At 60.3% G+C, this 57,671-nt stretch carries 41 protein-coding genes (2 of these 41 running past the window's edge); 24 read left to right on the top strand and 17 right to left on the bottom strand.

Translation table 11 applies throughout. The features are described 5' to 3' along the window. On the top strand, positions 1-272 hold the 3' portion of the coding sequence (locus tag HY962_17820) for a response regulator transcription factor (GenBank protein ID MBI5648791.1). It extends 166 nt beyond the left edge of the window; 272 of the gene's 438 nt are visible here — the last part of the coding sequence; its start codon lies beyond the left edge, outside the window; it ends in the stop codon at positions 270-272. 155 nt (positions 273-427) lie between these two features. Here the strand turns inward: HY962_17820 and HY962_17815 are convergent, their stop codons facing one another. Continuing rightward, the gene (locus HY962_17815) at positions 428-1,135 is read right to left on the bottom strand and encodes a DUF2461 domain-containing protein (GenBank protein ID MBI5648790.1); all 708 of its coding nucleotides are present in this window, start codon (positions 1,133-1,135) and stop codon (positions 428-430) included. A 320-nt stretch (positions 1,136-1,455) separates the two neighbouring features. On the opposite strand from HY962_17815, the gene HY962_17810 reads away from it, so the two are divergent. Next, positions 1,456-2,871 carry a deoxyribodipyrimidine photo-lyase gene (locus HY962_17810; protein ID MBI5648789.1) on the top strand — a complete coding sequence of 472 codons (1,416 nt, stop codon included), beginning with the start codon at positions 1,456-1,458 and terminating at the stop codon, positions 2,869-2,871. A gap of 124 nt (positions 2,872-2,995) precedes the next feature. Here HY962_17810 and HY962_17805 read toward each other — a convergent pair whose 3' ends face one another. Both HY962_17805 and HY962_17800 read right to left on the bottom strand, forming a co-directional pair. Continuing rightward, positions 2,996-4,300 (bottom strand): T9SS type A sorting domain-containing protein, encoded by a 1,305-nt coding sequence (locus HY962_17805; protein MBI5648788.1) that lies wholly within the window; start codon positions 4,298-4,300, stop codon positions 2,996-2,998. A gap of 161 nt (positions 4,301-4,461) precedes the next feature. Continuing rightward, positions 4,462-5,853, bottom strand: coding sequence for an MFS transporter (locus HY962_17800; GenBank protein MBI5648787.1), 1,392 nt, complete (start codon positions 5,851-5,853; stop codon positions 4,462-4,464). Between the two features lie 336 nt (positions 5,854-6,189). On the opposite strand from HY962_17800, the gene paaN reads away from it, so the two are divergent. From paaN to HY962_17775, 5 genes are all read left to right on the top strand, one after another. Continuing rightward, positions 6,190-7,854 (top strand): phenylacetic acid degradation protein PaaN, encoded by a 1,665-nt coding sequence (paaN, locus tag HY962_17795; GenBank protein MBI5648786.1) that lies wholly within the window; start codon positions 6,190-6,192, stop codon positions 7,852-7,854. Between the two features lie 351 nt (positions 7,855-8,205). Next, positions 8,206-10,596: a CRTAC1 family protein gene (locus HY962_17790; GenBank protein ID MBI5648785.1), complete on the top strand. Its 2,391-nt coding sequence runs from the start codon at positions 8,206-8,208 to the stop codon at positions 10,594-10,596. Between the two features lie 58 nt (positions 10,597-10,654). Next, the gene (locus tag HY962_17785; GenBank protein ID MBI5648784.1) at positions 10,655-11,521 is read left to right on the top strand and encodes a polyphosphate kinase 2 family protein; all 867 of its coding nucleotides are present in this window, start codon (positions 10,655-10,657) and stop codon (positions 11,519-11,521) included. Positions 11,522-11,622: 101 nt separating this feature from the next. Next, positions 11,623-12,705: an AI-2E family transporter gene (locus tag HY962_17780; GenBank protein MBI5648783.1), complete on the top strand. Its 1,083-nt coding sequence runs from the start codon at positions 11,623-11,625 to the stop codon at positions 12,703-12,705. Next, the gene (locus HY962_17775; GenBank protein ID MBI5648782.1) at positions 12,702-13,448 is read left to right on the top strand and encodes a septal ring lytic transglycosylase RlpA family protein; all 747 of its coding nucleotides are present in this window, start codon (positions 12,702-12,704) and stop codon (positions 13,446-13,448) included. Before HY962_17780 ends, HY962_17775 begins: the two co-directional genes overlap by 4 nt. A gap of 105 nt (positions 13,449-13,553) precedes the next feature. On the opposite strand, the gene HY962_17770 is transcribed toward HY962_17775, so the two are convergent. From HY962_17770 to HY962_17760, 3 genes are all read right to left on the bottom strand, one after another. After that, positions 13,554-14,447 (bottom strand): DMT family transporter, encoded by an 894-nt coding sequence (locus tag HY962_17770; GenBank protein MBI5648781.1) that lies wholly within the window; start codon positions 14,445-14,447, stop codon positions 13,554-13,556. 706 nt (positions 14,448-15,153) lie between these two features. Then, positions 15,154-15,522 (bottom strand): VOC family protein, encoded by a 369-nt coding sequence (locus tag HY962_17765; GenBank protein ID MBI5648780.1) that lies wholly within the window; start codon positions 15,520-15,522, stop codon positions 15,154-15,156. Positions 15,523-15,733: 211 nt separating this feature from the next. Next, entirely contained in the window at positions 15,734-16,336 is a 603-nt protein-coding gene (locus HY962_17760; GenBank protein ID MBI5648779.1) for a class I SAM-dependent methyltransferase, read from the bottom strand. Between the two features lie 55 nt (positions 16,337-16,391). On the opposite strand from HY962_17760, the gene HY962_17755 reads away from it, so the two are divergent. From HY962_17755 to HY962_17740, 4 genes are all read left to right on the top strand, one after another. After that, the gene (locus tag HY962_17755; protein MBI5648778.1) at positions 16,392-17,054 is read left to right on the top strand and encodes a carbohydrate-binding family 9-like protein; all 663 of its coding nucleotides are present in this window, start codon (positions 16,392-16,394) and stop codon (positions 17,052-17,054) included. A 275-nt stretch (positions 17,055-17,329) separates the two neighbouring features. Then, the gene (locus HY962_17750) at positions 17,330-17,908 is read left to right on the top strand and encodes a hypothetical protein (protein MBI5648777.1); all 579 of its coding nucleotides are present in this window, start codon (positions 17,330-17,332) and stop codon (positions 17,906-17,908) included. 158 nt (positions 17,909-18,066) lie between these two features. Then, on the top strand, positions 18,067-20,484 hold the full coding sequence (locus tag HY962_17745; GenBank protein ID MBI5648776.1) for an Omp28-related outer membrane protein: 2,418 nt from the start codon (positions 18,067-18,069) through the stop codon (positions 20,482-20,484). Between the two features lie 442 nt (positions 20,485-20,926). Then, positions 20,927-23,359 carry an Omp28-related outer membrane protein gene (locus tag HY962_17740; protein MBI5648775.1) on the top strand — a complete coding sequence of 811 codons (2,433 nt, stop codon included), beginning with the start codon at positions 20,927-20,929 and terminating at the stop codon, positions 23,357-23,359. Positions 23,360-23,568: 209 nt separating this feature from the next. On the opposite strand, the gene HY962_17735 is transcribed toward HY962_17740, so the two are convergent. After that, positions 23,569-24,300 carry a hypothetical protein gene (locus HY962_17735; GenBank protein MBI5648774.1) on the bottom strand — a complete coding sequence of 244 codons (732 nt, stop codon included), beginning with the start codon at positions 24,298-24,300 and terminating at the stop codon, positions 23,569-23,571. Positions 24,301-24,440: 140 nt separating this feature from the next. Here HY962_17735 and HY962_17730 point away from each other — a divergent pair, with 140 nt between their 5' ends. Beyond that, the gene (locus HY962_17730; protein ID MBI5648773.1) at positions 24,441-25,736 is read left to right on the top strand and encodes a hypothetical protein; all 1,296 of its coding nucleotides are present in this window, start codon (positions 24,441-24,443) and stop codon (positions 25,734-25,736) included. A gap of 180 nt (positions 25,737-25,916) precedes the next feature. Here HY962_17730 and HY962_17725 read toward each other — a convergent pair whose 3' ends face one another. Genes HY962_17725 through HY962_17715 form a run of 3 tightly spaced genes read right to left on the bottom strand, consistent with a single transcriptional unit; the run spans position 25,917 to position 28,055 of the window. Beyond that, positions 25,917-26,843: a ParB/RepB/Spo0J family partition protein gene (locus HY962_17725; GenBank protein ID MBI5648772.1), complete on the bottom strand. Its 927-nt coding sequence runs from the start codon at positions 26,841-26,843 to the stop codon at positions 25,917-25,919. Positions 26,844-26,847: 4 nt separating this feature from the next. Beyond that, positions 26,848-27,642, bottom strand: a complete 795-nt coding sequence (locus HY962_17720) for a ParA family protein (GenBank protein ID MBI5648771.1) — start codon at positions 27,640-27,642, stop codon at positions 26,848-26,850. A gap of 14 nt (positions 27,643-27,656) precedes the next feature. Next, on the bottom strand, positions 27,657-28,055 hold the full coding sequence (locus HY962_17715) for a divalent-cation tolerance protein CutA (GenBank protein MBI5648770.1): 399 nt from the start codon (positions 28,053-28,055) through the stop codon (positions 27,657-27,659). Between the two features lie 221 nt (positions 28,056-28,276). On the opposite strand from HY962_17715, the gene HY962_17710 reads away from it, so the two are divergent. From HY962_17710 to HY962_17680, 7 genes are all read left to right on the top strand, one after another. Continuing rightward, on the top strand, positions 28,277-29,701 hold the full coding sequence (locus HY962_17710) for a tetratricopeptide repeat protein (GenBank protein MBI5648769.1): 1,425 nt from the start codon (positions 28,277-28,279) through the stop codon (positions 29,699-29,701). Positions 29,702-29,713: 12 nt separating this feature from the next. Continuing rightward, a complete protein-coding gene (locus HY962_17705; GenBank protein ID MBI5648768.1) occupies positions 29,714-30,226 on the top strand; it encodes a thioredoxin fold domain-containing protein in 513 nt (170 codons plus the stop codon). Further along, on the top strand, positions 30,195-30,722 hold the full coding sequence (locus HY962_17700; GenBank protein MBI5648767.1) for a DUF2085 domain-containing protein: 528 nt from the start codon (positions 30,195-30,197) through the stop codon (positions 30,720-30,722). The genes HY962_17705 and HY962_17700 overlap by 32 nt, the downstream gene beginning before the upstream one ends. 12 nt (positions 30,723-30,734) lie before the next feature. Beyond that, positions 30,735-31,289, top strand: coding sequence for a DUF4199 domain-containing protein (locus HY962_17695; protein ID MBI5648766.1), 555 nt, complete (start codon positions 30,735-30,737; stop codon positions 31,287-31,289). Continuing rightward, entirely contained in the window at positions 31,289-32,554 is a 1,266-nt protein-coding gene (locus HY962_17690) for a redoxin domain-containing protein (protein ID MBI5648765.1), read from the top strand. The genes HY962_17695 and HY962_17690 overlap by 1 nt, the downstream gene beginning before the upstream one ends. 2 nt (positions 32,555-32,556) lie before the next feature. Continuing rightward, positions 32,557-33,195: a cyclase family protein gene (locus HY962_17685; GenBank protein ID MBI5648764.1), complete on the top strand. Its 639-nt coding sequence runs from the start codon at positions 32,557-32,559 to the stop codon at positions 33,193-33,195. 102 nt (positions 33,196-33,297) lie between these two features. After that, complete coding sequence (locus HY962_17680; GenBank protein MBI5648763.1) at positions 33,298-36,363, top strand: T9SS type A sorting domain-containing protein; 3,066 nt, start codon at positions 33,298-33,300, stop codon at positions 36,361-36,363. Between the two features lie 68 nt (positions 36,364-36,431). Here the strand turns inward: HY962_17680 and HY962_17675 are convergent, their stop codons facing one another. From HY962_17675 to HY962_17645, 7 genes are all read right to left on the bottom strand, one after another. Next, positions 36,432-37,985 (bottom strand): M20/M25/M40 family metallo-hydrolase, encoded by a 1,554-nt coding sequence (locus HY962_17675; protein ID MBI5648762.1) that lies wholly within the window; start codon positions 37,983-37,985, stop codon positions 36,432-36,434. 74 nt (positions 37,986-38,059) lie between these two features. After that, a complete protein-coding gene (locus tag HY962_17670; GenBank protein ID MBI5648761.1) occupies positions 38,060-40,282 on the bottom strand; it encodes a hypothetical protein in 2,223 nt (740 codons plus the stop codon). 220 nt (positions 40,283-40,502) lie between these two features. After that, positions 40,503-42,644 (bottom strand): hypothetical protein, encoded by a 2,142-nt coding sequence (locus HY962_17665; GenBank protein ID MBI5648760.1) that lies wholly within the window; start codon positions 42,642-42,644, stop codon positions 40,503-40,505. Positions 42,645-42,793: 149 nt separating this feature from the next. Further along, the gene (locus HY962_17660) at positions 42,794-43,849 is read right to left on the bottom strand and encodes a T9SS type A sorting domain-containing protein (protein ID MBI5648759.1); all 1,056 of its coding nucleotides are present in this window, start codon (positions 43,847-43,849) and stop codon (positions 42,794-42,796) included. Between the two features lie 33 nt (positions 43,850-43,882). Next, entirely contained in the window at positions 43,883-46,261 is a 2,379-nt protein-coding gene (locus HY962_17655) for a hypothetical protein (GenBank protein ID MBI5648758.1), read from the bottom strand. 82 nt (positions 46,262-46,343) lie between these two features. Then, positions 46,344-47,642 carry a T9SS type A sorting domain-containing protein gene (locus HY962_17650; protein MBI5648757.1) on the bottom strand — a complete coding sequence of 433 codons (1,299 nt, stop codon included), beginning with the start codon at positions 47,640-47,642 and terminating at the stop codon, positions 46,344-46,346. Positions 47,643-47,769: 127 nt separating this feature from the next. Continuing rightward, positions 47,770-51,417, bottom strand: a complete 3,648-nt coding sequence (locus HY962_17645; protein MBI5648756.1) for a T9SS type A sorting domain-containing protein — start codon at positions 51,415-51,417, stop codon at positions 47,770-47,772. Positions 51,418-51,727: 310 nt separating this feature from the next. Here HY962_17645 and HY962_17640 point away from each other — a divergent pair, with 310 nt between their 5' ends. The 5 genes in view from HY962_17640 to HY962_17620 are tightly spaced (at most 22 nt apart) and all read left to right on the top strand, a layout consistent with a single transcriptional unit that may run on beyond the window. After that, positions 51,728-52,423 carry a succinate dehydrogenase cytochrome b subunit gene (locus HY962_17640; GenBank protein MBI5648755.1) on the top strand — a complete coding sequence of 232 codons (696 nt, stop codon included), beginning with the start codon at positions 51,728-51,730 and terminating at the stop codon, positions 52,421-52,423. Between the two features lies 1 nt (position 52,424). After that, positions 52,425-54,338 carry a fumarate reductase/succinate dehydrogenase flavoprotein subunit gene (locus HY962_17635; protein ID MBI5648754.1) on the top strand — a complete coding sequence of 638 codons (1,914 nt, stop codon included), beginning with the start codon at positions 52,425-52,427 and terminating at the stop codon, positions 54,336-54,338. Next, positions 54,338-55,111, top strand: a complete 774-nt coding sequence (locus HY962_17630) for a succinate dehydrogenase/fumarate reductase iron-sulfur subunit (protein MBI5648753.1) — start codon at positions 54,338-54,340, stop codon at positions 55,109-55,111. Before HY962_17635 ends, HY962_17630 begins: the two co-directional genes overlap by 1 nt. A gap of 22 nt (positions 55,112-55,133) precedes the next feature. Further along, the gene (locus HY962_17625; protein MBI5648752.1) at positions 55,134-55,988 is read left to right on the top strand and encodes a hypothetical protein; all 855 of its coding nucleotides are present in this window, start codon (positions 55,134-55,136) and stop codon (positions 55,986-55,988) included. Further along, positions 55,988-57,671 carry the 5' portion of a hypothetical protein gene (locus tag HY962_17620; GenBank protein ID MBI5648751.1) on the top strand. Its footprint extends 584 nt past the window's final position, so 1,684 of the gene's 2,268 nt are visible here — the first part of the coding sequence; its start codon is at positions 55,988-55,990; its stop codon lies off the right edge, out of view. Before HY962_17625 ends, HY962_17620 begins: the two co-directional genes overlap by 1 nt.

Below are 57,671 nucleotides of genomic sequence, written 5' to 3'. Positions count from 1 at the left end.
TCTTCGAGGTTCTTCCCGTCAATGCGCCCGACCTTGTTATCATGGATGTGTCCCTGCCCGGCATGAACGGCATCGACGCCGCGCGCCAGATTAAGGCGATGCATCCGCTTATCCCGATACTGATCCTGACCATACACGAGAATCCCCAATACGCGCGTGATGCGATCGCATCGGGCGCAGACGGATTCCTCCGCAAGGACAGGGTCTATTCCGATCTCATTCCTGCAATCCGCCGCATGCTTGCCCCCGGCCTGCCTGCGGCCCGCCTCTGACACACCGCCTCCCTGGCGGTGACCCGCGCCTGTCTGCCACAGGCCACCCTCCTCGCTTCACGACCGACCCTGTCGGTACCCGCCTCCTCGATACTGGCGGGCATGCCAAGCGTGCCCGTCCCCTTTCTTTCCCGGCCGGGCACTCCGCTTCCGCGTCAGGCGTGTGCGAGCAGCCAGCGCACCAAGGGATGCATCGCCGCGATGTGTTGTAACAGCAGGTCGGGCAGATCCGCACTGCATGCGCTCCTGGCATCAAGGGAGGCCCAGCAGAAGAATTGTTTCATCTTCAGTAGATCCGCGTCAGGGTGTTCCTTGTCGTAGCCCTGCGGGACGCGCGACAGTGTCTCGCCCTGTAACTCGCCGAAACGCGCGCGGAAGGTTTTCTCCGCCAGTATTGCGCGCAGTTCGCGCGCACGGGTATCGAGCACCGCGCGGAGCCGCCGCAACTGATCCGGCATCGGCATGTACAGGCCGCCGCCAATGCCCACTTCATCGGCACTGACGTGGAAGTAAAAGCCGGGATCGTTTGTTTTGTTTTTCCCCGCATGAGTAAACGACGCGGCGATCCAGAGCTTGTACGGCGTCTTGTCCTTGCTGAATCGCGTGTCGCGATAGATCCTATACAGAGATTTCTTCGGATCGATCACGATGGCCGGATCGATGGAACGGACGCCCTCGGCCAGCGTCGAAAGCAGCGATTCCATCGGCTCCTTCACCGAACTCTCGAACCGCTCCTTGTTCTCCGCGAACCACTCGCGCGTGTTGTTTTTCTTGAGCTGCCGGAAGAACTTCAAGGCGTCTTCCGGAAATCCCGCAAAGGGTGGTGCATCGTGCAGATCGAAGGGGTTGATCGTCTTTGCCATGGCCGTTGCGTCTTTCTGTGGATGTTGTGGAGTTATGCGGAATGTTGAATGTTGAAAGTGGAAAGTAGAAAGTGGAAAGTAGAAAGTAGAAAGTAGAAAGTAGAAAGTGGAAAGTAGAAAGTGGAAAGTAGAAGGTTGAAAGTAGCAAAGTCGAAAGAAGCGAAGTCGAACGTTGAAAGTAGCAAAGTGGAAAGTGGAAAACAGCAGCACACACACGAGATTTTTCTCCTGTGTTGCTTCGCCACTGTGTTACGGAAAATCGTCATACAAGAATTAACATCGAGAAGGAGCCGGGCATCGTGAATCATCGACGTGTATTGGTGTGGCTGCGGCGTGATCTGCGGCTGCAGGATAATACGGCGCTGGCACGGGCATGCGCGGACGCGGCGGAGGTTATGCCGGTGTTTGTTTTCGACACGGGCATTCTTGGCGCACTTCAGGACGGCGATGATCGACGGGTCACGTTTATTCACCGCTCGCTGCGCGAAGTCGATGCCGCGCTGCAGAAACATGGATCCGCGCTGCTTGTGCGCCACGGCGATCCGGCGGACCTCATCCCGCAGCTCGCGCGCGACCTTGACGCGGACGCCGTGTACACCAACCGCGATTATGAACCCGCCGCAAAGCGGCGTGATGCAAACGTCGCAAACCGGCTCGCCGACGATGGACGACAGCTCACAACCTTTGCGGATCAGGTCGTGTTTGAAGGACTGGACGTCCGTACACTGGACGGCAATCCGTACCGCGTGTTTACGCCGTATAAACGGGCGTGGCTGAGGCAGTACGCGGAGCAGAGCGCCTTGGGACTACATCCATTGCGAGAGGAAGACGCGGATCCACGTCGCTTTATCGATGCCGGACACATCCGTCACCTGCTGCAGCCGTGGGAGCTGCACAACATCGGTTTCACCGAAGCGGATCATGTGCCCGCCGCTGGGATGGACGCGGCGCGGAAGAGTCTGGATTCCTTCCTCGCGCGTATCGACGGCTATCGCGATTCTCGCGATTTTCCAGCGCGGGACACCACGTCGCGGCTCTCGGTGCATCTGCGTTTCGGAACCATATCGGTGCGCGCACTTTTTCGTGCCGCGATGGCGCGTAATGGTCCGGGCGCCGAGACGTGGACCTCGGAACTCATCTGGCGCGAATTCTACCAGATGATCCTGGACCAATTCCCGCACGTGACGAACTCGGCCTTCAAACACGAGTACAATGGTATCGTGTGGCCGGGCACGGATACAAATTTTGAAGTTTGGAAAGCAGGACGCACCGGCTTTCCCCTGGTTGATGCGGCAATGCGCCACTTCGCCGCGACGGGGTGGATGCACAATCGCCTACGAATGGTGGTTGCCATGTTCCTGACGAAGGATCTCCTCGTCGACTGGCGCAGAGGAGAACAGTATTTTGCGCGTTACCTCGTGGATTTCGATCTCGCGGCCAACAACGGGGGCTGGCAATGGAGCGCTTCCACCGGTGTCGATGCCCAGCCCTATTTCCGCGTTTTTCATCCGGTGCTGCAATCGCGAAAGTTCGATCCCGACGGAGAATTTATCCGCAAACACGTGCCTGAACTCCGCGGTTTCCCGAACACACGTATTCACTGGCCTCACGAGGCCGATATTTTCGAACAGCATTCCGCGGGATGTATTCTCGGACAGGACTACCCGCATCCCGTTGTCGACCACTCAATACAGCGCGAACGCGCCATCGCGCTCTTTACGCGCACACCGGAGTGACGGGGGTACAGGTGTACCGGTGAAACGGAGTGCCGGAGTGCGGAACTCATCAACATTCATGCTGCCGTGATGCTCCGCAACTCCGATACTCCATTTCGCCGATCCTACGACCTGTCGTGACGGACTACTTCACCAACTGCATCGCGCGCTGCAATACCACGCCGTCGGCTTCGAGGCGGTACAGATACATGCCGCTCGGCAGATCGGAGGCGTTGAAACTGACGCGGTGGTTGCCCGCCGTGTGGAAACCATCAACCACCGTCGCCATGACATTGCCGGCATAGTCATAGACGCGCAGTGTCACCGAAGCGTCCACCGGCAACGTGTAGCTCAATGTGGTGCTGGGGTTGAAGGGGTTCGGGTAATTGGGCTCGAGGTCAAATCCCGCGGTCGATACATCACCGGCGGACGCTTTCCCGAGCGCGCACGGGCCGTATTCCGTATATCCCGCGGCGGCACCGTCGTCGACGGGAGTGCTGTTCATATTGTGCGGAACAGTGACGGTGCAGGTGGCCTGCGTCCAGTTGTTGCTGTAGTCCTTCGCGAGAATGTGAATCGTGTACACGCGGCCGTTGCCGTTGCCCTTGCGCTCGGCGCGCAGGTCCACCGACTGGCAGTCGGCGGCGATCACGATGTCGTCGACGGTGTTGCCGTCGCCGCCGCCCTGCGCATCTTCGGGCTCGTCGCTCGAAACCGATGTGATGACAACCTCGGGATTGGTGTCACAATCATCCGTGACGGAGCTGAGCAACTGGGCCAGCGTGAAGGTGTGATACGTGTGATTCGGGGGCCACATAGTCGCGGCGGGAGCCGGAGTAATCACCGGTTCCGTCTCGTCGATCTTCATGAAGGAGATGTCGTCGAGACCGAAGTCGTTGCCGCCGGGAGCGGTGTTTAGATCGATTATCTCTATCACCGCGCTCGTGGCTGCGCCGGAATTCCACGTGGCGGAGAAGTTGTTCCATTCAAACGCCGTTGCCGGCGCCCAATGATTGCCTCCCACCTGCACGCCGTTCACAGTAAAACGAAGCACGGCGCGGCTGAACGCTCCACAGTGCGAGGTTACCCACGCGGAGAGTGCGTAGTTTGTGCCCGGCAGCACCAAGACGGTCTGCGACCAGACGATTTTACCGGCGGTAACCGAGCCGTTCACGGCCATCGACTTGCCCGTTCCGCTGGTATGGTCCGTTCCGCCGAAACATGCATGCGAAAGATTATGATTCACTGCGACGTCGAAGACACCCTCGGGGTAGAGATTGCCGGGCAGATACACGTATTGTGATGCGAAACCGCTGTTCCCGGCTTCAAAATCTCCATTGGTGATCAGCTCGCCGCATTGCGCCAAGGCGCCCTGCGGCATACCCAAACCGACAACACAAACAAGGCCCGCAACGAGTGCCGTCGCGAACAATCTATGACGTGTATCCATGTGTGACCTCTTCTGGGTGTATGGGAATGCGCTGCGGCAGAGCTGCCGCGGCACAAGAATGTTAATTGGGAGTAAGACGGTCCTAATATAACATTCCCGGAAAAGGAAGCAAGCATCCCGATGCCCGGTCATCCGCATGCCGGGCGACGGCGGGTCTTCGGTTACTGCGCCGCCTCCGCGCGCTCGAGTTTCTGCAGCCAGCGGTTGTACAGCCACATGCTGAGCGCCGACACCAGGCCGATGGCCATGAGTATAAGCCAGCCCGCGGCATTCCATGCCGGATCGAGTTCCAGCAGTCCGCTCTCGAGTGTCACGGCGTTATGACACATGATTTCGTTGAAGATCACCGCGCCCGCGGGTCCGCCCACAAGGGCGCCGATGGCCATCGGCAGATTCGCATAGCCAAGGAAGAGGCCTTCCTGTCCTTTCGGCGCCAATGCGCCAATGTATTCGTAGGTGCGCGCCGACGTGAAAAGTTCGCCGAAGGCGATGAGCGCCACTGTGAGCACGATGAAGGCCGAGCCGATGGGGAGCAGATCCAGCACCTGCATACGCACGCCGCCGCCCGCGTAGATCGGGTAGAGGTTGATCAACATCGAGACGCCGATGATCACGATACCCACGATGATGGAACGGATCGGCTTCATCTTTCCGAAGATCTTGGTGATCAGAAGCTGGAAGAACACAATGACAAAGGGATTCGCCATGGTGTATATGTCCACCGGCGGTCCGGTCTCCACCACTTTTTTCAGATACAGGGGCAGAACGTTGTAGACCTGGGAATAGAGGAAGAAGAAACCGCTGGACACAAGAAGGAACAGCGCGAAGCGCACGTTCTTGATCACAAGCACCATGTCGAGCAGGATGCGGCCTAAGCTGCGACGCGGTTTTTCGACCTTTGTGACACCGGGCAGCGAATCGGGATCCTTGTAGATGAAAAGCACGGTGAAGAATGCCAGGATGGAACATCCGGCCGACACCGCGAAGATGAAACTCAGATCGAGATTTGTGCGCACATAGTAGCTGATGCCGCGCCCAAATAGCGAGCCGATGTTGATCACCATGTAAAAGATACCGAAGGCGAGTGTGGCGCGGCCCATCGCGGTTTTCTGCACGGTCCCCGAGATGCAGGGTTTGATCACCGAACCGCCCATGCCGATAAGCAGTATGCCGATCATGACGGGTACCACAACACCGGCTCCGGCGTTCACCGTGTCGCTGATCGTCTGAGATAACGTCTGTCCGCCCATCCAGACCGGGTAACCCATGAGGAAATATCCGATGGCGAGGAGCACAAAGGCGACAAGCAGCGAACGCTTGAAGCCGACGATGTCTGCGATGGTGCCGGAGAGAATCGGCAGGAAGTACACAAGCGTCCACAATACGCTGTTGAGTGTACTCGGCCAGTATTTCCCGAGGCCGAGCTGGCCGAGGTAGAGCACCACAAAACTCGCCATTGCGTAGTACGCGCCCCTCTCGAATAATTCGGTGAGATTTGCCGTCCAGAATGTTGAGGGAAACGGTGCGGGCTTCGTTTCGGTGATCGTACTCATGTGTGTGCTCCGGGGTGGTCCAGGGAGGGATGAAAGTGAGGAATATAGCGTATGGAGGAGCGAGGAGCTAGGAACAAGGAACGAGGAAGCAGGAGCAAGGAACTGGGAGTGGGGCTTGAACGTGTGGTGCTGAACGCGGGAGGATCAGACTCATTGGAATCTATTCATACGTTACGCGTGTTCAAGTTCCAGATGTGATTCTTCTCCCTTCGACTTTCATCTTTTTACGGCTATCCGGATTCCAGACTTTTTTCTACTTTCCACCTTCCACATTTCACATGCCATTTTCCTTCACTTTTCCAACCGTCGAGAGGCGGTGAAACCAGGGCCACACGAATGTCAGACCTGCAATCTTTGTTTGAGACCCACCGCTCTGCGATAGAAACTGCAACGGCGGCGATCCATTCGCGAGTGTTTCATGCACAGTGGCCGGAGCCGCCCAGCGGGAAGATATACGGCGAGACAGCACAAGCCGATGGCGAGGCGCAGTTCAAGGCGCGTCTGAATGCCCGCTTCGAGGATTTGAAGCAGGATGCCGCGTCATGGGCGGGTTCAGAGATGTCGCCCTACGGTTTTCCCTTAAACGTGCAGTATCCGGTTCTTCCAACTGAAGCGTACGTGGAGCGCGCGTCGGCGGTTTTTCGTCCCTGGGCGCGGCTGCTGCCGCGTGAGCGCGCAGGTTTGCTGATGGAGGCCCTTGTCCGCTCGTCGCGGCATTTCTTCGAAATCGGCTATGCGACCATGCACACAACCGGACAGGGTTTCATCATGGCGTTTCAGGCCTCCGGACCGCACGCATACGACCGCGCGCTCGAGGCGCTGGCTCTCGGGCTGCACGAGCAGACGAGATTTGCGGATTCGACGGAATGGGAAAAACCCATGGGCAAGATGAGCGTGCGGCTGCAGAAAACATTCCGCGCGGTGGGTCGCGGTCCGGCGCTGGTCATCGGATGCTCGACCTTTCCGATCTGGAACAGCTTCCCCGCGATCTTTGCAAATCTTGTATGCGGGAATCCGGTGATCGTGAAACCGCATCCGGGTGCTGTTCTGCCGATAGCGGTCGCCGTGGCAGATATCCGCGCTGCGCTGCGCGACAATACCATCGATCCCGACGTGATACAGTTGGCCGTCGACGGCGACACGCCGATCGCGCTGCAGCTCGCCCAGCATCCGTCGGTGCGCCTGATCGACTACACAGGCAACTCGGCGTTTGGTGAACAGCTCGAACGCATCCCCGACAAGATCGTCTTTACGGAAAAGGCCGGTGTAAATTCCGTTCTGCTCGACAGTGTCGACGATCTTGATGCCGCGCTCGACAATCTCGCCTTCAGCGTGTCGTTGTACAGCGGACAGATGTGCACCACACCGCAGAACATTTTCATCCCCAAAAACGGGGTCAGAGAAAAGGATTCACTCGTCGGTTATTCTGACGTGTGCAGCCGTTTTGTCGCGAAACTCGAGGCGCTCGTGGGTAACGAGAAGATGGGTCCCGGCACATTGGGAGCAATCCAGAATCCCGCGACTGTGGAGCGCGTGGATTCGATGTCCGACACGGGGTGCAGCTTGCTCCGCGCTGCGGCGCCCGTCGTCCATGCGGGTTTTGATGCCGCCCGTTCACTCTCGCCGCTTGTGCTGGAAGTGCCCGCCGAGAGAGCGGATGTGTACCGCCGCGAACTGTTTGGTCCCATCGTGTGTATCGTGCCCGTCGACGATACGGCACACGGGCTGGCGCTGGCGGCCTCGGCAGCCCGCGAGCTGGGCGCCATCACCTTTGCCGCGTACTGTACCGATGCGGATGTGCGCGCGCACATCGCCGACGAAATGGCCTTTGCAGGCGCGCCCGTCTCATTCAATCTCACGGGTCCGATCTGGGTCAACCAGTCCGCCACCTTCAGCGACTTCCACGTCTCCGGCGGCAATCCGGCGGGCAATGCGAGTCTGACCGATGTCGCCTTCGTGGCTCGACGTTTCTACATCGCCACGACGCGTATCCCGTTATGATGGTAGATGGTAGGTGGTAGGTGGTAGATGGTAGTTGGTAGATGGTAGATGGTAGTTGGAAGATGGGTAGTTGGTAGATGGGTAGCACGATCTGAGCTGAGTGTGTGAGGAGACAGGAGGAAGGAGACAGGAGTCGTGTTGGTTCTTGCCCCTTCTCTCCCGCTGTCCCGCTGTCCCGCTGTCCCGCTCTCCCGCTGTCCCGCTCTCCCGTTGTCCCGCTCTCCCGCTCTCCCGCTGTCCCGCTCTCCCGCTCTCCCGCTGTCCCGCTCTCCCGCTGTCCGGACAATTGACTCTCACGCAGTACCCTGCTAGTTTCACCGGAGATTCTCTCCCAACCTGTCCGGTGAAATCATGAAGACGTTCCTGTTTCCGGTATGCGCAGTGTTGATCTGCGCGGCGATGTGTCAGGCGCAGACGCCCGTCACGGTGAAGATCGACAACGGCGTGTATGGCGGTTACCATGTAGGCGGCGGAAACGTGCCACTCACCGCGTGGGAGGAGTCGGCGATCCTGAAACCGGCCGGACCCTGTGAGGTGACAAAGCTGTCGATCTACTTCGCGGGCGCCGTGGCGGCGCGCGACACCATCTACGTGGTCGGGGATCCGTCGGAAGGCGCGATTCCGCCCACGAGTTTTGTGTGGTCGTACAACACACTCATCGATCCGATAATATTCGACTACAACGGCACACCCGGATGGTTCGACATCCCCGTTCCCGCGGGCGCCCTGCGCAGCGACGGCTACGACCGCATCGTGATACAGCACCGCATCAAATCCGCCGGACCCTTCTTCGGCATCGACAACAACGGCGTCTCCTCACCGCTCGCCGCCTTCCTGTACGATCCGATCTCGAACAATACGCTCGGTTTCCCGGGCGTGTACTACCGCGGCGCGGGCGACTTCATGATTCGCCTCGAAGTTGTGTACTCGTATCCTGCCGGCGGCGGCTCGGCGCAGCCACCCGCGGCCACCATGGTCGACGTCACAAAAAGTGCCGGCATCGTCGATGCCTCGAACGCGATATTCAAGGCCGGACGCGTGAGTGTGGTGGACTGGGACAACGACGGCTTCGACGATGTGGCCGTCGGCAGCAACTTCTACCACAACAAAAAGGACGGCACGTTCGAACGGGTGGCACTGGGCATTGAGGCGGGAGCGTCGGTGTGGGCCGATATCGACAACGACGGCGATCAGGACTGTTACGCCGTCAACGGCGGCGACAACGACAAGGTGTACCGCAACGACGGAGGCACGTTCACCGACATCACCGCCGCCACGAAGCTCACGAATCCACGCCCCACGGTCACACCGATGTGGCTCGACTATAACAACGACGGGCGCCTCGACCTCTTTATCGCCAATGGCCGGCGCGAGGCCTCGGGCCAGGAGACCTACTTCCCGGACCAGATCTGGAAAAACGCGGGAGACGGCAGCTTCACCAACGAGACACAGGCGAGCGGCATCGGCGCCGCCGAACCCGCGCCCTATTACGACTGCTGGGCCGCGAGCGCCTGCGACTACGACGACGATGGACGCACCGACATTTTTGTGGCCACATACCGGCTCGCACCCGACCTGCTCCATCACAATAACGGCAACGGCACATTCACCAATACGGCCGAGGCCACGGGCCTGCGCGGCAATCCGACCGCGTCGCCGCAGTACTTCGGACATGGCGCCGGCTGCGAGTGGGGTGATATCGATAATTCCGGATACGAGGATCTGATTGTCGGAAATCTCGGACATCCGGACTGGCGCGGGCAGGTCTCGAATCCCTCGCTCATCTTCATGAACGGCGGTCCGTCGATCACGCTGTTCGAAGAACGCCAGCACGAGTACGGCCTCAAGTTTTTCGAGATGAATTTCGGCGTGGTGCTGGCGGACTGGGATCTCGACGGACTGCTCGACGTGTTCCATTGCCAGTACGCGTACAACGCGGCGGGCGCCAGCGGCGAACCCTACAGACGCTCGCGTTTCTACATCAACGACCTCGAGGGCAGCGGCCGACTGCTCGACAGAACCTGGCACACGGGCGCGAACATACACGGTGCATGGACCGCAGCGCGGCTGGACTTCGACAACGACGGCGACATGGATCTGATTGCCGCCAGTCCCACCGACGCCGTGCGCCTCTTCCGCAACGATCTGCAGAAAAAGGGCCGCTACATCGGAATACGTCTGACAGGCGACGCGTCACAGTCCGTTGCCCGTGATGCCTTCGGCACGAAGGTGACCGTGTATGCCGGGGGCCGCGCGCTGCAACGCACCACCCATTCCGGCGGCACAGGCACCACGGCCAGCCAGAACAGCAACGAGCACCATTTCGGCCTCGGCTGGGCCGACATCGACAGCGTCGTGATACGCTATACCAACGGCACAAGCCGCCGCTTCACCACGCTGCTTCCGAATCATGTGTACCGCATCGCCTACGACGGCACTATCGAAACACTCGTGACGGACCTCGAGCAAGTTCCCGTGCGGCCCTCGGGTCTTGCGCTCTCGGGTGCGCGCGCATCGGCGACGGGTGTCGCATTCACACTGTCCGGCGCCGCGAATGAGCATGGAGGTATCGTGGATGTGTACACACTGCTCGGCACGCGTGTGGCGTCCGCGCCGCTCGAATCCCTGCGCGACGGAATACATGAAATCGCGCTGGCGCAGCCGTTGCGTCCGGGTGTGTATGTGCTGCGTCTGCGTGCAGGAGTACAAAGCGCCGCGGCGCGTTTTGTCGCCGTTCACTGATCCATCGCACCTGTGAGCACCGCGCGGCGGATGCTCACACACACTGAGGAGAAGAACTATGGATCACTCACCCTACCTCGTGCCCCACGACGAGAAAAGGAAGCTCAAGGATTTTGATCCCGATTTCACCGGCCACTTCACCGAGAAGGAGGAGGCGCTCGGCAAATTGCGCGAGGACATCGAGGAACTCGCCACGCTGCAGGATGTGCTCTACGCGCAGAACACGTATGCGATGCTGCTGATTTTCCAGGCCATGGACGCAGCGGGCAAGGACGGGACGATCAAACACGTCATGTCGGGCGTGAACCCGCAGGGCTGCCAGGTGTACAGTTTCAAGGCCCCATCGGCGGAGGAACTCGATCACGATTACCTGTGGCGATGCATGAAGGCTCTGCCCGAACGCGGACGCATCGGCATCTTCAACCGCTCGTACTACGAAGAAGTGCTTGTGACGCGAGTACATCCCGAGATCATCGACCGTCAGCAGCTCCCGGCCGAAGCCAAAAAGGGGGATGTATGGAAACGGCGCTACGAAGAGATCAACAACATCGAAGAATACCTCGTACGCAACGGGATAGTGATTCTGAAATTTTTCCTGAATGTCTCTAAGAAGGAACAGAAAAAACGTTTCCTCGAACGATTGCAGCGGCCCGAGAAGAACTGGAAATTCTCGATTAACGACGCGAAGGAACGGCAGCACTGGGATGCGTACATGGATGCGTACGAGGCCATGCTGAATGCCACGAGCACAAAACACGCACCCTGGTATGTGATCCCCGCCGACCACAAATGGTTCACACGCGCTGCGGTTGCCGATATCATCGTGCGGCGGCTCCGCGATCTCGATCTGTCGTATCCGGAAGTGGACGAGCTGCATCGCGCGGAGCTTCGGAAGGCCGAGGAAATGCTGCTCGCGGAGGACTGATCATACAGGTGAAATGGCCCTGGCGGGGTCCGCCTCCGGCGGCCCGCCGCACTCACGGAACACGGCTGCGTAATAGGAAGTATGACGGAGGGACCAATCGGATGAAGGAACAGAAGATTATCATAGCGCTCCTGGCGGTGCTGGCACTCGTGGCCATCGGGACGGTGCTGTATCTGCTGCAGACGGTGCTGCTGCCCTTTGTGCTCGCGATGTTCCTGTCGTTCCTCTTCAAACCCGTGGTGTTGTTTTTGCGCAAGCGGCGGGTGCCCATGGCGCTTGCGCTCATTGTGGTGATGCTGGTCATCGCGGGCATGTTGTACGGCGTGTCGATGGTACTCGTGGGCAGCGCCAACGCCTTTATCGCGGCGCTGCCGCGGTATGAGGCGAAGATGGTGACACTGTCGGAGGACCTGCTCACGGCGGCATCGGGCGTGGCGTCGAATTTCGGCATGACACTCAGCGACTTCAATCCCCGGGACGCATTGAGCCAGGTTGCGCCGCTGCTGTCCACCGGATTCGATTCTCTTGTCTCGCTGCTGAGTAACGGGTTCATGATTCTTCTCTTCCTCATCTTCATGCTGGCCGGAAGCGGAAGTCTGACGACGAAGGTCGCCATGGCCTTTCCGCCGGAACGCGCGCGGGCCGTCGCGGAAGTAATCGGGCATATCGACGATCGTGTCCGCCGCTATATGCTCGTGAAGACGCTCGTCAGCGCACTCACGGGCGCTTTGGTTGCGGGCATACTCGCCATACTCGGTGTCGACTTCGCGCTGCTCTGGGGTTTCCTCACCTTCCTCCTGAATTTTATTCCCAACGTCGGATCCCTGTTTGCCACCGTGTTCCCCGTCCTCATCGCGCTGCTGCAATTCGATTCGCCGGTCACGGCTCTGCTGGCTCTGGTGCTGCTCATTGTTGTGCAGAACCTTGTCGGCAATGTGCTCGAACCGAAGCTCATGGCCTTCAGTCTGAATCTGAGTCCGCTGCTCATCCTTGCCTCCCTCATTTTCTGGGGCTGGCTGTGGGGCGTGTGGGGCATGATACTCGCCGTGCCGCTGATGTCGATGATCAAAATCGTGTTCGAACAGTTCGACGAGTTGCGTCCCTACGCGATGCTCATGAGTGGCTCCGGAGCGCGGGACAGCGGGACAGCGGGACAGCGGGAGAGCGGGAGAACCGGACAGTGATATCGAGGGAGTGCGGCCGAGCGGAGAGGTGTCTCGCTGAGCGAAGTCGAAGCGCGACGGGATTGAGACGATGTAACCGGGGCAATTCGTGTATTCTCCTGTGTCTATTCCTCCTCCTCACTCTTCGTGCGGTATCGCAGGAGGGTTTCGTACAGACGGGCGAGGCCTCGTATTACGCGGAGGAGTTCCACGGGAAGACCACGGCCAACGGTGAGCGTTACAGCATGTGGGCGATGACGGCGGCGCATCTCACGCTGCCGTTCAATTCACTCGTGCGTGTGACACATCTCGGCAACGGGAAAAGTGTGATCGTGCGCATCAACGATGCGGGTCCGTTCAAGGACGACCGCATCATCGATCTTACCAAGGCCGCCGCCGCCAAACTCGGCATGATGAAGAGCGGCACTGCTCCCGTGCGCATCGAGGTGGTGGGCCGGGCCGAGTCGCCCGCGGGCGACCACGTCTCACGCAACGAATTCTACAAGGTCGACGTCACGCCGAGCACCCTGCGCGGTTTCGGCATACAGGTCGGGTCGTTTACCCAGGTGGAGGCGCTCATACGCCGCCTCAACGAACTCGAGAGAAAGCAGGTCGGCACCATCTACGTGCAGTTCGCGACTACAGGCGGCCGCGATGTGCACCGCCTCGTCATCGGCAGTTTCGACACGCGCGACGCCGCCGTTCTTCATCTCGCGTCCTTGAAGAAGAAAGGTGTGGCGGGGTTTGTGTTTCAGGTACGATAGGATGTTGAAAGTAGCAAGGTAGCAAAGTAGGACAGGAACGTAGATTCGTCAGATCTGTTACTTTCTACGTTGCTACCTTCCACTTCTCGGACTAATCCACGATTGTCATCGTAAAAACAGCACCGCCACACCTGCCACGGCGATAAATGCGCCGGCGACGGCGCGCCAGGAGAGCTGCTCCTTGTACACGAGGCGGACCATGGGGAGCATGAGTATCGGCGGTGTGGCCATGATGGTGGCGGCGATGGCCACGTCGGTGTGTTGTATCGAGATCAGACTGAACGTGATGCCGAGATAGGGCCCGATCACCGCGCCGACGGCTGTGAGTGTGAGCGCGCGAGGATCGCGTCGGAACACGCGGAAGGGATTCGGATACCAGGGAGTGAAAACGATGATGGGGAGGAGCGACACGACCGCCGCGCCGATGCGTGTGAAGCTCGCCACAAAGCCGTGAACGTCGCCGAGGTTAAACGCGAGTTTGGCGAAGATGAGTCCCACCGCCTGCCCGAGTGCGCCGAGGAAGGCGTAGAACACGCCGCGCCGTGTCACGCGGCCGTGCGGCTGCTCTCCGGCCTCGCGCCGCTCCACCACCACGCCCACAATACCGGCCAGCGTGATGCCCATGCCCGTCACACCCCAGAACGACAGCGCCTCGCCGAGGAACATCCACGCGAGCACCGCCGACATCGCGGGCGCCGACGCCATCACGAGCATGCTGATGCGCGCGCCGCATTCTTTGAATGCGAGAAAAAGGAAGGTGTCGCCGAAGGTGAGTCCGATCACTCCGCTCACCGCCAGCAGAACCAGTTGTTCTGCACTCACATTCACGGGCGCGCCAATGACGGCGATACTCACCGCCAGAAAAATCAACGCCAGAAACAGCCGCGTAATGTTCACCTGCATCGCCCCCACACGCCGCGTCGCGGACGAGAACACGATCGACGTTCCGGACCAGAGTATGGCCGTTGTCAGTGCGCTGAGTTCTCCGAGAAAAGGCATTGCGAGTTGGGAGTAGGGAGTAGGGAGTAGGGAGTTGGGAGTAGGGAGTTGGGAGTTGGGAGTAGGGAGTTGGGAGTTGGGAGTAGGGAGTGGCGCAATAGAGAAGGTGTGTCACGGTGAGCTTGTCGAACCGCGACGGCTCTGTTTCGGACGATCAGACGATCAGACGATTAGACGATCAGACGATTGGACGATCAGACGATTGGACGATCAGACGATTAGACGATTAGAGTAAGTCGCGACAGCTTGCAGCGTTTCGATGCTCTGGCGCCATTGCTGGCTGTCGAGCATATTCGACTTCAGGCAAGATAGCATTTCCGTGGGATACCCCTCCACGGACGCGCCTCCGGCGCGTCCCGCTGTCCCGTGGGATTAGCGCGCCTCCACGGACGCGCCTCCGGCGCGTCCCGCTGTCCCGTGGGATTAGCGCGCCTCCACGGACGCGCCTCCGGCGCGTCCCGCGGTCCCGCGGATTTAGCGCGCCTCCACGGACGCGCCTCCGGCGCGTCCCGCGGTCCCGCGGGTTTAGCGCCCCTCCACGGACGCGCCTCCGGCGCGTCCCGCTGTCCCGTGGGATTAGCGCGCCTCCACGGACGCGCCTCCGGCGCGTCCGTCGTATCCTGATGTCTTCCCGGTTGTCCATGTCCTTCGCCAGAAAAAAAAGACCCGCAATATGCGGGTCTTCAAGATTCAGCAGCGCGAAAAATCAATGCTGCGAATGCAACGCCATGCGGTTGCCCTCGGTGTCGATGAACATCGCGAAGTAGCCGATGTCGTCGTTGATATGAGTCTTGGGCATGATGACTGTTCCGCCCGCGTCGGGAATTTTTGCAAGCACGACACCCAGATCGTCGCCGCCGTTCAGGTACAGAATGGCGCCGTCGGTGCTCGGTGTGTACCATTCGCCTTTGCACAGGGCGCCGGTCATTCCCTCCTGCCAGTTGCCGAGGAATCCCATCTGTATGCCGCCCATTTCGGACTGTTGGATTTCAATGCCGAATATCTTGCCGTAAAACACCGCGGCACGATCCATATCCGTGACGGGGATTTCGAACCAGTTGAGCATGTTGGCCATGAAAACTCCTATGTTTTGGGGTGGAGAATGCGGAGTATACGGGACTTCGGAAAAAAGTTTCAATGGCGGACAGACGAAGCATCGGTGATGGCAACAAATTGTCGTCGCGAAGTAACAAAGTGGAAAAGTGGCAAGGTCGCAACGATTCGTCCCCGCTGCCCACCGCTGTCCCCGTCCCCACTCCCAACCCCTAACTCCTAACTCCCAGCTCCTAACTCCTCCCCCTAATCCCGGCCACCCGCACCACCGCTGCCGGTCCACGATGCATCGGACCTTCGTCGAGTTCGATACGTACGGTTTCAGCGATGTCGAGATGCAGCGCCGCGAAGTCGGCGCGGAGCATGTCGACCGAGTACAGGAGGTCCGGATTTTTTGGTCCGCCCGAAAGCAGGTCGAGTTGTTCGGGATGAAACGCTTCGAGAAGCAGCAGTCCACCGGGTTTCAGGGCGCGGATGCAGCGTGTGTGCACATCGATACGGAGCGCGGCGGGGAGATGCACAAAAAAGAGACCGACGGCATCGAACTCACCCTCGGGAAAATGGGCGTTGGACAAGTCGGCGACGTGGTACAAAATCGTGACGCCGCGCTCTTCCGCGAGCGCCATCGCCTTGTCGCGTCCGGCCGTGCTGTAATCGAAGGCATCCACCTGCCAACCCTGCGAGGCGGCATACACGGCGTTGCGGCCCTCGCCTTCGGCCGGCAGCAGAATCCGCCCGGGCGCGCGCGCCGCGAGGTGTGCGCGGAAGAATTCGTTGGGTTCCGTCCCGTACACATAGCCGGGGGCTGTATATCGTTCGTTCCACATGTCTTTCATCGTGTACCGCCGTTTCGGATCTTGGAGGTGATTTCGATCAGCAGCCGGAGGAGACATGGCATCACGATATGTTGTTCCACGCATCGAGCAGCGACTGCATCTTGATACTCTGTATGATGCGGCGATGTGGGAGACGATCCCGTCGCTGGAACTCGCCGCCTTTCCGTGGTATCGTTCGGGCACGCGTCACAGGACACGCGCCCGCCTCGTGCACGACGGCGAACGCATCATTGCCGAGTTTGTGTGTGAAGATACACACATCTCGTCGCGCATCATCGACCTGAATGGCGCGGTGTGGAATGACAGTTGCGTCGAGCTTTTTCTGAGGCCCGATCCCGCGCGCGACCGGCACTACTTCAACATCGAGATCAACGCCTGCGGCACGTTGCTTATGGCCTGGGGCGCGGATCGGAATACACGCGCCTATATCGGTTTCGACGACGCGAAAGACATCAAGATATTTCACTCCGTATCCGGCATGTTGAAAAACGAATCGCCCCACGACACGTCGTGGCGCATCGTTGCGCCGCTTCCGCTCTCTGTGTTCCGTCGTCTTTCGGGACTCCCGCTCGCCATCGAAGCAGGCACGCGATGGACCGGCAACTTCTACCGCTGCGGCGGCATCACGAATCCCCAGTTCGCCTGCTGGTCGCCCATCGATCATCCGGTACCCGACTTTCATCGTCCTGAATATTTCGGGGAACTCGAGTTTGGGTAGATGGGCAGGTGGGTAGGTGGGTAGATGGTAGATGGTAGGTGGGTAGTTGGTAGATGGATCTGCTGCGTGTGTGTGAGGAGACAGGAGGGGTCGTCGGTCATTTTTTACTTTGCCACTTTGCTACATTGCTACGTTGGAAGGTGTAACGCCACTTTGCTACATGGCAACATGACAACATGACATCATGGCAACGGTGAAACGTGTAACGTGGATACGTGTAACGTGTCACGTCAGTCCTGGCATGTAACGTTTCGTCTGTAGTGGTATCTTTGTTCATGGACACACGCACAGTTATTGAAGATCGCATCCGCGAGGGCGGAATACTGGAAGTCGCTGACGCGGAAATCGACGCCTTGAGCGACGACGACATCACAGCGTTGCGACAGGAATATGGCGCGCACACGCTGATGCGGCTGCCGCCGCGCGAACGCGCCTTTTTCGATTGGCTGAAGGAAAACGATCCGACGGTATGGGACGACTTGTGGAAGGACGACGAGGATATGCTCGTGACGCTGGCCTTCCTCGCCGACCTCCGCCGGGGCGGACGTGGTTTTCTGATCTGCGAACTCGAGAATGTCCCGAATTATTTTTTCACTCCACGGCATGTCAAACCCGACGGCATCGAAGCGCTGAACGAGATCCTGTCCAAGGCCGCGGCGGGAGACGAGCTCGCCCTCGGCGAGGCGCTGATGTTCGAGATCGTGTCGGGTCCGATGGACATCTGGCATTTCTGCCACAAATACGGTGCGGATCTCGCCCGCGCGAAGCGCGAGATAGCCCGGCTCGTGGACCACGATTGGCTCGTGCACCTGCCCGCCCGGGAAGATTGCGCCCGCTATATCGGCGACGAATAAATCTTCTCCGAAATATTCGAGAAATATTCTTCGCCTCCGTATATTTCGGTCCTACCATGGAACGTTTCATGCGTACCTCCGCGTGAAAGCCCCTGCCTCCGAAAATACACGCACTTCCTTTTTCCGTTTTCCTCCATTATCACGAAAGGAGTTACTGCATGAACAACGTCCAGACAACGTTTGTCCGGCTTTTTGTTGCTGCATTGCTGCTCCCCGTCGTTGCATTTGCGCAGGACCGCTGCGCGCCGCTCGACGACATGCCCGCAATGCAGATCAATGCCTCCCCGTTCCTGAAAGGTGGCACACCCGGCATCACCGGACAGTGGTCCACCGGCGCAAAACTTCCGATCGCAAAGGTGTATCACACGGTCGCGTCGCTCGACGGTGTGATTTACATTTTCGGCGGCGTCACAACGGGTAATGCATACAACGCAAAAAGCTACAAATACACGATTGCGACCGATACCTGGGCGCCGATCAAGGATTTCCCGATCGCGCGTTTTCTTGTCGGCACTGCGCAGGCGGTGAATGGCAAGATCTACATCATGGCGGGTCTCGACAATCTCGGCACCTCGTACAAGGTTGTGCCGGACGTGTATGAATACAATCCCGCGAACGACACCTACACAAAGAAGGCGAACATGCCGAGCGCGCAGGCCTACTGCCCCTCCGCCGTGTTCGACAACAAGATCTACCTGATCGGCGGCTCGAGCACCGCGAACACAACGTATCAGAAGACCGTGCGTGTGTACGATCCGGCGACCGACACCTGGAGCACCGCCACCGATTACCCGCGCGCGCTGAAGTATCATGCCGCGGCGCAGATCGGCAACCGCGTGGTGGTGACCGGCGGCTACAACAACGAAAATCCGCAGATGACCTACGTGGCCGACACGTATGTGGGCGAGTATGCGGCCGGCACACTCACTTGGACGAAGGTGAAGGACTATCCCATCGGCCCGACCATTTTCATGGCCGGCGTCGGCATCGGGCAGAATGCCTACTTCTTCGGCGGGCGTCCCTCGATCGACAATAATGCTCCGGCAACACAGCGTTCGTTCAAGTACGATCCGGCAACCGACACGTGGTCCACACTCGACCTCAAACCCACCGGTGCGCAGATGGTGACGCAGGCGGCGACGGACGGCGTCAAAGGTTTTTATCCCGGTGGTGGTGATGCCGCGGGCGGCGTGCTCGACAAGCTCGAAATCTTCGATGCAAACGCAAGCGGCGGCCCCGTGCTCGCGCTCGATTCGAAAGTGGTCGACACATGGATCAAGAAGACCGTGCCCGTCGTCGTGAATCTCGGCGCACGGAACAACGGCAGCGCGAACCTGACCTGGAACGCCACCGTCGACGCGGGATCGCAGAGCTGGCTCTCGCTACCCGGCGCGGCCGGTGCCATTGCGCCGATGACCAAGGACGTCCTCCGTCTCCAGATCAATGCCGGAAGTCTTGCCAACGGCACGCATACCGGTACCGTCACCATGACCACCAATGATCCCAACCAGGCGAGCGTGGCGATCACCGTCACGATTCACGTGCAGGATCAGGATGTGGACGAAGCACCCATCGCGCTTATCGAAGAGGGTACCGGAACCTGGTGCGGATTCTGTCCCTATGGCGCCGACTCTCTTAAGGCCGTAATCGAACGGAACAACGGCAAAGTTGTTGGAATATCATACCATGGCGGCAGCGCCACCGAACCGATGTTCACTCCTACGACAGACACGTGGGCGACGAAGACCGGACTCGCCGGATGGCCCAATGGCGCGGTGAACCGCATTCTTTTCGAAGGCAATCCCAACATTTGTTTCAGCCGTGGTGACTGGGCGCGCCGGGCGGAAGAAGTTCTCGCAACCCGTCGCAGTCCTGTTGGCATACGAGTGAAAACAGCCACTCTGAATCCCGCCACCAAGATGATCAATATGGATGTGGAAGTATTTTTCCACAGGGATTTCACACGTCCGGTCCGACTGAATATCGCGCAGGTACAGGATCAGATGAACTATCAGCAGGTGTTCTATCCGCCTGCAGGGGGTACGACCCGTCTCTATCCGTACTTCCACGATCATGTACTCCGCGCCATGCATCCGAACGATTTTGGTGAAGTGATCTCCTCAGCGAACATCGTATCGCAGACCTCCGTAGTGAAGTCCTTCAGCTTCCCGGCGATCGACACAGTGCTTTCCTTGACCCGTCTGATCATCTTTGCTCACGTCTCCGACGGTGTGAATTTTGGTGAAGTCCTCCAGGCGCAAGAAATCCAGGTCGCGTCGATGGTCACCTCCGCCGGCACGGCGCCGAGCGCTGAGACCTTCACACTGGCGCAGAATTATCCGAATCCATTTAATCCGACCACAACGATCAGCTTCGGCATTCCGGCCGCCGCGCATGTGCGCATCGCGGTGAGTGATGCGTTCGGACGTGAGCTGGGTGTGGTCGCCGACGGATCCTACGACGCGGGCACACACTCCACCGTGTTCAACGCGGCCGGCCTCGCCTCGGGTACGTACTACGTGACGATGCGTTCGGGTTCGTTTGTGCAGACCCGCACGATGTCGCTGCTGAAATAATTGGTTCATCTTTTTTGTGTATCGGCCCCGCCAACCGGCGGGGCTTTTTTTTGGTGGGGTAGATGGGTAGTTGGTAGATAGGTAGAGGGTAGATCGATCTAATTGATGTGAGTAAGGAGTCAGGAGGGAGGATACAGGAGTTTCGAGCTGAGAGGCTCTGTCTCCTGTTTCCTGTATCCTGTCTCCTCACACGATCTTGGTAGAGCAATCTGATGTGAGTGAGGAGTAAGGAGGGAGGATACAGGAGTTTCGAGCTGACAGGCTCTGTCTCCTGTCTACTGCATCCTGTTTCCTCACTGGAGTGTGCGGGGGCATGGCAACTTGATCCTCTTAGTGTGAGTGAGAAGAATCACACTTCTCTCTTTCCATTTTCCCCGATATATTCGTGCTTCGATATTCTCCCGCGTCCACTGGAAGCATCCAACAATAGAGGAGTGCCGGTATGAGAACCATCGTCACCGCAAGTGTTGCCCTGTGTATGTTGTTGCTTGCCGCATCGAGCGGCATGGCGCAGCTTCGTTGCGAGACGCCGCCAGATCTTCCCAGCGGCGCGGTGCCTGCCTACGAAAAGGCATATCGCGCCGATGATGCGGTTGCCACCGCGGCGTGGAGCATGGGCACCAAACTTCCCATCGCAAAACAGTATCATGCCGTCGCGTCGCTCAACGGCGAAATTTTTGTTTTTGGCGGAGTGACAGCGGGCAATTATTACAACGCGCGAAGCTTCCGCTACTCACCCGCGACAAATACCTGGACGCCGATCCGCGATTTTCCCGTCGCAAAATGGTTGTGCGGTCTGGCCGAATCCGTGAACGGCAAGATCTACCTGTTCGGGGCAATCGAAAATTTCGGCACATCGTATAAAACGCTCCCCGATGTGTACGAATACGATCCGGCCACCGACACGTACACCGAAAAAATGGACATGCCGCAGGCGCAGGGCTTTGCCTGTTCCGGTGTGATCGACAACAAAATCTATGTGATTGCCGGCAGTCCCGCGAATGGAAATCTGTTCCAGAAGATCGTGCAGGTGTACGATCCCGCCGCCGATACGTGGTCCACTGCCACCAGTTTCCCCCGCGAACTGCGCTATTGTTCGGCAGCGACTGTCGACAATAAGATCGTTGTCATGGGCGGCTACAACAACACGCTTCCGAACATGTATTATGTGGCCGACACATACATCGGCGAACTCAGCGGCGGCACCCTTGCCTGGCGCAAGGTGCGCGACCATGCGCTCGGTCCGATCATCCTCGCGGGCGGCGTCGGCATCGGAGGTAAGGCCTGGTTCTTTGGCGGACGCCCCTCGGCCGACAATAACGCGCCTGCAACACAACGCAGTTATTCCTACGATCCCGCCACGGATACATGGACGGCGCTGGAACTGATGACCAAGGGCACACAGTATCTGCTGCAGGCGGGAAGCGACGGAAAAAAGGCCTATCTGCCCGGCGGACAGACGCGCATATACCTGGCGCACGATACGCTGCAGATCTTCGATACGGGCGCCAAGGGCAACCCCGTGCTCGCCCTGGGCAAAACCACCTATGACCTCTGGGTAAAAAAATCCAATCCCGTCAGCATTCCTTTTCCCGTACGGAATAACGGGTACGCGGACCTGACCTGGACCGCCACCGTCGAAACGGGAGCAAGCGCCTGGCTGACGATATCGAGCGGCGGCGGTACCGTGCCACCAATGAGCAGCACGGATGCAAGCATCGGAATTGACGCGAGCGCGCTGGCTCCAGGTGATTACTCGGGCTCGATCGCACTCACCTCGAACGACGAACAGCGCAAATCGGTGACGATCTCGGTGACGATACATGTGCAGATCGAGGATGTGGACGAGGCGCAGAACGTGCTCATCGAGGAATTCTCCGGAACCTGGTGCGGCTGGTGTCCGTACGGCGCCGACACGCTGAAGCAGCTTATCTCCGAATTTTCCGGACGTGTGTTCGGCATGACCTATCATCAGGGGACGCACGATCCGCTGGTCACACGCGACGGCAACGGTGTGCTGGCGATGCTCGGCGTCACGTCCTATCCCTCCGCGGCGGTGAATCGCACACTTGATCCGTCCACTGGACGGGTGACACTGGGCCGCAACACCTGGCGCGGCGTGGCACAGACCCTCATGAACGATCATCGCAGCCCCGTGGGCATTCAATTCTTCGACAAGTCATACAATCCCGCTACCAAGTGGATGCGCTTCAAGGTGCGTGTGTTTTTCCATCAGGGCATGACGGGTGATCTGCGGCTCAGCGTGGTGCAGACGGAAAGCGGACACAATGTGGGCCAGTCGTATTACTATCAGGACACGTCGGGATCGACGAAGGCCAAGATCCTGTATCCCTACTTCCATGAACATGCCGTGCGCGACATGCTGCCCGATTCGATGGGCGCAAAACTGTACGACACACCGTCGATCGCGACGCAGTCCGTGGTCGAGAAATACTTCGAGTTCGCATCGCGCGATTCCATCGCCGCCGAGAGTGAACTGATCGCCTTTGTGCATCTGGTGAAGGACGGCAAACCCGGCGAGATACTGCAGGCCACGGGCGAGACGCTGCTCGACAACGCGACGGCGGTGGGTGATCCGGAGACGCTTCCTCGCGACATCACCCTACATGCCGCGTATCCGAATCCCGCGAACGGTGCGGCGGTGCTCTCGTTCGCAGTGCCCGAGCCGGCCGATGTGCGGCTGACTCTGCACGACGCTCTCGGCCGCGAGGTCCTCGTCGTCCTCGACGCCTCGCGCGAAGCGGGCACTCATTACCGCGTCATCGAGACCGCCGCACTCGCGCCCGGACTCTATCACGCATCACTCCGCGTGGGCTCGGTCGTGCGCACGGTTCCTGTCATTGTTGCGCGGTAGAGCAAACGGTCAACGGTGAACGGCCGACGGCGAAAGCCCTGCGCTGTTAAAAGTTGAAAGTAGCAAGGTAGCAAGGTGAAAAAGTAACAACTGGGTCACGACCGGTTGTTACTTTTTTACTTTGCTACCTTCCCACGTTGCTACTTACCCAGATGGTCCACGGGAGATGCTCGTGGATTGATCAGAGAGACTCGCTCTACATGTGGATATCACTTCACAACGTGAAACGATCCAATGTGGAGCTGAACCCGAGTCTCGTTTTCTGTCTCGAACTCGACCATGTACCGGAACACACCCGAAGGTAATCCGGCCGCATCGACAAGCACAGAGTGCACTCCGGATACAACCGGGCCGTGGTACAACACGGTTTTTCTGTTTCCGAGGATGGGATACGCCGTGATGGTCACTTGTCCGTTCTCAGGAACGGAATACCGGATCGTGCCCGATGGGTTGCAAGGATTCGGATAACACACACTCCATATGTCCGCACGCGTTCGCGTGGACGACGGACGTTCATCAGAAGATTCGGCTCCCGATCCTCCCGCTTTTCTTAGGGTATTGACCTCGGAGTCGGAAAGTGGAATACGCAACAGCACTTTCGCCATCGGCACCTCGCGGCTCGCCGGGTAGGCAGAACGCAGCGCGAGATACGCAGATTGTGCACCCTGCTCGTTGCGCGCACCGAATTTTCTCACGACAACCATGTTGTAGAGCATTCTCGCGGCATCGACGCTGTCGCTCGCAGGGGCAGCGGCAAGATCGGCGTACAAGTCTGTCGCCGCTGCATGATTTCCGCGTCGCGCCGCGTGATGCGCCAGCACCTCCCTCACAGCAGCTCGTATCGGTGCGCTGCGCGTGTGATCGTTCGCGGCCCCCTGCACTTCTGCGACGACAAGCACCTCGAGCGAATCAACGTTCCGCCCACCCCGCAACTCTGCCATGCCGCGCGCATGAGCAAGCAATGAACACAATCCCACACTGCCGCCCATGATGACAAAATTACTGTTGACATTCGTGAGGAATGCAATGGCATGTTTTCGGGCTTGTCTATTCTATGAATAATCGATATTCTTTTCTTCTAATGAGAGCAACTGTATCATCTTCCCTGCGCAGGGCAACGGTGGCGCTTGTGCTGGGCTTCGTATCCTCGGCGTGCCTCGCACAGGAACCATTCTGGGTGACCAGTGTCATCCCGACGGGAGGACCCGTGATGTCTGTGGCCGCAAATCGCGAGGGACACATCTTTGCGGCGATACAAGGCGACGGGCTCTGGAAGAGCATGGACGAAGGCCAGTCCTGGTCGCATGTCCCGCTTTGGGAACAGTGGAAGATCGCAAACTCAGTTGCCCACGTCATGTTCGACGATCACAACCGCGGTTACATTTCTGCTGACGGTGGCGTGTACCGGTCACTCGATGGGGGGAGGACCTGGGAGATGCACCCTCACGGTATTCCAGGTAGGAGTGGGGCCCTTACGGTAAAAGGCGCCGGGCCGCTGGTGTACGCCTGGGTTGACAGGAGCTGGAATCTTTCCTACTCTGGCGCGATCTGCGCATCCACCGATAATGGAGCAACATGGTCGATAAAGCTGAATAAGGCACACCCCTTCGAGCTTCACGTGTGTCCCTCGACGGGTACGATCATCGCACGTTCCGCCGCCACGATCGACAGCCTGATGCGGTCGACAGACGGAGGGGAGACGTGGACCGCGAACCGCTACCTTTTAGATTCGGCATTTCTCGCCACGTTCGCGAGCGATTCGACTGGACTGCTGTATGCCATCGGTCATGACTGGCGGACGGCGGGCCGTCTCGCCCGTTCGAGGGACGACGGCATCACGTGGGATTGGCTGCCGTTGGATTTCAACAGGGACATCGACGACATCCTTGTTAACAAACTCGGGCACATTTATCTGACAGTCTACGCGCGAGATGTATGGGTGTCCAAGGACGGAGGACTGACGGCCGAGCAGCTCTGGCGCGGGATGGATAATGCACTCGCGTTCTGCCTGGCCCTGATGCCTGACGGGCGCATCATTGCAGGGGGGAAACATCGGGTGTACATCAGCGTGCGGTCGACGACGGAAACGGAGTCCATACCCACGGCGGTTCCAGCGGCACTATCAATCGAGGCGGCATACCCGCAGCCCGCTCGCAACGACCTGAGCGTGCGAATCGCAGTACCCGGCCGCGGGGAGGTGCGTAACACCCTCACGGACATGCTCGGCCGCACGGTGCGTCATATTCGCGAGGACGTTCATACAGCAGGCACACGCAGCGTATTGTTCGAAACGGAGGACCTTCCGTCGGGACCGTACCTTCTTACCGTCGTGATGAACGGCGCTCTGGCGCGGCGCACCGTGCTCGTTGCGCGGTAGAGCAAACGGTCAACGGTGAACGGCCGACGGCGAAAGCCCTGCGCTGTTAAAAGTTGAAAGTAGCAAAGTAGCAAGGTGAAAAAGTAACAACTGGGTCACGACCGGTTGTTACTTTTTTACTTTGCTACCTTCCCACCTTCCCACCTTCCCACCTTCTCACTTTGCTACTTTCCTACTTCCCTAGGCGGGTGGTGTGAGGAGTTCGAGGATACGCTCGAAGTCGTCGAGGTTATAGAACTCGAAGGAAATCACTCCGCTTCCGTTGGTATCGGCGGTGATGCTGACTTTGGTGCCGTAAGCCCCGCGCAGGCGCGCGGCGACGTCGTCGAAGGCGGGCGGAGTTTCGGAACGTGTTCTCTTTTTTTTCGGGACCGCCGGCGCGGGGGGCTGCGCGGCCTCGCGCACGAGTTCCTCGACACGGCGAACGGACAGGCCTTCGCGCAGCGACTTCTTCCAGATGCGGAGCTGCGCTGCCGCGTCCGACACATTCACCAGCGCGCGCGCGTGTCCGAAACTGAATTCGCCCTTCTGTATGCTCTCTTGAATATCCTTCGGCAGGCGCAGAAGACGCACGAAGTTCGACACCGAGGCGCGGTTCTTTCCCACCTTTTTCGAAATCTCGTCCTGCGTATACTGATAGTCGTCCATCAGGCGGCGGTAGGTCTGCGCGATTTCGATCGGATTCAACGTCTCGCGCTGTATGTTCTCGATCAGCGCAAGCTCGATCATCTCCTCGACCGTGTCGACCTGGCGGATGTATGCGGGGACGTGTGTAATGCCCGCCACCTGGCAGGCGCGCAGGCGCCGCTCGCCCGAGATGAGCTGATAACCGTCGCCGAGGCGGCGCACAGTGACAGGTTGTATCAGTCCGTTTTCACGGATGGACTGCGCGAGTTCCTCCAACGCCTCGGGGTCGAAATCGATGCGCGGCTGATAGGGATTGGGCGAGATGCGCGCTATTTCGACATGGGCGAGCACGCCGGTCGAAACGCCGTCGTCGCGCGTTTCGGGCGTTGGGACGACGGGAACCTTCGCCTCGGGCTCGTTCGAGTCCGACGGCAGAAGCGCGCCGAGTCCGCGGCCCAGTCCGAATTTCTGTTTCGACATCCCGTTACTCCGCTGCCGGGGCCTGCGTCCCGGCGGCGCCGTTGCGCCGGATGATCTCCTGCGCCAGATCGATATAGTTCTGCGTGCCGACGGACATCGCGTCGTAGAGAATGACCGGCTTCCCGAAACTCGGGGCCTCGCTGAGCCGCACGTTGCGCGCGATGAGTGTATCGAACACCTTCTCGCCGAAGTATTTGCGCACCTCGTCGGCCACCTGTCGCGACAGGCGCAGGCGCGAGTCGAACATGGTGAGCAACACACCCTCGATCTCGAGATGGGTGTTGAAGTGTTTGCGCACGAGGTTGATCGTATTCAGGAGCTTGCCCAGTCCCTCGAGGGCGAAATACTCGCATTGTACGGGCACAAGCACGGAATCGGCCGCGGTCAGAGAATTGATGGTGAGCAGGCCGAGCGAGGGCGGACAGTCGATGATGATGTATTCAAACTCGGCCCGAAGCGGCTCGAGGGCCTTGCGCAGCAGGTGTTCGCGCTGGGGAACGTCGATCAGTTCGTACTCGGCGCCGACGAGGTTGATCGTCGAGGGGATGACACGCAGGTGCGGCAGCTCCGTTTCCTGCACACCCTCGCGGCTCTCGTTGAGCGCGAGCAGCACTTCGTAAATGGTGACGGGCGACTTGGTCACGTCGAGCCCCACTCCGCTCGAGGCATTGGCCTGCGGATCGATGTCGATCAGGAGGGTCCGGCGCTCGGCCGTTGCAAAACTCGCCGCGAGATTGACCGAGGTCGTGGTTTTTCCCACGCCGCCTTTCTGATTTGCTATTGCGATGACTTTCGACATGTGCTTTTCGCCGCTCAATTCTGATCCTGCGTTGACTGTACCGGTTTCGAGGCGCCGCGCGCCTCCGGATGCGACACGCACGACGCGAGCCACTGGAGATAGGGGTCTGAAATCCTTTCGATACTCAGGGCGAGGATCTCGGGGACGTGATAGCTGTGCAGGGCGCGGATGCGCTGCTCGAGCGCGGGAAATACCGATAGCGTTGTCTTTATCAGCAACACCTGCTCCACCGCTTCCTGTACGTCACCCTCCCAACGAAAAACGGAAAGTGCGCCCGGTATGATGGTGCAGCATGCCGCAAGCTCTTCCTCGACAAGCGTCCGCGCCAGCAGGGATGCTTCCTCGCGGGACGAGGCCGTGCTCACCACAAGACAGGGATCATTTCCCCCGTTATCAAGTGATTTCTCATCCATCGTCCTAAACTACTTTCATTCTGAGTCAGAAGCAATCCGTTCGGACATATCCCTCGTTTCCAGCGCTGTTCACGCGGATTTTACATCAGGAAAAAACATCACATACGGGGTGTCATATATTTGACACTGCGGCAACGGCAGGTGCGGTGAATTCGCTTGCTTTTGGGGTCGTAATCCGATATGTTTTGTTTGTAGGTCACCCCCGCACACTCCGGTATTGCATGAGCTTTTTGGACTTTGAAGATTTTGATGATGAGCCGCTCGATTCCACCAAGGGCGACAGGTCGTATTCCGACATGGAAATGGAGGACCTGCTCGCGGCGGCACGAAGCGGTGACCTGAGTCTCGAGACAATCGAAGAACTCGCGAACTACCATTATGACCACGGGAATTTCGAGCATGCGCTCACCTTCCTCGAGGTCCTGGCGGAATTTTCGCCGTTCAGCGCCGACGTCTGGGAACGGAAGGGCATGGCCTTGAACAATCTCGGCCGCTATCAGCAGGCCCTCGAGGCCTTCGAACAGGCCGAATCGCTCAATCCCTACGATGTGGAACTGCTGCTGAGCAAGGGTATCACGCTCGACAATCTGGGCCGGTCCGACGAGGCCATGGCCTGTTTCGAACGTGTGCTGGTGCTCGAGCCCGACAATGACGAGGCCCTTTTCAGCCAGGGTGTGGTACACGAGCGGAAGGGGCAGTACGAGGCGGCGATCGCCGTGTTCAAGGATGTTCTGCGGAGGAATCCGGATCATCGCGATTCCTGGTACGAGCTCGGGTACTGCTACGACTGCAGCGATCAGTTGCGGGACGCCCTCGTGAGCTACGACCGTTACCTCGCGCTCATGCCCTTCAACGCCAATGCCTGGTACAACCGGGGCATAGTCCTGAACCGTCTGGGGTGGTACCGGAGGGCGGTGGAGTCGTACGACACGGCGCTGGTGTTGCAGGAGGATTTTGCGTCGGTCTGGTATAATCGCGGCAACAGTTGCGCGAATCTGAAATGGCTCGAGGAAGCCGTGTTCTGCTACCGGCGCACGCTCGAAATGGAGCCCGACGACGAGATGGCCTGGCACAATCTCGGCAACGCCTACGAGGAAATGGAGCGGTACGACGACGCGATAAGCGCCTTCAGCGAGGCCTTGAACCTCGAGCCCGACCATTACGAGTCGCTCTACGGCCGCGGGTGCGTGTACGATGCGATGGACAAGCTCGACAGTGCCCTCGAGGACTACGCGGCGGCTATCGCGCTTGCGCCCGACCTGGGCGAGATATGGCATGCGCGCGCCGATGTGGAATACAGTCTTGGCCTGATCGAACAGTCGCTGAGCAGCTACCGGCGCGTCCTCGATCTCGAACCCGAGAACTCCGAGGCCTGGCTCGATTACAGCGAGACACTCTACGAATACGGCATGCTGCACGAAGCGCTCTCCGCGGCAGGCCGCGCCCGCGAGCTCGAACCCGACTGGGCCGACGCGCACATCCTGTACGCGCGCCTCGCCTTCCTGCTACGAAGCAGGCGCAAAGGCATCGAAGCGCTGCAGTTCGCGCTGGAACATTTCCCCGATCTGCGTCAGCACATCGCGAAGGAATTTCCTATCGTGCGCACGCACGAGGCCTTTGCGGATTATCCCGACCTGCGTCAGTAAGACAGGGGACCGATGACACCCAGGACCGGACGCCTCACTGTCGCGCTGGCCGCCCTCGGCTTTCTTCTCGCTACCGCGGCTCCCATACGGGCCGTCGGGGACGAACCGGGCTGGAAGCCCTACGCGCGCGCGGTTGCCGATGCGAAGGAGAACGGGCGCGTGGTGCTGGTGGACGTGTACACCGGTTGGTGCGGCTGGTGTAAAAAAATGGACCGCGACGTCTACGCCGATGCACGTGTGCGGAAATACCTGGCGGAACGCTACGAGATTGTCAAGCTCGATGCCGAAGCCGCGACCGCTCACGAACTGGACGGTCGAAACATGACCGAACGACAGATCGCGACCGACTTCGGCGTGAGCAGCTACCCGACCACGCTGTTCCTTGCCTCCGACGGCACACTGATCACCGCGGTGCCGGGATATGTCGCCGCGGACAAATTCCTCGATGTGCTCGAGTACATCGCCGGAGGATTGTATAAAACACAGAGCTGGAATGCGTTTCTGGAAGCGAAGAAGCGGCGTTGAATCGCGCTCGACGCTGCGCGGCATGGCGTACACACTCGTCGCCATCGGCGCGGCACTCTGGACCGCGGGCACACTCGCAGCTCCGCTGCTCGCCTGCACGGGAGCCCATCCCGGCGCCTCCGCTGTTGCGCGGCTCGTGTACGCACCCATGTGTCATCAGGACACGGATCGTTCGTGGCGGGTGTGCGGCCGGCCGGTTTCGGTCTGCCATCGCTGCTCGGGCATCTATGCCGCATTCACCACGGTGCTGCTTGTGCTCCCCATAGCGGCCGGACGCCTGATCCGCCGACTGCGGATGCGGAAATACACACTCGCCGTCTTTCTTCTTCCGGTGCTGCTCGATTATTTTCTCGATGTTGCGGGTCTGCTAGCAAATTCGCCCGTCTCGCGCACGGCCACCGGAGCCCTGGCGGGAATCGGACTCGCGCTGTTTGTTGCGATAGGTACGGCGGAACTCGAAGACGAACGCCGGACGCGTTTCACACTTTCATCCTAAGGAGTCTCACACATGAACGACGGCTTCGTCCAACCAGCCCCTTCGAAAATGGTCCCCATACTCGTGGGAGCGGGGGTCATGACCGCCACGGTGGTTATCCCGGTGTTCAACCTCGTGAACTGCCTCTGCTGCGCCGGCCTGATGGGTGGAGCGGTGGTCGGAGTGTGGATGCACAAAAAGAACTATCCGCCCGACATGCCTTACACCGTCGGCAACGGAACCATCGTCGGACTGCTCGCCGGCCTCGTGGCCGCGCCGGTCACGGCCATTCTGCAGACACTGCAGATGGGACTGTTTACCTCGGACTTTGCGATGACCTATGAATCGCAGATGGAAGAAGCCATACGCAGCATGGAAGTCTCGGGTCAGGATCCCGCTACCGCCGAGCAGGTGCGCCAGCTCATGGAATCGCTCGGATCCTCGCCCGCATTTTTCTTCGCCATGATCTTCGTGTTTTCGCTCCTCGTGTTTGCCGCGTTCGGCGCACTGGGCGGACTCATCGGCGGCAACATCTTCAAGACACGTATCGTGCAGGTTCCGCCACAGACGCCGGGGACGATGTCCTGATGTACTCCGCGTTCCTCCGCCGCATCGGCGCGGCATCCCGTGTCACACTGTTCCTCGCGGTTGTTTTTTCGAATCCGCTTCACGCGCAATTGACTCCCGTGGCGGGCCGGCCGCTCGACGTGCAGTACCGGCCCGCGACCGGACATCCGTTCGCATCCGCCGAACGGCTCGACCTCGTCTACGTCTTCAACTACTGGGGCACGCGCTACGGCACACGGCTCGCTCTCTATGAAAACGTGCTGCGGCCCGACACCTCGCAGGTGCGTCGCGTCGCCATGACCCGCGACGGCGCGGCGTGGACGGCTCGCATCGACATCCCGGCAAAGGCCGCGTTGCTCTCGTACTTCGTGACCGACGGGAACATCCGCGACGACAACAACGAGCGGACCTACTGCGCATACGTGTACGGTGACGACGGCAAGCCCGTGCGCAACGCGCGTTTCTTCATGACCTCGTGCCTCGGCCTCACGCGCGGATCGCTCGACCGGCGCCTGCGCGAGGCGGAAGACGAGATCATCGCGTATCCGGAAAACTTCAAGGCCTATCCGCTCTTTTTCTCGCTCCTCTTCGAGCGGGAAAAGGGTGATGAACGCGTCAGGAAAAAAATTGTCGAACGGCTCGGCAAACTCGAGGCGCAGTACGCCGATTCATCGGACTTCAACAATCTCGCGGCGCGGACCTACTTCTACACGCTTCGCGACATTGAAACGGCACAGATGTACAAGGAGAAAGTGCCCGTCACGAACCAATGGCCCGACGTGCTGCTGATCTACGATCGCAACAGGCAGAACGAGGAAATGCGGCGAATGCAGGAGGAGCGGCGACGTGTACGCGCCGCACTGGTCGGAACCGACGTGCCCGAAATCGCGTACCTCGATACCGCGTCGGTGAAGAAGTCGTTCCGCGACGAGAAGGGCAGGATGCTGCTTATCGTATTCTGGGCGAACACATCCTCCCAATCGATGAAGGCGCTCGGCGAGGCCGCATCGCTGCGCGACAGAATCGCGTCGCCGGATTTCGATGTGATCGGCATCAATGTGGATTTTGAATTGCTTGCGGCGAAGAAGGCGGCGTTGGCGTTGAACATTCCTGTGCGCCACGGTTTCAAGCAGGGCGCGATACTGGAGGAGTTCGGTGTCGATGGAATTCCGCAGGGGTATCTCGTGGATGCCGCCGGCGTAGTGCGCGCCGTGTACGACGGCATGAAGCCCGAGCATATGACCAATATCGAGGAACGTGTGCGCGAGTGGCTGAAGGAGCGATGAATATGACACAGATTCCCCGCACCGTGCTCGATATCTCGGTGCCGCTCGATGCCCGCACGCTTGTGTATCCCGGTGATCCGCCCTTCCGCCGTGAGATCGTCGCGTCGATACGCGGCGGCGACAGTTACAATCTCTCGGCGGTGTCAATGAGCGCGCATCTCGGCACACACATCGACGCACCATTCCATTTCCTCGAGCGCGGCGCCACCCTCGATGCCATCGATCCCGCGCGATGGGTGTCGGACGCCGTCGTGGTCGACACCGGCGATGCCCGCGCAATCACCGCCGATCACGCGCGCGCGGCCGCCCCGCGTCCCGGACTCTCCGTTCTTTTCCGCACGCGCAATTCGGTGCTTCTCGGCGAGCGCATTTTTGTGGATGATTTCTGTGCCTTGACGCTCGATGCCGCGCGCCTGCTGGCCGAGGCGGGTGTCAACGCCGTAGGCATCGACTATCTGTCGGTCGAGTCGTACGCCGACCCCGCGTATCCCGTGCACGGCGTGCTGCTTGGTGCGGGGGTATTGATTGCAGAAAATCTTGATCTCCGCCTGGCCGAGCCGGGCGAGTACACGCTGGTGCTCGCGCCGCTGCGTATCGCGGGTGCCGACGGCGCCCCGGCGCGCGCTTTGTTGCTCCGCTGACGCGCCATGCGCACCAGCGCCCTCTTCCGTATATTTGTGTGATGCCGCGCCCGCGGCTGCTTTCACGATCCGCTCCCCCCATTCATCCTTGAGGTGTGTTTGATGCCTGGCTTCTCGATTCGTATTGACGGGCGAGGACTCTTCGCCGCGGCACTTGTCGCCACGGCGCTGTTCGCTCTGCTCCCGTACCAGCACCTGTCCGCACAAAACGCGGGCGCCGTGTTTTCGGCGCGTGATCTGTTTCCAATAGTGTCGACCTCCAGTCACGGAACCCAGGCGCCAGCGGGCACCGACATCGTGGTGCTCGAGGCGCGCGCCTCGTCGCTGGCCGCGGTGCGTCAGGCCCGCGCGCTGCGATTGACGGACTTCCCCTTGCCGGGCGGCGCCACCGCCGAGCTTGCGCTCGAGTCCTTCTCCATCTTCGACGAGAAGAGTGTGGTGTATGCAATGGGTCCCGACGGTCCGATCCGCCGTCCCATCCCCGATATCACGCTGTACCGCGGCCGTGTCGCGGGCGAGCTGGGATCGTGGGTGTACCTCGCCATCGAGCCCAACGGCATGAGCGGCACCATCATCACCGGAGGCAAGAGCCACACCGTGTTCACCGCCCTCAATCAGTCCCTCGCGCCGGGCGCGCCCGCGCGTGTGACCGTCGCCGAGACGAGTGATGAATCCTCGACCTACGGGTGCGGCGTGAACGACAACGACGAATTCGAACAGCTCGGATCGGCACTGCCCCCCGCGCCCAAAAGGGCGGTGGCCGGCCGCGATACGCTGCTCGCGCAGATCGCGATCGACGCCGACTACGAATCCTTTCAGCACTACAAGGGTGTCGCGAACACCGAAAATTATATCGTGGCGCGCATGGGCGAAAGCTCCGCCATCTACGAGCGCGATCTCGACATCGTGCTGCGCATCCCCTTCCTGCGTGTCTGGACGGTGAAGGATCCTTTCCCCGGAACATCGGACCGCGAACTCCTGAATGTTTTCACCACCTACTGGCGCGACAAGATGGACACGGTGGCGCGCACGCTTGCCGTCATGATCTCGCGCAAACCCATCTCGGCCGGCGGCGTGTCGCAGGGTCTCGCATGGCTGCATGTGCTCTGCAGCACCGAACGCGGTACGGCCTTCGTGAAGTTCTCGGCCATGGACAATTTTATCAGCGGCCACGTGGGCGTGCTTGCGCATGAGATCGGACACAACTTCGGATCGCCTCACACGCACTCCTGTACGTGGAATCCGCCGGTCGACTCGTGTTACACCGCCGAGCCGATCGGCAACCGCGCCCCGTGTTTCACGGCGGGCGAGATTCACCTGCTTCTGGGCGGCGGCGAGCTGATGAGCTACTGCCACATGCGTTATGGCGGCGCGAACAAACACAACATCTATCGCGATCGCGTGGGATCGGCCGTGCGCGGCTGGGCCGAGGCCGCCCCGTGTATGGAGGCCACCGCATCCATCCGCATGTTGAAACTGACGGGCCCCGCTGGCGGCAACGCCCTCTGCACGGGCGATTCGCTGGTGGTGACCTGGGACGCCACGGGCACCAACGACTTCAATATCGAGCTGTCGCGCAACGACGGTGCCACGTACGACACCGTGCTCGCCGCCGCAGTACCGCGCACCGTGCGCCGCTGGGTGTGGTACATCCCCGGCGGCTTTGTCACCGGAACGGGATTCCGCATCCGCGTGAAAGACGTGAAGAACGAGACGCTGGTGGATCAGATGACGGCAAGTGTCGAGATCAAACGCGGACCAACGATTGTGAACCAGGTGACCTGGCGCAACGTGTGCGAGGGTGAAGGTGTGTCGTTCGACGTCACCGCGGCGGGCAGCGGCACGCTGCGCTACCAGTGGCGGAAAAACGGTCAGGACATCCCCGGTGAAACACAGCCGGGAATAACGCTGCAGAACATGCGCGCGTCCGACGACAGCAGTCTCTTCACCTGCGTGGTGTACGGCGACTGCGGATCGGTCGAATCGCGTCCGGCGCTGCTCCGTGTTCTTACCCTCCCCATCATCACGCGGCAGCCGTGGGCAGACACGGTGTGTGTGGGCGGCCGCGCGGTGATCCGCATCGAAGTGAAAGGCACCGATCTCACGTACAAATGGTGGGAACTGCCGGGCGGAAAAATCTACGACGTGAACAAGCCCGAATTTGTCATCGACAACATCACCGATCCCAAATCGTACCGCTGCGAAATCAGCAGCCCCTGTTCGGCGGTGCCGAAAGTGTACTCCTCGTACTGCATGCCGGTCGTTGTGCAGCCGGGCGTCACCGTCATCGCGCCGAAGCAGGGCGAGGTCCTCACGGCAGGCAGCAGTTACGACACACAGTGGCGCGCCTTCTGCAGCAACGACGTTGTGGTGGAAGTGTCGCTCGACAACGGGGCCACATGGACCGAACTGTCGCTGAGCACGCCCGCATCCAACAAACGCTACACATGGCAGGTGCCCGAGACCGAAACAACCACAGGCAAATTCCGCGTCACCGATGCGGCCAATGGGACATATACCGGCCTCTCCGGTACCTTCACCATCCGCAAACGGCCGAAGAGCGCCTTCTCTTCGACAGAAGTCAACTTCGGACTTGTGGGCACAGGAACAACGGCCACGAAGGACATCACGCTCACAAACGCGGGTCTCGGCATCATGACCTTGCAGTCGGTTACATTGTACGGATCGCCTGAAGTGACCGTGAATGCCGGGACTTTGCCCATTACCATACAGGCCGGTGGCACGAACACCCTGTCATTTGCATGGACTCCGAAGGATGTCGGACCCCTCACGGGATACGCCGTCGTGGCGCATAACGGCACTCCCGCGCGCGACACGCTGCCCTTTGTCGGCGATGCGTTTTTTGTGACATCGACGAAGCCGCTTTCATCCCCCGACGGACTTGCGCTGTCGGCGGCCTTCCCGAATCCCGTTTCGCACAGCCACCCGCGCGTTGTCTTTGCCTTCGATCTTCCCGAGGCGCGCAGCGTGAAGCTGGCCGTGTATTCGCTGCTCGGCACGGAAATCCGGACCATCGTATCCGATTATCGCGCGGCGGGTCGTCACGAAACGTCGTTCGACGCGTCGACACTGGTACCGGGAACGTACTTCGTCCGGCTCACATCCGGCGCCGATACTCGCACACGCGTGCTGCATGTGTTGAAATAGTCCGGGTCGCAGGTATTCGCAAAAAAGGGGATCCGGCTGGATCCCCTTTTTTCGTGTGAGACAGGTGCTCAGTGCCGGACGCTGATCCGATGCACGCTGCGGCCCGATGCCGTTTCCAGAGTGAGCAGATACATTCCCGCGGGGAGCGTTGAGACGTTCAAACGTTCGGTCGCAAGGCCGCCATCGAGCCTGCGCGGCGGCACGGCTGCGGCGGTGCGTCCGAGTGCGTCGTAGAGGGTGAGAGTCATGGGCTGCTCGTCGGGTGTTGCCGCGGTGATTGTCAGCAGGTCACTGGCCGGATTCGGATACGCGGCGAGGTATGGCATCGCACGCCCGGAACCCACGGCGGCACAAACCGTGTGCGAGGTGCTTGTGCTCCCGTCGGTGTCCACCTGTCGCAGGCGGTAGAGGTACACATCAGGGATGGGGGCAGGATCGGTGAACGTGTACGTTTGTGCAGTGGTACTGCTTCCGGCGCCCGTCACAAAGCCGATCGGGAGAAAGACGCCGTCGGCGATCCGGGCCCGTTCCACATGGAAGCCCGCGTTGTTACTCTCGTTTTCCGTCTTCCATGACAAGCGCACATCACGGCCGTCGGGCTCGGCGCGGAACGCCGCCAGCGTCACAGGCACGGGCGCGTTGAGACGCGCCAGGTGCATGATCGAGGCGGTCGCGAGGCGTGCGGCCTCACGGAAGAAATTCTGATGTTTCGCCGCCGAAAGATTGGCCCATGAATCGTTCGCCGTGTGGTAATACGCGTTGAAGTCCGGCCCGTATTCCTCGATGAACAGCACAGCGGAACGGTTTATTGACCAGAAGCGCGAGTGATCGCTCGCGCCGATGCCGGGATTCACCACGCTCGGAATCACCCCGGTCAGGTATGTCGTGTCGACGAAGGTGATATAGTCGGCGAGGTCGGCCGAGTATGCGCCGCCCGCATTCGGGGTCGTGTGGATCTGCATCACACGGTTGCTGTTGTTGTCCCACATGATCATGTCGCAATTGATCACCGCGCGCATCGAGTCGCCCGCATGTGCCGTGGTGTATTCGCGCGCGCCGAGCAGGCCCTGCTCCTCGCCGCCGAACGCCACAAACTTGATCGTATACTCGAAATTGAAGGATCGAAGGACGCGCGCCAGTTCCATGACGGCGGCCGTGCCGCTGCCGTTGTCGTCCGCGCCCGGACAGTTCTGATTCGCCGAATCGAAATGCCCGCAGATCATCACGTACTCCGCCCGTTTTCCCGGCAACGTGCCCACCACGTTGATTTTCGAGTAGGGCGCCACGTTGTTCTCGAGCACGGGATTGAGGCCGTAGCGGTGGAACACGTTGTAGATGTGCTGTGCGGCGTTGCGGAACTGTGTCGATCCGTTCGCCGCGTAGCGATGCGGAATCGTGACAGACGATCCGTTGATGGTTACGGGCAACACCCCCGAAAGCTGCTTCACCCATTTCTGCAGCGAGTCGAGCGACACTGAGGCCGACGTGCTGCCGTTGATCGTGCTGTCGACAACGGCGTCGTACGTCACCACGCCGAAGTGGTTCTGCGCGTGAAGGATCGGCGCGGCGACGGCACATACGGCGGCGCAGATGCCGATAACGGATTTTCGGATGCGATTCATCGATGTCTCTCGAAGTGCGGGGCGTATTGTCGCGAGGAATATCGCTGGCAGTATATCACTGTCCCGGCACGAATTCAACGGCGATTCCGCGGGGGTGTGCACATTCTTCCTCGACCGACCGACGTCGCGCTGAATGGATCACGGTGTAGCGGCGACGATACACACTCTGTCAGCCGTCCGTCCTGTTCGAGCCGGACAAGGTAGGGACCTGCAGCAAGCTGTGATGTATCCCATCGGATCGTCCGCTCATCCGTATGCATTATTCCTTCGTGCAGCACGGCGATGCGGCGGCCCAGAGCGTTCCAGACTGTGAGCGATGTGTGTTTCCCCGCGGACGCGGTGAAGCGCAGCAGCGCGTCGCCTGACATTGGATGTGGCGCGGGGAGATCGATGTGCAGTGAGGCCGGAGAAGGGAGGTGGTCCGTTGCCGCGGGACCCGGAATGCTGCTGGTATAGACGCTGCTTCCCTGTGTACCGACGAACAGGCGCGGATTGTCCGGCAGGCCGAGCGCAAGCTCGATGACACGCCGATTCACGAGCCCGTCATTCCGTGCGGTCCATCCTGAGCCCGGCGTGTGGTGATACACGCCGTCACCCCATACCGCGGCGTAGACGTCGTTGTTGTATCCCGCGATGAGATGGGTGATTTGCAGGGTGTTCAATCCGTCGTTCACGGGCAGCCAGATGTCCCCCGACGCGTTGTATTCAAACACACCATGCCTACGGGTCCCTGCGAACATCGATGCGCCAGTGAAACAGAGCGCGGTCACGTCGGTCGTATCCAGACCAGTGCCGAAATTGCGCCAGGTTGCCGCTCCGGCTTCGAGGATACGCACGCTGTTCCCGTGGATCTCCCCGTCGATGCCGGCGAGTATGGCACCGTCCGCTCTCTGCACAAATGCAGCCGGATATTCCGTCGACAGCAGCGTGTCGGTGGTGGTCCAGGTCACGCCGTCGTCGGTGGAGACGAGCATGTATCCGGAGATGCCGGAAAAGATTCTTCCGTCCGTCGCTTGGAAGAACCCCGATGGTGCGAGTACGTCCTGCACAAATGAGAACGACGTCCAGGAATTCGTGCCGCGCAGAATGCCGTATGCCGTGGCAACGAGCAGCGTGCCCGTGTGTGTGACAAGCAGGTCGTGGATGTATGCGGATGTGACGTTGGAGACTGCTTCGAGACGCGACCACGATCGACCGTTGTTGACGGAGCTGAACACCCAGCCGTTGTTTGATCCGGCCAGCAGTGTTCCGTCTCCGCGCATCGACAACGCACTGATGCGCGCGCCATGGAGTCCGTCGTTGGCACGTGTCCACGGACCCGCCGTGCCGCCTGTCCATATCCCCTCGAGGTCGCTGAAGCCGACGAAGTCGCCTCGTCCCGCCACCGCCAGCGCCCTGAAGGTCTCGCCGCGCACGCCGGTATGCAGACGGCGGAAGACGACACCGCCGTCGTCGGAGTAAAAGACAGCTTCGTCCGATGTTATCAACACTGTGCCGCTGTCGTCGGCTGCGATGGCGCGGATGTGTTTCGGGCCGTCGGTCGTGTCGATGCGCGACCAGCTCGCGCCGTTATTGGTGCTGACGTGGGCGCCGCCGAAAGTCAGACCCACAAACAGCAGGCCGCCCGTGGCGCGCGCGATGCCGCACGGTGCGTTTGTATGCGCCAGGCCGTCGTTGCGCGGCGTCCACTGCATCCCGTCGTTGCTGCTCGTGTACACACCCATCGATGTGGCCGCCCACAGGCGTCCCGTTATGTCCTGCATGAACTGCGCGCGGAACTCCATGGGATATGGATCGGGCGGGAAGCCCGCGCCCGTGGTTTTCCAGCGGGTGTCGCCCGCCGCGAGTGCCTGCATCCAGCTTTGCCGCACGAGCGCGAGCACGGTGCCGGCCCGTGTGGCGAACAGCGCGTTCACGCGTCCTTCCGACAGTTCATCCCCTGCCTTTGTCCATTCCTTCGTTGCCGCGGAGTAACGGAATACTCCCGAGTCCTGTGTGCCCGCATACCACACTCCCGAACCCGCCGGCGTGAGAGCTGTGACATTCAGATCCGTAAGCCCCGTGACCTGAAGCTTCCAATCACCGGTTCCTTCCCGGAAAAAGACGCCGCCGCTGATCGGTGCAGCCGCACTCGATCCATCCGATGGGTGTGTGCACAGCAGACCGGGCAGGCCTACATCAGGCCCTCCCGCGGGCTCCCACACGTGCCACTGTGCATGCAGAGACGTGTATGTCGCCACAGCCAGGACGGCAATGCGGATGCAGCAGCGGAAGGCGGGGAGAAGGGTGGTGGGCATGCGGAAACTCCTGTGTAAAAAACAAATTACACAAAAACAGAGTGGTTTATGCGTGGAAGGTAGGGATATGCCCTGCCCCGGTCAAGCAGTCGCGGAGGTGCGGGCAATAACGGCGGCGCCGATACGAAGCAGGGGCTTCGCATCGGCGCCGGGCGTCATGTGATGTCATTCTTGGAATGGAGTGTCGAGATCGTCGGTGCACACAAGGCGATCCCTTGTGTTATTCCACGATGCAGGATCTGTCCACCACTGTTCCATTCTGCTCAAGTCGTATTACATATGATCCACGGTCGAGCTGTGATGTGTTCCAGCGTACAGTGTGGATATCCGCGGTCATTACACCCTCGTACAAAACCATGACCAAGCGGCCGAGCTGATCCCAGATTGTGAGTCGCGCGGGTGAGCCCGTCCGCCCAGTGAAGGACAGCAGTGTTGTGCCTCGGGCCGGATGCGGGAGCGGAGCTCCTATACGCATTATTGCTGGGACGAGCGCTTGACCGGTGGATGCCGGCCGGGGTACTTCAGCTGCGAACACGCTGTTGCCCTGTGTACCCGCGTAGAGCCAATATTTCCCCTGCGCCATGCCAAGTGTCATTGCGGTTATCGCGAGATTCGGGAGACCTGTATTTACCGGATCCCACACAGGATTTGCCGCACGCGGCAGGATGCGGCCCACTCCGCCTCCCCAAGTAGCGGCGTAGAGTTCGCCGCTGTTGCCTGCAACAAGATCGTTGATGAACAGATTCGGTATTCCTGTTCCAAGTGAGCGCCAGGCGTTCTGAACGGTGTCGTAGATAAAAACCCCACGCCCCCATGTACCTGCACATGCTACACCATCGAGGACACACAGGGCTGACACTGTTGTGGTGTCGAGTCCTGAACCGAACTGCGACCATAGGCCGGTTGTCCGATCGCGGCGGCGCACTCCGCGCCCGTAAGGCGAAGCGCTGATACCGGCGAGTACATCACCATTTCGCAACTCGGCGAAACACAGTCCGTAACCGCCCGACAAAAGTGTATCGATGGTCGTCCATGTGAGGCCCGTGTCGGGAGACATACGCAGCGCCTTGTCGGTACCGCAGTACACCTTTCCATCACTCGCAAGCAGCAACGCCGACGCCGAGCCGCGCATGACGCGGGACCATGCTGTGTATGGAGGACGACCGCGGTAGACACCCCCGGATCCTGCAAGGAGTACCGTGCCCGACGTCGCCACCAAAATGTCGTCTATGGTGTTCGAGGTAATCATTTGCAGGTCTGAGAACCGCTCCCACGAGCTATGCAAGGACATTGAAAACAGCCATCCGTAATTCGAGCCGATCCATATCCGGTCGGACGATGGATCTTTGCGCAGCGCGTAGATGCGTGCCCCGATAAATCCATCCGCATTTCGTGTCCATGACCCTGCAACACCGCCCTGCCACAGTCCGTCGACATCGCTCCATCCCATGAAGTTCCGCCCGCTGAGCGCCTCGATGTGCAGATACACTCCCCAAAGCGCGCTAGTACTGAGACGGGTGAATTGTGCTCCATTATCGCTCGAGACGAACAGTCCCTGTGTGGACGCAACGAGAGCATCGCCGCTACCATTGGCTGCAACGGCGCGGATGTTCTTCGGGCCGTTGCCCGCACTGTCGATCAGCACCCACGTTGCGCCGTCATCGGTGCTGCGATACGCTCCGCTTGCCCACGAGCCCACAATAAGCGCCCCGGATGCGGTGACTGTGATTCCGTAATCAGTTTGTGCTGTTCCAAGACCCGTGCTGCGGTTCTCCCACGAATTGCCCTCGTTCGTGCTCATGAATACTCCGCTCGAAGTGCCCGCCCACAGCCGCGAACCGGACGTTGCGAAGCGGGCATTCACACGGCTTGGGAATCCCGTACCCTGTTTTCTCCACGTCGTCGAGCCCGTGGGAAGGGCAAAGAGTCCGGAATCCTGCGTCAGTGCAACGATGGTCCCTGCCTTAGTCGCACCGATGGAGTTGATGCGGCCGGCCGGAAGTCCCTCAGCAACGCGTGTCCAAGGACCGGCGGTGCCGATGGAACGGAATACACCGGAAGTACTGGTGGACGCGTACCATGTACCCTTGCTTTCCACCAGTCCATTGACGTACAGATCCGTCAATCCCTCGTTGTGTACCGACCATGCGGCACTGCCGCTTTTGAATAACACACCGCCACCGAACGGTGCAGCCGCAATAACGGAACCCGCTTCATCGACCGCCAATGCTGAGGGAGCGCCGAGTTCCGGGACACCCGCGCTCGTCCATTGTAATGGTTGTGCGCAGAGTGCAGAAGTTGTGATGAGTAGAACTACTGCCAGTGATGTGGCGTGCGAAACGTGGCGAACAATACTGTGCATGACATGCTTCCCAAAAGTGATGTGACGTGCGGGCAGAAAGAGTATGAGGTTTTTTCCAATTGTGCCTGCGTACCGTGTACACTCTGGCTCCTACTGGCTCAACCGAAGCAGGCAGAATGCGGTCGACGTGTTCTCCGTGCAGCCGCGTGTCAACGTCGCATGATACAGGTGCGATGCACCATCGAGCCGGTTTGTACGTGTAGCACGTAAATTCCGGCTGCAAGCGTGGCTGCATCGCAGTGCAGGATAGTGGTGCCTGCGCCGGCCTCGAGATCCGCTATGCGTGTTATCAAACGGCCCAATGCGTCATGCAGCGTTACCCGCACATGTGATGCGGAACGTAATGTCACCGGAATGTGAATCCGTCCGTCGGCCGGCTGCGGGTACGGCGTGCCGAGAAGACATTCCCGGGCCGCACCGACCTGGTTTTCGATGGCTGTGGCAGGGCCGGTCACGACGTATCCGATGACACCGGAGACGGTCGATTTACCCGCATCGGTGGAATCGAAGGTGACCGTCGCGCCTGTCATGCTGCTCGTCACAAAGTTGTACCTGTACGATCGGAGGAGTGAAGAGCCGACGGGAGTAGTGGACTTTGTGATAGTTTCGGTGAGGAGTCGCAGCGCGGGATAATCGCCGGAAGGGAGGCGGAGCGTGCCGAATGCGTCGCAGGTCCACGTGTACGAGGTCTGAATCGTGACGTTGGGAACGGGTGATGTCGGATCGGCCTGATACACCCACGTCGTGCCGCGTGTGCAGGGGAATTTCATCTGCACGGCGGGCGGTGTGTAGCGATACAGCGGCGTTGCGTCACTGTATCCGAGACCGTGCAGAAGATATTCGTTCTGGGTCACCTGTTGATATTGGTACATGGTGACTGCCTGGCCGGGCATGGTGAGCCGGTACACGAGATTTGCCGCAGGGAAATCGCCCGCGTGCGGAGCGGTGGCGGGTTGGATCAATTCACCATCGCTCTGTTTCTGAAATGTGAAGGTGCGGAAGTCCCACACCTGTGCCGTGCTCGATGCGCTGCCCACGCTTACCTGGACTTTTGATGTCGGCACGGTGGTGTATCCCGTGCCCGTTTTGCCGACAGACATGGAAGTAAGAAATCCGTCGCGTGTGATGGTGATCTGCGATAATCCCGTGACGGAACCGAGAGCGAGACACGCGGTCAAGAAACAACAGAACCGAATTGTGCGCATGATGTCTCCCGAATTACAAATGAAGGGATGGATTTAATTCGTCAAAAGAAAGGAAGTGGATGAGGAAGAGGAGGCGCTTTCGAGCCGCAGCAGATACATGCCCGGCGCAAGTCCGCGCAGATCGAGTCTGGTTGAATATGATCCGGCCTGTGGCGCGTCGATTTGCCGCGTGTACACAGGCACGCCGAGTGCCGTCCACACGGTGAGTCGCACGGGCCCTGCCTCGGCAAGTGTCCATGCGACGGATGCAGCGTCCCGGGCGGGTAGCGGCGACACTCCCGTGATGCGCAGCCCGCTGATGACAGATCCGAGGTGTGCTTCAGTATACGCGGCGATCTCTTCCGTCCCGTCGCTGTCGATGACGCGCAGCCGATAGCGGAGCCGCCCGTGGGGCGCGGCTACTTCCCGAGTTTCGTATATGCCGGACCCTCGCGCCGCACGTGTGTCGATCGTGCGCCAGTCCGCTGAACCCGCCTTGACAGCAAGACGCTCGATTCTATAAGCCGTGACATTGCGCTCGTCTAAAACACGCCATCGCAGCGTGACATCGGCATTATCGACGGTGGCCCAGAACGATTCAACGGTTGCCGGCACGATCGCGGTGCTTCGGTACAGACCATACCCTGTGACTCCCGCAAGCACGAATCCCGCCGAATCGCGCGCCATCGTGCGTACGAATCCGTGAGCATCGGGGATAGGTAGCAAATTCCAGGTCGCCCCGTTGTCGCCGGTCCAATACACACGCCCGCTGTCGGTGCCGCAGTACACGATTCCGCTGCGCCTGTCCGCGACGAGTGTGTTGATGTTTATCGGACCCGCACTGTCGCCTGCCGCGTGCCAGGACTCCCCGCCGTTTGAGCTTCGGAACGGGGTCGTCGCGCTTCCAGCCCACACCGATCCATCCTTGCCGAAGCTGATACACATGTAGTAAAATCCGGTCAGCCCGCTGTCCTTCGCCATCCAGGTGAAACCATCGTCGAGCGATCGGTAGATGTGATCGTTCGTCGCCGCAAAAAGCGCCCCCGTGGCCGGATGTCTGCCGAGACTGTGCGCGTTCATGAAGGATGTGAGCACTGTGCTTGCCTTCGTCCATGTCTCGCCGGCATCCGGTGAACGGTAGACGCCCGAATCGTTCACGGCAAGGACCACGGAGCCGTGCGTCGCCACCACGGTGATGATGGCTTTGTTCGTAATGCCGGCATCTTTCCGGACCCACGTGAGACCGCCGTCGAGCGAGCGATACAAGCCCGTGCCGGTTGCGGCATAGAGGCGCCCTGTGCTGTCGCAACTCAATGCGCGTACAAGTTCGAACCAGGGCAATCCCAGCGACTGATGCTGCCAGTGCGAGCCGTTGTCGCTCGAAAGGTAGACGCCGTAGGACTGCGTCGATGCCACGAGCATGCCGGAAGGAAGCGTCAGCAGCGCGGTGAGTGTTTCCGCCGTAAAGCCGCTGTCGTTGCGGAGCCAGGTGTTGCCGCCGTCACTGCTGGTGTACACCCCGTCGCAATTGGTGGCCGCATGCAGGACGCCGCTCCGGCCGCGGCTGATGGTGCTGTAACCACAGCCCGGCGACGTGACAGGCGTCCACGTCAGGCCGTGGTCCCGCGATTCGTAGATGAGACTGTCGGTGCCCGCGAGTACGCGATTGGCGGATGCCGGGAAAACAGCGAACGCATGCACGCCGGGATGGAGGCCACTGTTCGACTGCACCCAGGTGCTGCCGTTGTTCGAGGACCGGTAGATGCCGCGGTACCATGTCGCAACGTACAGTACGCCGCTTGAATCTGCTGCGATCTCCTCGACGGTTGTCGACACGTTGAAAATGCGTGTCCATGATCCGCCGACATTGGCGGTTCTCCATACGCCCTCATAGTAGAACGACGCGAGAATGTCGCCTCCCGGTGTTTCGTGCAGGGCCTGAGTCCACGCCCGGGCGAGATTGGCGTCGGTCCAGTGCAAACCGCCGTCGTGTGACCGGAGCACCCGTTCACTCGTTCCGGCAAATACCACACCGCTGCTGTGTGTCAGAAGCGCGGTCACGTAGAGTGTATCGAGTGGTTCCGGCGGACGCTGCCACGTCCGCGCGGTGTCGTATGAAACAAACACTCCCCGGCTCGTAGCGGCGAGCAGAGGATTCGTGCCGGTGAACGCATAGATGAAGTGCACGTCGAGCCCCGCATTGCTGCGTGTCCACACGGTGCTCGTGTCGTGTTTTCGATACACCCCGCCTTCGGTGGCGGCGAGGAGCCATGATCCCGCCTGATGCAGATTCATCACGGCGCCGCCGGTGGGGCCGTCGAGCGCCTGCCAGCTCTGGCCGGACGCGGGATGACCACATACCGCCGAAAGCATGATGACGAAAAGGATGGCACGCGCGCGTGTGCGCGGGAAACAAACGATTGGATGTCCCATGGCAGAATTGGTCGAGGTGCGGAGCGGAATAAGGTGGGATGAAGGCGCGGAGCCGGAGTGTGCTCCGCGCTGGGGAGCTGCTTCACCGATGTATGACACGTAATGCGCGTGATGTTGATCCGCGGGCTGTTGTGGCAACGATGTGATACAATCCGGGAGGAAACGTGCCGGTGTCAAGACGATGCACCGAGCCCGCACCCATGTCGATGTTCCGGGGTTGCTGCATGCGGCGCCCCAGTGCGTTGTAAATGGAGAGTTGAATGGGAGTATCAGGTCCGATAATCCGAATATACGCGTAACCGTCCGCTGGATCGGGGTACGCGTCGAGCACGGTGGTCCGATCTGGCCGCGGTGCGCTGGTGGCCTCCGTGCCGCGTTTCCAGCGGTTGTACGCGGCGTTGAGTATCGGCGCGAATTCGGCGGCCGCCTTCTGGTGTCCGGCGGGTGAGGGATGGTTGTCCCACGCGCCCGCGCTCGCATCCCACGAGGGATAGGCGAGATAGGGGCTCGGTCCGAGGCGGTATTCGATGCGCCCGTTGATGAATCGATGATGGCTGCCCGAGACGGAATGAAGATCGTTGGTGCTGCTGTTCCCGCCGTTCGAAGTGAGCACGGCGGAGTAGTCGAAGACCGCGACATTGGTGCGCGGATACGTGGTGAGCAGGTATTCGACGAGCCACGCGTTGATCTTGCGCAGTTTCGGCATGGCCTCGTCGGCCGCACCCTCGAACGAGGGAGGTGTGGTGACGATCACAAACAGCTTGTCGGGACGTGTCCGGAAATACTCGAGCAGGTCGCGGTACAGTCCCTTGATGTTCTCGACGGTGTACATCGTGCCGTCCTCCTCCGCGGTGCCGTGTCCGCGCAGCGGATTTGCAAGACCCGCCGCCAGCGGCGCATCATTCTCGTCGCCATATATCGTCTGCGCGCTCACGAAACATGACTTGAAGACAATCACCGTGTTTTCCCCGCCGGGATCAGTCACCGATTCGGAATCACGCCAGTCGGCCGACAGCGTGGTGTTTGTGTACAATGACGCGAGATATGTGTCGCGATGAGGACCGAGAAACCAGTTGTACCAGTGTCCGATGTCGGTATGGGATCCGACATTGGCGCCATCATTGACATCCGTATCGGGTGGACCCCAATCATAATCGGTGTCGCTGACGTAGTAGCGGCGAGCACGCAGCGTGCCGAGCAGCTTGCCCTCGTCGGGATTCAGCCATGCCCAACCGACTGAATGGTGGACAAAGACGAGACGCACCGGCGACACCGGAGATGTTGTGTCGACCTGCGCCTCCATTTCCAACGCAGGCAGCAAAACGTTTACAGCGCACAACATTGCGCGCACAACGCATCGACAGCGAAGCGGTGTAACCATCGTGGTTCTCCTGCGTGCGCCGTCAACACGGGCCGTAGCCCGGAACCGGCCGCTCGCTCATCTGTGTAAGAACCGAAAGTCGAAGCGGAAAACTACCGAAGAATATTATCGGGTTCAATGACAATAATCAGCGCCGAATTGTAACCGGCCGCACCTCTCGACGCCCCTCCGCGGTCAAAACCAGGTGGTAGATACCGGCCGGTAATCCTGTACCGTCGAGTGTCAGCGCCGTCACACCGCGTGGATAACGACCCTCCCCGAGCTGCACCACAAGACGTCCCAGGAGGTCGTACAGCCGCAGTGACACGGCGGCCGCCCGCGGCAGCGTGAAACGCACCGTGCTGAGGTCCGAGAAGGGATTGGGATAATTCTCAACACGGATCGACTGCATGTCGTCGCGTACAGTGTGCGCCTGTGTTGATGTGCCGGTCGTGAATGTCCAGACCGCACTCCATGGCCCGGGCCCGATGCGATTATACGCGCTCACACGCCAGAAGTGGTTGCTCCCTCTCGGAAGGCCCGGCACTGCCACCATGTTTTCAGTGAGAACAGTATCGAGGACGATGTGTGTCGCGAAGCGCCCGTCGTTGTCGATCTGCAGACGGTACTGCGTCGCCGCGGGTAGCTTTTCCCAGACACACAGTGCCGGATTGGCTACATCCCGCGCTTTGTCGGGCGGGCTGTCCAAATAGACTCTCAACAGGTGTCTAAACGGCATGTGTTCCGTCCATGACCCGGAATCAACACCGTGCAGCGCGCGGACGCGCCAAGCAAACGCATACACAGTGTCGGGAAGGGCGGCGATGTGGAGCGCGGTGTCGGGCACGGTTTGACGCATCCAGATCTTTTGAGTGTCGATATCGTCCGACGCCACCTCGACCGTGTACTCCGTGGCATGTGGAAGCGACGTCCAGCGCAGATCCACTTCGCGTGTATCGACGTAGTCGTAGGAGGCCGGCGACAAAAGTTGCACAGCAGGAAGCGGACCCGTTCCTGTGGTAAACGTCCGCTCGGCGGACCATGGACCGGTGCCTGCGGGATTTTTTGCCGCAACCTTCCACCTGTATGTCGTCCATCCATACAGCTTTTGCGGGCGATACGACGTTTCGCGGTACACTCCGCGCACTGTATCCGAAACCAGTAACAGGGCAATCCGATAGGACGTGGCATTCGGAACAGGGCTCCAGGAGCAGACTGTGTCGAGCGCCACACCCTCCATTCCGTCCAACGGCCACAAACCTCGGACGGAGTCGGGCGCGGGGAGATGATAGACGCGGAACCACCGGGCTTCGGACCACGCGCCCCTGCGTACACCCCGAATCCCGCGAACGCGCCAGTACCGTACAGCGCTGAGCGGCAACGATCCGATGGTTAAGTGCGGAACTGTTGTCAGCGTGTCGTGTTCGACAGCGTCAAAACTCACCGTCCTCGAGATCTGGATCTGATACTGAACCGCGTTGTCGGCGGGCCACCAGGAATACTCGGGAGACGTGGACACAGCCGTGTCGCCTTGTGCTGGTGTGAGAAGAAGCGGAACACTCGGCACTGCCTCGTTTGTGGCGAACCACCGGGCAGCAGACCAGGTGCCCTCCGCCGTTGCGGAGTGCGAGCGGACGTGCCAATACAGGACGATGCCCGGCTGCAGTCCCGTAAAACGGATGGATGTGGATCGTGTCGTGGTGTCGCGTACAACATCCGAGAAATCCGCCGTGCGTGAGAGTTGAATGGAATATTTCGTTGCGCTCAGAACTCTCCACCAAACACAGGTGGGCGTTATGGTCGCCGCTGTGTCGGCATCGGCAGGTGCGATGAGTACTGGTGGCTCCGGGAGAAGTGTCCCCGCGGTATCGTGCGGCGTCGGCCAGCCGTCTGCTGTCCATACACCCATCGAGGTGGCTGCAAAAAGACGCCCCGAGCCGTCCGTGATTAGGGCGGATGCGGATTCCCAGGGGCGCGTGCGTAAATCCACCCCCCATGATTCCCCTGCATCTGTCGAATATCGTATGCCGACGCCCGGTGCGCTGTACACGACGGTACCGTTCTGCACGTTGAGCGCGCAGAGCAGTTCCGCGCCCGCGCGTGTGTCGATGCGTGCCCACGTTCGTCCATTGTTAAAGCTTCGATGAAGTCCGCTGGAACACAATGCGTACAGGAATCCGGAGGATGTGTCGTACGCGATACGGTACACCGCCCCTAAGGGTGCGGAATCGGTCCGTACCCATGTGATTCCGTCATCGTCGCTTCGCCACACGTTCGAATCGTCCGCAGCAAAGAACAGTGAACCGCGACCCGCCGCAAATGCGGTGAAGGGGGCTACAGGCGAGGTGGAATCCGTGACAAGTGTCCAGGTGATGCCGTCATTGTCCGAACGCATTATCCCGCGGAAAGTTCGCTGGGTACCGGACGCGGTGGAAAAAGCTCCTCCGAGTAGCACAAGTCCAGGTGCCTTCCCGGCAAGTGTGCACTGATCCGCCGATCGAACGCGCAGTGTAAGCGGTTCCCACTGCGCCCCGGCGTTGGTGGATCGGAAGCAGTATCCCGGCGCGCTGCCGGCTATCAGCGTGCCTGCGTGCGTGCGCAGCAGCGAGGTGAATCCGAAGTCCACCAGTCCTTCGTTCATCTCTTCCCACACGCCGGCTGCCCGAGTGCGGAAGAGTCCGGAGGCGCGCGTTGCGGCAAACAGACTTCCATCGGTGCCACTCACAACGGCGCGTGTGTCCGCAGCGCGGATTCCGGTCATGCGCTTCATCCACGAGATGCCCATGTTGTATGAGGCGTGTATGCCGAAAGGGGAGGCCTCGAACGCGGTGCCGAGATAAAAGACCATTCCCGACCTGGCATCACGATTGCGTAGTTCCGTGACGTGCCACGTATCCCCGCGATCCGAGGACCGGTATCGCACGCCGTTGCCTATGCCCTGAACGATGTACACCATTGCCCCCACGGTATCCACGTCGATGCGCAACACATCCGGAAATGACAGGCCGTTTGCGCAGGCGGACCACGATGCGCATCCGTCGCTGCTTCGATACAGGGCCCCGGTGCGTCTGACGTCGTTCTCCACGCTGCTCGGTATCCCCGCATATATGGTCCCTGACGCATCCACCGCCAGCGATCGTACACGCATGCCGTTGTCTCCCGGGAGCGCGCCCACCTCATGCCACTGAGCGCCCGAGTCCACCGACCGAAAGACTCCGGCCGAGGTCGCGGCATACACGATGTTGCCCTTCGCGTCAGCGGTCATTGCATGGACAGGGACGTCGGGGAGTCCACTGCCCGCGCGATGCCAGGTGCGGCCGGAATCGAGAGAGCGATACACGCCGCGCGACGCCGTCTCCGTTCCGTTCAGAGCAACGTACATGACCGTGTTGCACACAATAAATCCCTCAACGGCGCCTGCAGCGGTAAGCGTGTGAACTTTGGACCACTGCACACCAAGATTGGTAGATCGATAGACAATTCCGCCACGGGAGGAGGCAATGATGTGGTTGTAGCCGACCGCACATATTCGGGAGATCGGATCGATTCCCGAAGGAGTGGAGACGAAGTCCCAGTTCATACCGTCATTAATCGATCGGAAAATCCCGATGTCGGTTACCGCGTAGAGATTGCCTGATTTTCCCACGCACAGGTCGTGGATATACCCCCCTTCTGGTCCACCTGCTGTTTTCCATGCCTCCTGACCCGTCATCACGGGGGAGATATGAAAGAGAGCCGCCGCCATTGCCAGCACTGTTCCCATATGAAGCGCCGAGGGTAAACCTGCCGTATGCATCCTGTCTCCTTGCACGGGGAAACGCAACAACGATACAACCGTTCAAACTAAAGAAAATCGCCGCGTGAGTCAAAGGTGAAAATGACGGGAGCGACGCGCCTGCGCCACACAACAAAATCCGCTCGGAGACGGATTTGCCTCTGCGTGTCAGGTTTGCTACTTTCAGCGGGACACAAGCTGTTTCGCGCCTGACAGCACGTTTCACAGCATCCCACCCGCGTTTCATGCCCGCAATATCCGCGACTCGTCCCGACGCCACACACGAACGGAGCGAAACGCACGCATCATACACTTCCCCTACTAAGGTCCTATGGCTCCATTCCTGAACTACCTCAAGTCATCGATCCTGAGCAAGGTGGTGATGGCGTCCACCGGCGTGGTCCTGGTTCTCTTTCTCTTCGGACACATGCTCGGCAACACGCAGATGTACCTTGGCCAGGACAAGATGAACCATTACGCGGAGACCCTGCAGGGCCTCGGCGGCGCATTGTGGATCATCCGCGGCGTGCTCTTTCTGTGCCTGCTGCTTCATATCATCACCTCGATACGACTCAAGATCCTGAACATGAGCGCGCGTCCCGTCGCGTATCAGAAGAAGGAATGGGTGAAGGCGACGGTGTTCTCGCGCACGATGCTCTCATCAGGCGTGACGATCGCGCTGTTTGTGACCTACCACCTGATGCACTTCACGATCAAAAACACGAATCCCGCCTATGCCGCGCTCCGCGACAGTGTCGGGCGTATGGATGTGTACAGCATGGTGGTATTGGGCTACCAGAACATCGTGATTTCGCTCGTGTACATCGTGGCGATGGTTCTGCTCGGCTTCCATCTCAATCACGCCACGATGAGCGCGTTCCAGACGCTCGGCGTCAATCATCCGAAATACAACGGCATTATTCAGACCGGCAGCATCGCCCTTGCGGCGCTGATCGTGCTCGGCTTCATTTCCGTGCCGGCGGGCGTACTGCTCGGCATCATCGCGCCTGTCGCGGGAGGGATGTGACATGACACTCGACGCCAAAATTCCTTCCGGACCGCTCACGGAAAAATGGAACCGGCACCGCTTCGAAATGAAGCTGGTGAACCCCGCCAACAAGCGCAAGTTCAGCGTCATCGTCGTGGGTACGGGCCTCGCGGGCGCCTCCGCAGCCGCATCCCTCGCCGAACTCGGCTATGTGGTGGACGCGTTCTGTTATCAGGACAGTCCGCGCCGCGCGCATTCCATCGCCGCGCAGGGCGGCATCAACGCCGCGAAGAACTACCCGAACGACGGCGACAGCGTGTACCGGCTCTTCTATGACACCATCAAGGGCGGTGACTACCGCGCACGCGAAGCCAACGTGCACCGCCTGGCCGAGGTGAGCAACGCGATCATCGACCAGTGCGTGGCGCAGGGCGTGCCCTTCGCGCGCGAGTACGGCGGATATCTCGACAACCGCTCCTTCGGCGGCGCGCAGGTGTCGCGCACCTTCTACGCGCGCGGCCAGACAGGGCAGCAGCTCCTCCTCGGCGCCTATTCGGCGATGATGCGCCAGGTGGGCCTCGGCGCGGTGAAGCTGCACGCGCGCACGGAACTCCTCGATCTTGTCATCATCGACGGACACTGCCGCGGCATCGTGACGCGCGATCTCACCACAGGAAAAATCGAATCGTGGGCTGCCGACGCGGTGATCCTCGCGACGGGCGGCTACGCGAATGTGTTCTTCCTCTCGACCAACGCGATCGCCTGCAACGTCACCGCCACCTATCGCGCGTTCAGGAAGGGCGCCGCGTTCGCAAATCCCTGCTACACGCAGATACACCCGACCTGCATTCCCGTCAGCGGCGACCATCAGTCGAAACTCACACTCATGTCGGAATCGCTCCGCAATGACGGCCGCATCTGGGTGCCGAAAAACAAGGGCGAGACACGCGGACCCAACGCCATTCCCGAAGCGGACCGCGACTATTACCTCGAGCGCATGTATCCGAGCTTCGGCAACCTGTCGCCGCGCGACATCTCATCACGCGCCGCAAAACGTGTGTGCGACGAGGGCCGCGGCGTGGGCACCTCGGGCTACGGCGTGTATCTCGATTTTTCGGATTCCATCAACCGTCTCGGACAGGGCACAATCGCCGAACGTTACGGCAACCTCTTCGAGATGTACGAACGCATCACCGGCGAAAATCCCTACGACGTGCCGATGCGCATCTATCCCGCCGCGCATTATACCATGGGCGGTCTGTGGGTGGACTACAACCTCATGAGTACGATTCCCGGCTTGCATGTGCTGGGCGAGGCGAATTTCAGCGACCACGGTGCGAACCGCCTCGGCGCGAGCGCGCTGATGCAGGGCCTGGCGGACGGATACTTCGTCATCCCTTACACCATCGCGAACTACTTCGCCACGGCCAAGACCGGCAAAGTCACCACCGAACACCCCGAGTTCAAGAAGGTCGAGGCCGAAGTTGCGCAACGCACCAAAACGCTGCTCGGTCTGAAGGGCAAACGCACCGTCGCCAACATACACCGCGAGTTGGGCAAGGTGATGTGGGAGTATTGCGGCATGGGCCGGAACGCGGATGGTTTGAAAAAGGCCCTGTCGATCATCCCCTCGCTACGCGAAGAGTTCTGGAACAACGCCATCGTCGTGGGCCAGGGCGAGGAACTCAACATCGCCCTCGAACGCGCGGGCCGCGTGGCCGATTTCCTCGAGTTCGCCGAGCTCATGTGCCATGACGCACTGCACCGCAACGAATCCTGCGGCGGACACTTCCGCGAGGAATACCAGACCGAAGACGGCGAGGCGCGCCGCAACGACGACGAATACGCGTATGTCGCCGCCTGGGAATACACCGGCGTCGGTATCGAACCCGTGCTGCACAAGGAACCCCTCGTCTACGAGAACGTGCAGCTTCAGACAAGGAGTTACAAGTGATGAAACTCACCCTCCATATCTGGCGCCAGAAAAATGCGGGCGACACCGGCCGCATGGTCACGTACGACATCGACGGCATCTCCGACCATATGTCGTTTCTCGAAATGCTCGACACGCTGAACGAGAAGCTGATGCTCAACGGCGAGGATCCAGTCGCCTTCGACCACGACTGCCGCGAAGGCATTTGCGGCACATGCTCCCTGGTCGTGAACGGCGTGCCTCACGGACCGGAAAAGGCGACAACCATCTGCCAGCTTCACATGCGCAAGTTCAAGGACGGCGACGCCATCTACATCGAGCCGTTCCGCGCGCGCGCCTTCCCCGTGCTGCGTGACCTCGTGGTCGACCGCAGCGCCTTCGACCGCATCATGGCGGCCGGCGGATTTGTGTCGGCGCATACCGGCGGCGTGCCCGACGCCAACGCGATCCTCATCGGCAAGGACATGGCCGACAAGGCCATGGACTATGCCGCGTGTATCGGCTGCGGTGCCTGCGTGGCCGCGTGCAAGAACGGATCCGCCATGCTGTTTGTGGCGGCCAAGATCTCGCAGTACGCGCATGTGCCGCAGGGGCAGCCCGAGCGGAAGCGGCGCGCCCTTGCCATGGTCGCCACGATGGACGCCGAGAAATTCGGCGCCTGCACGAATCTGTATGAATGCGAGGCGGTGTGTCCGAAAGGTATTTCCGTCTCCGCCATCGCGCTCATGAATCGCGATTACCTGAAGGCGAAACTCACACACGTCGAAGCGAAGGCCGGCGGCGGAGGTATGTAGGCAGCGATCCGAGAGGCAATCCGTGCTCGCGCAATTTCATGAACTCGCCTCCGACCACACGTCGGGGGCGACGGAAATCATTCACCGCCTGCTCGCCGTCTGCGAAAGCTGCGTCATCGGCCAGGCCTACGATGTTCTGCGCGAGGGACTCGCTCTGCTCGAGCAGTCGCAGTCCAACATGCCGTCGTTCCACGCGACCCTGCATATCCTGCGCAAGGAGTTTCTTCCGCTCCTGCGGGCGGACGGCGACAACGCCGTTGCCCTTGGTTTTCTGACATCGCTCAAACAGATTCTCGATGAATCGGCGGAGGAAATCTCACGCTCGTTCCTCAGTCTCTTCCGCACCCCGGTGCGCGTGCTGACGATAAGCAGAAGCGGTACCGTGCTGCTCGCATTGCGACGTCTTTCGGAGCTGGGGCGCCTGGAGCATCTCGCGGTGCTCGAGGCGAGGCCCATGCTCGAGGGCCACAAGACACTGCGCGAATTCAACGGCATCGCCCGCGCCTCGCTGTATGTCGATGCCGCGATGGGCGAGGCGGTGACACAGAGCAATTGCGCCGTGGTCGGCGCCGACTGTGTGAGCGCCGACGGCTTCCTGCTCAACAAGACCGGCACCTTTCCGCTTGCCCTGTGCTGCCGCACCTATGAAGTGCCGCTGTACGTGCTCTGTGATTCGCTCAAGTTCTCGCCGCAGTTGCGCGAGCACATTCCGGTGGAAGAAAGTCCCGATTCCGACATTGTGACAAAGCAGAAGAAGGACACGTTCACCGTCGTGAATAAATACTTCGAGTGGACGCCCATCGATCTCGTGACAGCGTTTATCACCGAGCGCGGAATATTTACACCGGAAAAAATTTCCGGCATCGCGGGAGAGTAATGGCCAGGGTTTCCAGCGCCTCCGCGTCGCAGCGTGTCCGTCCGCAATCCCCGGGGACTGCTCCTCGCCCGAGGAACGCGGCGCTTCTCGGCGGTCTCTTTGCCGTGCCCGCCGTGGCACGCTTTGCCGCATCGTTCTTTCCTGACGAGCGCGTGTGGGGACTCAATCACGCGGCCTACCTCCCATCGTGGGCGGCGTGGGGTCTGCTGGGCATTTCGCTGCTTCTGTGCACGCCGTTTATCCTTCCGATGGCAGCCGCCGTCGGCCGACTGCTTTTCGGCGCAAAACCGCGCACGGCGGATGACGGCGCGACAGGCCTGTTCCCGCGCGCGATTCTCGCCACGCTGGGGGCGGGAGTGCTGTTCTGGGTCTTCCGCATGCACACATATTTCCTCGGCGACGGCGCGGTGTATCTCGCGGAAATCTACAGGTACATTCACGGGCTCCAGGGCTCCGACAGTGTGCTGTACTCGAAGGGATCGGCGCCGGGCACAGGATGGATCGTGGCCCAGCTTGCCCGCTTCGCATTTGATGCCGCATCGGGATCCGAATCGCCGCTCGCGAATCCGCAGTTCGCGTTTTGGACCACCGCCGCAGCGGCTGGCGCCGGCTTTGTCGTGGTGGCCTTCACCGCGGCCCGCGATTTTTTTGAAACCGCAGAAGAGCGCGCGGCGGCCTTTGTCGTGATTCTCTCCGCTCCAGGCGTTCTGTTCTTCTTCGGATACGTGGAGTATTACACGCTGCATTACGCGTCCATCGGATTGTACTTCATGCTGCTTGCGCGCGCGGCGCGCGGCGGTTCGATCGCGGCCGCGGCCGCAGCGCTCGTGCTCGCGGCGTGTTTCCATTTTATGGCCGCGGTCGCGCTGCCCTCGCTGGTGCTTGTGATCCTGGCGCGGTCAGGAAGGGGCGCCCTCGAGCGGCTCGTCACACTGAAGTCGCTGCTCGTCTTCACCGGACTTGCACTCGCCGCGGGCGCGGTGGCGTACTTCGCGCTCGGCATACACACGCACGGCAGCCGCGTGGTCCTGTCGCTGTATCCGTTCGGCAAAGAGGGCGCGGTGCAATCATACACACTGCTCTCGTCGTGGCACCTGATCGACGCCGTGAACTACGCCTGGCTGCTCGCCGCGCCGCTGTGTTTCGCCGTCGCGTTTCTGACCGGCCGCGAGAACTTCCGCGCGCCGGACGTTCTTGCCGCGCTGGCGAACGTGATCTTCATGAGCTTCCTGGCCTTCTTCGGCAATATGGGTTTCGGCATGGCCCGCGACTGGGACATCAACGCGGGGCTCGGCCTCGCCTGCGTGTTCCTCGTCCTGACGCTTGCCCGCCGGACGCCGGCCGACCGGCGCCGCGCCGTGCTCGTGTATGCGGCGGCGGGTTCCTTCGCGGCCGTGCTGCCGTGGTTGTGGGTGAACATCTCCGTTCCCTCCTCGGTGGCGCGCGCAAAGGCCGTGCTGGCGCTCGACGACACACATGTGGCGGGCGACTACGCCCTGAACGGGTACGAGCACATGCTCAAGTATTTCCATTCCACGGGTGATGTCGCGAATGCGATCTGGGCGGTGAAGAAAAAAATCGAGATGGTCGGATATCCCGAGGACTACAAGGAACTCGCACTGCGCACGATCAAGGACGCGGCCGTGGCCGACAAGCGGGGCAACTACGACTGGCTTTTCGACC

The organism is Ignavibacteriota bacterium (genome assembly GCA_016218045.1).
Taxonomy (GTDB): Bacteria; Bacteroidota; Ignavibacteria; order SZUA-365; family SZUA-365; genus JACRFB01.
Note: the sequence above shows the minus strand (reverse complement) of the source record. Positions and strands in the feature narration are given on the sequence as shown.

Excerpts from the sequence above, each read along its gene's own strand:
- HY962_17760 (MBI5648779.1), bottom strand. The coding sequence starts at position 16,336 with ATGAAAGACATGTGGAACGAACGATATACAGCCCCCGGCTATGTGTAC.
- HY962_17725 (MBI5648772.1), bottom strand. The coding sequence starts at position 26,843 with ATGTCGAAACAGAAATTCGGACTGGGCCGCGGACTCGGCGCGCTTCTG.
- HY962_17815 (MBI5648790.1), bottom strand. The coding sequence starts at position 1,135 with ATGGCAAAGACGATCAACCCCTTCGATCTGCACGATGCACCACCCTTT.
- HY962_17645 (MBI5648756.1), bottom strand. The coding sequence starts at position 51,417 with ATGCATACGGCAGGTTTACCCTCGGCGCTTCATATGGGAACAGTGCTG.
- HY962_17705 (MBI5648768.1), top strand. The coding sequence starts at position 29,714 with ATGACACCCAGGACCGGACGCCTCACTGTCGCGCTGGCCGCCCTCGGC.
- HY962_17750 (MBI5648777.1), top strand. The coding sequence starts at position 17,330 with ATGGACACACGCACAGTTATTGAAGATCGCATCCGCGAGGGCGGAATA.
- HY962_17720 (MBI5648771.1), bottom strand. The coding sequence starts at position 27,642 with ATGTCGAAAGTCATCGCAATAGCAAATCAGAAAGGCGGCGTGGGAAAA.
- HY962_17765 (MBI5648780.1), bottom strand. The coding sequence starts at position 15,522 with ATGGCCAACATGCTCAACTGGTTCGAAATCCCCGTCACGGATATGGAT.
- HY962_17680 (MBI5648763.1), top strand. The coding sequence starts at position 33,298 with ATGCCTGGCTTCTCGATTCGTATTGACGGGCGAGGACTCTTCGCCGCG.
- HY962_17695 (MBI5648766.1), top strand. The coding sequence starts at position 30,735 with ATGAACGACGGCTTCGTCCAACCAGCCCCTTCGAAAATGGTCCCCATA.
- HY962_17735 (MBI5648774.1), bottom strand. The coding sequence starts at position 24,300 with ATGGCAGAGTTGCGGGGTGGGCGGAACGTTGATTCGCTCGAGGTGCTT.
- HY962_17675 (MBI5648762.1), bottom strand. The coding sequence starts at position 37,985 with ATGAATCGCATCCGAAAATCCGTTATCGGCATCTGCGCCGCCGTATGT.
- HY962_17755 (MBI5648778.1), top strand. The coding sequence starts at position 16,392 with ATGGCATCACGATATGTTGTTCCACGCATCGAGCAGCGACTGCATCTT.
- HY962_17740 (MBI5648775.1), top strand. The coding sequence starts at position 20,927 with ATGAGAACCATCGTCACCGCAAGTGTTGCCCTGTGTATGTTGTTGCTT.
- HY962_17805 (MBI5648788.1), bottom strand. The coding sequence starts at position 4,300 with ATGGATACACGTCATAGATTGTTCGCGACGGCACTCGTTGCGGGCCTT.
- HY962_17690 (MBI5648765.1), top strand. The coding sequence starts at position 31,289 with ATGTACTCCGCGTTCCTCCGCCGCATCGGCGCGGCATCCCGTGTCACA.
- HY962_17785 (MBI5648784.1), top strand. The coding sequence starts at position 10,655 with ATGGATCACTCACCCTACCTCGTGCCCCACGACGAGAAAAGGAAGCTC.
- HY962_17745 (MBI5648776.1), top strand. The coding sequence starts at position 18,067 with ATGAACAACGTCCAGACAACGTTTGTCCGGCTTTTTGTTGCTGCATTG.
- HY962_17770 (MBI5648781.1), bottom strand. The coding sequence starts at position 14,447 with ATGCCTTTTCTCGGAGAACTCAGCGCACTGACAACGGCCATACTCTGG.
- HY962_17700 (MBI5648767.1), top strand. The coding sequence starts at position 30,195 with ATGCGTTTCTGGAAGCGAAGAAGCGGCGTTGAATCGCGCTCGACGCTG.
- HY962_17650 (MBI5648757.1), bottom strand. The coding sequence starts at position 47,642 with ATGGTTACACCGCTTCGCTGTCGATGCGTTGTGCGCGCAATGTTGTGC.
- HY962_17710 (MBI5648769.1), top strand. The coding sequence starts at position 28,277 with ATGAGCTTTTTGGACTTTGAAGATTTTGATGATGAGCCGCTCGATTCC.
- HY962_17780 (MBI5648783.1), top strand. The coding sequence starts at position 11,623 with ATGAAGGAACAGAAGATTATCATAGCGCTCCTGGCGGTGCTGGCACTC.
- HY962_17665 (MBI5648760.1), bottom strand. The coding sequence starts at position 42,644 with ATGCACAGTATTGTTCGCCACGTTTCGCACGCCACATCACTGGCAGTA.
- HY962_17635 (MBI5648754.1), top strand. The coding sequence starts at position 52,425 with ATGACACTCGACGCCAAAATTCCTTCCGGACCGCTCACGGAAAAATGG.
- HY962_17790 (MBI5648785.1), top strand. The coding sequence starts at position 8,206 with ATGAAGACGTTCCTGTTTCCGGTATGCGCAGTGTTGATCTGCGCGGCG.
- HY962_17715 (MBI5648770.1), bottom strand. The coding sequence starts at position 28,055 with ATGGATGAGAAATCACTTGATAACGGGGGAAATGATCCCTGTCTTGTG.
- HY962_17640 (MBI5648755.1), top strand. The coding sequence starts at position 51,728 with ATGGCTCCATTCCTGAACTACCTCAAGTCATCGATCCTGAGCAAGGTG.
- HY962_17655 (MBI5648758.1), bottom strand. The coding sequence starts at position 46,261 with ATGGGACATCCAATCGTTTGTTTCCCGCGCACACGCGCGCGTGCCATC.
- HY962_17630 (MBI5648753.1), top strand. The coding sequence starts at position 54,338 with ATGAAACTCACCCTCCATATCTGGCGCCAGAAAAATGCGGGCGACACC.
- paaN (MBI5648786.1), top strand. The coding sequence starts at position 6,190 with ATGTCAGACCTGCAATCTTTGTTTGAGACCCACCGCTCTGCGATAGAA.
- HY962_17730 (MBI5648773.1), top strand. The coding sequence starts at position 24,441 with ATGAGAGCAACTGTATCATCTTCCCTGCGCAGGGCAACGGTGGCGCTT.
- HY962_17670 (MBI5648761.1), bottom strand. The coding sequence starts at position 40,282 with ATGCCCACCACCCTTCTCCCCGCCTTCCGCTGCTGCATCCGCATTGCC.
- HY962_17685 (MBI5648764.1), top strand. The coding sequence starts at position 32,557 with ATGACACAGATTCCCCGCACCGTGCTCGATATCTCGGTGCCGCTCGAT.
- HY962_17660 (MBI5648759.1), bottom strand. The coding sequence starts at position 43,849 with ATGCGCACAATTCGGTTCTGTTGTTTCTTGACCGCGTGTCTCGCTCTC.
- HY962_17800 (MBI5648787.1), bottom strand. The coding sequence starts at position 5,853 with ATGAGTACGATCACCGAAACGAAGCCCGCACCGTTTCCCTCAACATTC.